The sequence below is a fragment of the Vibrio sp. D401a genome (assembly GCF_030248515.1).
In the GTDB taxonomy this organism is placed as follows: Bacteria; Pseudomonadota; Gammaproteobacteria; order Enterobacterales; family Vibrionaceae; genus Vibrio; species Vibrio rotiferianus.
The window spans coordinates 1-56,972 of the sequence record NZ_JAHGAI010000025.1 but is presented as its reverse complement, the minus strand read 5'-3'; the positions used below and the strand labels follow the sequence as shown (position 1 = coordinate 56,972).

Annotated in this window: 56 protein-coding genes; 24 read left to right on the top strand and 32 right to left on the bottom strand. The window is 44.3% G+C overall.

Annotated features, from left to right (window positions below; genetic code table 11):
• Positions 1-6: 6 nt before the first annotated feature.
• The 3 genes from KIV41_RS12710 to KIV41_RS12700 form a co-directional block, all read right to left on the bottom strand.
• On the bottom strand, positions 7-657 hold the full coding sequence (locus KIV41_RS12710) for a hypothetical protein (protein ID WP_285336617.1): 651 nt from the start codon (positions 655-657) through the stop codon (positions 7-9).
• 86 nt (positions 658-743) lie between these two features.
• Positions 744-1,592, bottom strand: coding sequence for a zona pellucida protein alpha (locus KIV41_RS12705; RefSeq protein WP_071234220.1), 849 nt, complete (start codon positions 1,590-1,592; stop codon positions 744-746).
• A gap of 179 nt (positions 1,593-1,771) precedes the next feature.
• A complete protein-coding gene (locus KIV41_RS12700) occupies positions 1,772-2,713 on the bottom strand; it encodes a LysR family transcriptional regulator (RefSeq protein WP_045391192.1) in 942 nt (313 codons plus the stop codon).
• Positions 2,714-3,375: 662 nt separating this feature from the next.
• On the opposite strand from KIV41_RS12700, the gene KIV41_RS12695 reads away from it, so the two are divergent.
• Together KIV41_RS12695 and KIV41_RS12690 are read left to right on the top strand one after the other, a co-directional pair.
• On the top strand, positions 3,376-3,993 hold the full coding sequence (locus KIV41_RS12695) for an NAD(P)H-dependent oxidoreductase (RefSeq protein ID WP_009704823.1): 618 nt from the start codon (positions 3,376-3,378) through the stop codon (positions 3,991-3,993).
• Positions 3,990-5,948: a monovalent cation:proton antiporter-2 (CPA2) family protein gene (locus KIV41_RS12690; protein WP_285336616.1), complete on the top strand. Its 1,959-nt coding sequence runs from the start codon at positions 3,990-3,992 to the stop codon at positions 5,946-5,948. Before KIV41_RS12695 ends, KIV41_RS12690 begins: the two co-directional genes overlap by 4 nt.
• A 51-nt stretch (positions 5,949-5,999) precedes the next feature.
• Here the strand turns inward: KIV41_RS12690 and KIV41_RS12685 are convergent, their stop codons facing one another.
• Entirely contained in the window at positions 6,000-6,293 is a 294-nt protein-coding gene (locus KIV41_RS12685) for a hypothetical protein (RefSeq protein WP_061008334.1), read from the bottom strand.
• A 152-nt stretch (positions 6,294-6,445) separates the two neighbouring features.
• Entirely contained in the window at positions 6,446-7,312 is an 867-nt protein-coding gene (locus KIV41_RS12680) for a LysR family transcriptional regulator (RefSeq protein WP_285336615.1), read from the bottom strand.
• A 117-nt stretch (positions 7,313-7,429) separates the two neighbouring features.
• Here KIV41_RS12680 and KIV41_RS12675 point away from each other — a divergent pair, with 117 nt between their 5' ends.
• A complete protein-coding gene (locus tag KIV41_RS12675; RefSeq protein WP_009704826.1) occupies positions 7,430-7,801 on the top strand; it encodes a nuclear transport factor 2 family protein in 372 nt (123 codons plus the stop codon).
• 75 nt (positions 7,802-7,876) lie between these two features.
• Here the strand turns inward: KIV41_RS12675 and KIV41_RS12670 are convergent, their stop codons facing one another.
• Complete coding sequence (locus tag KIV41_RS12670) at positions 7,877-9,013, bottom strand: permease (protein ID WP_285336614.1); 1,137 nt, start codon at positions 9,011-9,013, stop codon at positions 7,877-7,879.
• 251 nt (positions 9,014-9,264) lie between these two features.
• On the opposite strand from KIV41_RS12670, the gene KIV41_RS12665 reads away from it, so the two are divergent.
• The 3 genes from KIV41_RS12665 to KIV41_RS12655 all read left to right on the top strand — a co-directional run bounded on the left by KIV41_RS12665 (position 9,265) and on the right by KIV41_RS12655 (position 10,722).
• The gene (locus tag KIV41_RS12665; protein ID WP_005433559.1) at positions 9,265-9,558 is read left to right on the top strand and encodes a helix-turn-helix transcriptional regulator; all 294 of its coding nucleotides are present in this window, start codon (positions 9,265-9,267) and stop codon (positions 9,556-9,558) included.
• Positions 9,545-10,105, top strand: a complete 561-nt coding sequence (gene sigZ, locus KIV41_RS12660) for an RNA polymerase sigma factor SigZ (RefSeq protein ID WP_005442530.1) — start codon at positions 9,545-9,547, stop codon at positions 10,103-10,105. The genes KIV41_RS12665 and sigZ overlap by 14 nt, the downstream gene beginning before the upstream one ends.
• Before the next feature lie 173 nt (positions 10,106-10,278).
• Positions 10,279-10,722: a GNAT family N-acetyltransferase gene (locus KIV41_RS12655; protein ID WP_045479513.1), complete on the top strand. Its 444-nt coding sequence runs from the start codon at positions 10,279-10,281 to the stop codon at positions 10,720-10,722.
• 34 nt (positions 10,723-10,756) lie between these two features.
• Here the strand turns inward: KIV41_RS12655 and KIV41_RS12650 are convergent, their stop codons facing one another.
• Positions 10,757-11,650, bottom strand: a complete 894-nt coding sequence (locus KIV41_RS12650) for a LysR family transcriptional regulator (RefSeq protein WP_285336613.1) — start codon at positions 11,648-11,650, stop codon at positions 10,757-10,759.
• An 85-nt stretch (positions 11,651-11,735) separates the two neighbouring features.
• Between KIV41_RS12650 and KIV41_RS12645 the strand changes: the two genes are divergently transcribed.
• Entirely contained in the window at positions 11,736-12,851 is a 1,116-nt protein-coding gene (locus KIV41_RS12645) for a linear amide C-N hydrolase (RefSeq protein ID WP_285336612.1), read from the top strand.
• 104 nt (positions 12,852-12,955) lie between these two features.
• Here the strand turns inward: KIV41_RS12645 and KIV41_RS12640 are convergent, their stop codons facing one another.
• Positions 12,956-13,954 (bottom strand): AraC family transcriptional regulator, encoded by a 999-nt coding sequence (locus KIV41_RS12640; protein WP_285336611.1) that lies wholly within the window; start codon positions 13,952-13,954, stop codon positions 12,956-12,958.
• A 9-nt stretch (positions 13,955-13,963) separates the two neighbouring features.
• Positions 13,964-14,743 (bottom strand): SDR family oxidoreductase, encoded by a 780-nt coding sequence (locus KIV41_RS12635; protein WP_285336610.1) that lies wholly within the window; start codon positions 14,741-14,743, stop codon positions 13,964-13,966.
• A gap of 235 nt (positions 14,744-14,978) precedes the next feature.
• Here KIV41_RS12635 and KIV41_RS12630 point away from each other — a divergent pair, with 235 nt between their 5' ends.
• Positions 14,979-15,482, top strand: a complete 504-nt coding sequence (locus tag KIV41_RS12630) for a lactoylglutathione lyase family protein (RefSeq protein WP_005441115.1) — start codon at positions 14,979-14,981, stop codon at positions 15,480-15,482.
• 74 nt (positions 15,483-15,556) lie between these two features.
• Entirely contained in the window at positions 15,557-16,543 is a 987-nt protein-coding gene (locus KIV41_RS12625) for a zinc-binding dehydrogenase (RefSeq protein ID WP_285336609.1), read from the top strand.
• A 30-nt stretch (positions 16,544-16,573) separates the two neighbouring features.
• On the opposite strand, the gene KIV41_RS12620 is transcribed toward KIV41_RS12625, so the two are convergent.
• Positions 16,574-16,708, bottom strand: coding sequence for a hypothetical protein (locus KIV41_RS12620; protein ID WP_269429139.1), 135 nt, complete (start codon positions 16,706-16,708; stop codon positions 16,574-16,576).
• A gap of 317 nt (positions 16,709-17,025) precedes the next feature.
• On the opposite strand from KIV41_RS12620, the gene KIV41_RS12615 reads away from it, so the two are divergent.
• The gene (locus KIV41_RS12615; RefSeq protein WP_045391165.1) at positions 17,026-17,352 is read left to right on the top strand and encodes a helix-turn-helix domain-containing protein; all 327 of its coding nucleotides are present in this window, start codon (positions 17,026-17,028) and stop codon (positions 17,350-17,352) included.
• 263 nt (positions 17,353-17,615) lie between these two features.
• On the opposite strand, the gene KIV41_RS12610 is transcribed toward KIV41_RS12615, so the two are convergent.
• Both KIV41_RS12610 and KIV41_RS12605 read right to left on the bottom strand, forming a co-directional pair.
• Positions 17,616-18,002 carry a heme-binding protein gene (locus KIV41_RS12610; protein ID WP_285336608.1) on the bottom strand — a complete coding sequence of 129 codons (387 nt, stop codon included), beginning with the start codon at positions 18,000-18,002 and terminating at the stop codon, positions 17,616-17,618.
• A gap of 9 nt (positions 18,003-18,011) precedes the next feature.
• Positions 18,012-18,980: an aldo/keto reductase family oxidoreductase gene (locus tag KIV41_RS12605; protein ID WP_285336607.1), complete on the bottom strand. Its 969-nt coding sequence runs from the start codon at positions 18,978-18,980 to the stop codon at positions 18,012-18,014.
• 167 nt (positions 18,981-19,147) lie between these two features.
• On the opposite strand from KIV41_RS12605, the gene KIV41_RS12600 reads away from it, so the two are divergent.
• A complete protein-coding gene (locus tag KIV41_RS12600; RefSeq protein WP_285336606.1) occupies positions 19,148-20,023 on the top strand; it encodes a LysR family transcriptional regulator in 876 nt (291 codons plus the stop codon).
• 9 nt (positions 20,024-20,032) lie between these two features.
• Here the strand turns inward: KIV41_RS12600 and KIV41_RS12595 are convergent, their stop codons facing one another.
• On the bottom strand, positions 20,033-21,805 hold the full coding sequence (locus tag KIV41_RS12595; RefSeq protein WP_285336605.1) for an SgrR family transcriptional regulator: 1,773 nt from the start codon (positions 21,803-21,805) through the stop codon (positions 20,033-20,035).
• Positions 21,806-22,032: 227 nt separating this feature from the next.
• Between KIV41_RS12595 and KIV41_RS12590 the strand changes: the two genes are divergently transcribed.
• Both KIV41_RS12590 and KIV41_RS12585 read left to right on the top strand, forming a co-directional pair.
• On the top strand, positions 22,033-22,164 hold the full coding sequence (locus tag KIV41_RS12590; RefSeq protein WP_285336604.1) for a hypothetical protein: 132 nt from the start codon (positions 22,033-22,035) through the stop codon (positions 22,162-22,164).
• Between the two features lie 235 nt (positions 22,165-22,399).
• Positions 22,400-22,939, top strand: a complete 540-nt coding sequence (locus tag KIV41_RS12585) for a redoxin domain-containing protein (protein ID WP_285336603.1) — start codon at positions 22,400-22,402, stop codon at positions 22,937-22,939.
• 114 nt (positions 22,940-23,053) lie between these two features.
• Here KIV41_RS12585 and KIV41_RS12580 read toward each other — a convergent pair whose 3' ends face one another.
• Positions 23,054-23,422, bottom strand: coding sequence for a helix-turn-helix domain-containing protein (locus KIV41_RS12580; protein ID WP_005435493.1), 369 nt, complete (start codon positions 23,420-23,422; stop codon positions 23,054-23,056).
• Between the two features lie 167 nt (positions 23,423-23,589).
• Positions 23,590-24,174: an NAD(P)H-dependent oxidoreductase gene (locus KIV41_RS12575; protein ID WP_005375454.1), complete on the bottom strand. Its 585-nt coding sequence runs from the start codon at positions 24,172-24,174 to the stop codon at positions 23,590-23,592.
• 270 nt (positions 24,175-24,444) lie between these two features.
• On the opposite strand from KIV41_RS12575, the gene KIV41_RS12570 reads away from it, so the two are divergent.
• From KIV41_RS12570 to KIV41_RS12560, 3 genes are all read left to right on the top strand, one after another.
• Positions 24,445-24,786 (top strand): helix-turn-helix transcriptional regulator, encoded by a 342-nt coding sequence (locus KIV41_RS12570; RefSeq protein ID WP_285336602.1) that lies wholly within the window; start codon positions 24,445-24,447, stop codon positions 24,784-24,786.
• Positions 24,787-24,869: 83 nt separating this feature from the next.
• On the top strand, positions 24,870-25,925 hold the full coding sequence (gene arsB, locus KIV41_RS12565; protein WP_005435488.1) for an ACR3 family arsenite efflux transporter: 1,056 nt from the start codon (positions 24,870-24,872) through the stop codon (positions 25,923-25,925).
• Positions 25,926-26,078: 153 nt separating this feature from the next.
• Entirely contained in the window at positions 26,079-26,297 is a 219-nt protein-coding gene (locus KIV41_RS12560) for a hypothetical protein (RefSeq protein ID WP_005435487.1), read from the top strand.
• Between the two features lie 35 nt (positions 26,298-26,332).
• On the opposite strand, the gene KIV41_RS12555 is transcribed toward KIV41_RS12560, so the two are convergent.
• Entirely contained in the window at positions 26,333-27,115 is a 783-nt protein-coding gene (locus tag KIV41_RS12555) for a helix-turn-helix transcriptional regulator (protein ID WP_285336601.1), read from the bottom strand.
• 37 nt (positions 27,116-27,152) lie between these two features.
• On the bottom strand, positions 27,153-27,686 hold the full coding sequence (locus KIV41_RS12550) for a YbhB/YbcL family Raf kinase inhibitor-like protein (RefSeq protein ID WP_285336600.1): 534 nt from the start codon (positions 27,684-27,686) through the stop codon (positions 27,153-27,155).
• Between the two features lie 189 nt (positions 27,687-27,875).
• Between KIV41_RS12550 and KIV41_RS12545 the strand changes: the two genes are divergently transcribed.
• The gene (locus KIV41_RS12545; protein ID WP_285336599.1) at positions 27,876-28,667 is read left to right on the top strand and encodes a PhzF family phenazine biosynthesis protein; all 792 of its coding nucleotides are present in this window, start codon (positions 27,876-27,878) and stop codon (positions 28,665-28,667) included.
• A gap of 92 nt (positions 28,668-28,759) precedes the next feature.
• On the opposite strand, the gene KIV41_RS12540 is transcribed toward KIV41_RS12545, so the two are convergent.
• The 3 genes from KIV41_RS12540 to KIV41_RS12530 form a co-directional block, all read right to left on the bottom strand.
• On the bottom strand, positions 28,760-30,070 hold the full coding sequence (locus KIV41_RS12540) for a dicarboxylate/amino acid:cation symporter (protein WP_285336598.1): 1,311 nt from the start codon (positions 30,068-30,070) through the stop codon (positions 28,760-28,762).
• An 83-nt stretch (positions 30,071-30,153) separates the two neighbouring features.
• The gene (locus KIV41_RS12535; RefSeq protein ID WP_285336597.1) at positions 30,154-31,383 is read right to left on the bottom strand and encodes an NAD(P)/FAD-dependent oxidoreductase; all 1,230 of its coding nucleotides are present in this window, start codon (positions 31,381-31,383) and stop codon (positions 30,154-30,156) included.
• A gap of 218 nt (positions 31,384-31,601) precedes the next feature.
• On the bottom strand, positions 31,602-35,225 hold the full coding sequence (locus KIV41_RS12530) for an Ig-like domain-containing protein (protein ID WP_285336596.1): 3,624 nt from the start codon (positions 35,223-35,225) through the stop codon (positions 31,602-31,604).
• 611 nt (positions 35,226-35,836) lie between these two features.
• Between KIV41_RS12530 and azu the strand changes: the two genes are divergently transcribed.
• On the top strand, positions 35,837-36,289 hold the full coding sequence (gene azu / locus KIV41_RS12525; RefSeq protein ID WP_010451113.1) for an azurin: 453 nt from the start codon (positions 35,837-35,839) through the stop codon (positions 36,287-36,289).
• A gap of 42 nt (positions 36,290-36,331) precedes the next feature.
• On the opposite strand, the gene KIV41_RS12520 is transcribed toward azu, so the two are convergent.
• The 3 genes from KIV41_RS12520 to KIV41_RS12510 all read right to left on the bottom strand — a co-directional run bounded on the left by KIV41_RS12520 (position 36,332) and on the right by KIV41_RS12510 (position 40,138).
• On the bottom strand, positions 36,332-38,338 hold the full coding sequence (locus KIV41_RS12520; RefSeq protein ID WP_240703726.1) for an EAL domain-containing protein: 2,007 nt from the start codon (positions 38,336-38,338) through the stop codon (positions 36,332-36,334).
• A gap of 322 nt (positions 38,339-38,660) precedes the next feature.
• Entirely contained in the window at positions 38,661-39,509 is an 849-nt protein-coding gene (locus KIV41_RS12515) for a mechanosensitive ion channel family protein (protein WP_038884694.1), read from the bottom strand.
• A gap of 149 nt (positions 39,510-39,658) precedes the next feature.
• The gene (locus KIV41_RS12510; RefSeq protein ID WP_010451108.1) at positions 39,659-40,138 is read right to left on the bottom strand and encodes a DM13 domain-containing protein; all 480 of its coding nucleotides are present in this window, start codon (positions 40,136-40,138) and stop codon (positions 39,659-39,661) included.
• 233 nt (positions 40,139-40,371) lie between these two features.
• Here KIV41_RS12510 and KIV41_RS12505 point away from each other — a divergent pair, with 233 nt between their 5' ends.
• Positions 40,372-42,510, top strand: a complete 2,139-nt coding sequence (locus KIV41_RS12505) for a diguanylate cyclase (protein ID WP_285336595.1) — start codon at positions 40,372-40,374, stop codon at positions 42,508-42,510.
• A 73-nt stretch (positions 42,511-42,583) separates the two neighbouring features.
• Here KIV41_RS12505 and KIV41_RS12500 read toward each other — a convergent pair whose 3' ends face one another.
• From KIV41_RS12500 to KIV41_RS12460, 9 genes are all read right to left on the bottom strand, one after another.
• Complete coding sequence (locus KIV41_RS12500) at positions 42,584-43,309, bottom strand: SDR family NAD(P)-dependent oxidoreductase (protein WP_285336594.1); 726 nt, start codon at positions 43,307-43,309, stop codon at positions 42,584-42,586.
• Between the two features lie 138 nt (positions 43,310-43,447).
• Positions 43,448-44,002 (bottom strand): sugar O-acetyltransferase, encoded by a 555-nt coding sequence (locus tag KIV41_RS12495; RefSeq protein ID WP_285336593.1) that lies wholly within the window; start codon positions 44,000-44,002, stop codon positions 43,448-43,450.
• A 126-nt stretch (positions 44,003-44,128) separates the two neighbouring features.
• A complete protein-coding gene (locus KIV41_RS12490; RefSeq protein ID WP_285336592.1) occupies positions 44,129-45,469 on the bottom strand; it encodes an HlyD family type I secretion periplasmic adaptor subunit in 1,341 nt (446 codons plus the stop codon).
• Positions 45,444-47,174: a type I secretion system permease/ATPase gene (locus tag KIV41_RS12485; RefSeq protein WP_285336629.1), complete on the bottom strand. Its 1,731-nt coding sequence runs from the start codon at positions 47,172-47,174 to the stop codon at positions 45,444-45,446. The genes KIV41_RS12490 and KIV41_RS12485 overlap by 26 nt, the downstream gene beginning before the upstream one ends.
• 43 nt (positions 47,175-47,217) lie before the next feature.
• Positions 47,218-47,811: a calcium-binding protein gene (locus KIV41_RS12480; RefSeq protein ID WP_285336591.1), complete on the bottom strand. Its 594-nt coding sequence runs from the start codon at positions 47,809-47,811 to the stop codon at positions 47,218-47,220.
• A gap of 198 nt (positions 47,812-48,009) precedes the next feature.
• Positions 48,010-48,654 (bottom strand): LuxR C-terminal-related transcriptional regulator, encoded by a 645-nt coding sequence (locus KIV41_RS12475; RefSeq protein ID WP_045391117.1) that lies wholly within the window; start codon positions 48,652-48,654, stop codon positions 48,010-48,012.
• Positions 48,655-48,876: 222 nt separating this feature from the next.
• Positions 48,877-49,548, bottom strand: coding sequence for a LuxR C-terminal-related transcriptional regulator (locus KIV41_RS12470; RefSeq protein ID WP_010451093.1), 672 nt, complete (start codon positions 49,546-49,548; stop codon positions 48,877-48,879).
• A gap of 174 nt (positions 49,549-49,722) precedes the next feature.
• A complete protein-coding gene (locus KIV41_RS12465; protein WP_038886694.1) occupies positions 49,723-49,923 on the bottom strand; it encodes a chromosome partitioning protein ParA in 201 nt (66 codons plus the stop codon).
• Between the two features lie 55 nt (positions 49,924-49,978).
• A complete protein-coding gene (locus tag KIV41_RS12460) occupies positions 49,979-51,895 on the bottom strand; it encodes a methyl-accepting chemotaxis protein (RefSeq protein ID WP_038886693.1) in 1,917 nt (638 codons plus the stop codon).
• 319 nt (positions 51,896-52,214) lie between these two features.
• Here KIV41_RS12460 and KIV41_RS12455 point away from each other — a divergent pair, with 319 nt between their 5' ends.
• From KIV41_RS12455 to KIV41_RS12435, 5 genes are all read left to right on the top strand, one after another.
• Complete coding sequence (locus KIV41_RS12455) at positions 52,215-53,171, top strand: MoxR family ATPase (RefSeq protein ID WP_285336590.1); 957 nt, start codon at positions 52,215-52,217, stop codon at positions 53,169-53,171.
• A 14-nt stretch (positions 53,172-53,185) separates the two neighbouring features.
• Entirely contained in the window at positions 53,186-54,112 is a 927-nt protein-coding gene (locus KIV41_RS12450; RefSeq protein ID WP_010451088.1) for a DUF58 domain-containing protein, read from the top strand.
• A 43-nt stretch (positions 54,113-54,155) separates the two neighbouring features.
• A complete protein-coding gene (locus KIV41_RS12445) occupies positions 54,156-54,632 on the top strand; it encodes a DUF4381 domain-containing protein (RefSeq protein WP_020197346.1) in 477 nt (158 codons plus the stop codon).
• Complete coding sequence (locus KIV41_RS12440; protein WP_285336589.1) at positions 54,625-55,629, top strand: VWA domain-containing protein; 1,005 nt, start codon at positions 54,625-54,627, stop codon at positions 55,627-55,629. The genes KIV41_RS12445 and KIV41_RS12440 overlap by 8 nt, the downstream gene beginning before the upstream one ends.
• The coding region (locus KIV41_RS12435; protein ID WP_285336588.1) for a VWA domain-containing protein at positions 55,622-56,972 on the top strand (1,351 nt) is incomplete at its 3' end. The genes KIV41_RS12440 and KIV41_RS12435, both read left to right, overlap by 8 nt.

The following is a 56,972-nucleotide window of genomic DNA, read 5'->3' as shown; positions in this document are numbered from 1 at the left end:
TTCACCTTAAAAGTTAAAGTTAATCCCTAGCTCAACGCTGTTTTCTTCACTTACTTTGGTCGAACCTGGCGAAACCCTGTGTTCACCAAACGTATACTTCACGTAGGGTTCTAGCCACTTCGGTTTTAACGTGATTCGCACCTCGTGGTTTGTACGATGACCTTCCTCTGTCAACTTTTTATCGTAGTTATAAGCATAGCCAAGACTGAGAAAATCAATTGGTGTATAGCTCGTTCCAACCGTATTTTTCCACTCTCTTGCGGTATTTTCGAATGCAGGGAATGACTTACCAATAGCACTTTCTCTCCATTCATGAGAGCTATTGGCGAAAACCATCCAATCATCCCCTAACGCGGTTCCGGTAAACACGCCCGCATCATAGACGTCGAACAGATCTGCACGTCCATAGCTCACAAATGCTTCTGTGTAGAATTGCCCAAGCATAACGCCATATCCTGTCCCCAATTCTAAATACCCCGTAGAATCGACCTCAGCAGAAATGTTCCACTCTTCTGTCGCTTGTAAATAACCGCTGGCCGTGACAATCCATTCATCGCCTGTATTTGATACATCCAATCCAAACTCTGGCATTTTATGGTCAGCAGAAAAACACGGGGAAGCAAATAGCATGCAAAGCAGTGTCAAAGATTTGTTCATTGGGGAAACCTATTAAAAAAGTATGAAACAAAAAAGGAGCCACTTTACTCAAGCGGCTCCTTGCTCATTACCCTTATGCGATTGACTTATGAACGCTCAGCGCGGTCACGAATCGCTCTTTTTATTTGCTGACGCTGCTCTTGTGACAGAGACTGTACTTTTTGTTTCAACTCTGCACGTTGCTCTTGAGTTAGCTCGTGAACAGGCAGGCTGGCAGCCCCTTCAATTGGGTTCTCCGGGCTTGCTTCAATTGGGTTTGATGGGTTCGTTATCATTGGATGTTCCGGCACTGGCTCAATTGGATTTACCGGTCCAGCTGCAATTGGATGCTCCGGCACAGGTTCAATCGGATTTACTGGACCGCCTTCAATTGGATGCTCAGGTGCTGGCTCAATCGGATTTACTGGACCACCTTCAATTGGATGCTCAGGTACTGGCTCAATTGGATTTACGGGACCACCTGCAATTGGATGCTCCGGCACTGGCTCAATTGGGTTTGCTGGCTCCCATTCAATTGGGTGTTCCGGCGTTGGTTCAATAGGATGTACAGGATTGAGCTTCACTTCTTCGACAATTAATCGTCCATCTTCTACGCTCAAATGTACGAAGCCTTTGTCATTCACAAACACCAATTCGTTATTACGTACTTCGATATTACCAACCACGTTACCTGAAGCGTCTTTAACTACATCACCATCTGTAAAGTAAAGCTCTCCGCCAACATTAAATACGGTATTACCTTCTACACCGCGAATAGCTACTGTGTTGTACTCGCCGTTGTCACCTTGAATTGCCATACCATCGAAATGCTCACCTTCAAAGGTTTGAACAGAAGCAACACCTGCTGGCTCACTTGGGGAGTCCGAAGAACCTGATGATGAACAGCCGGCTAGAAAAGATGCTGCGATAACGGCACTTAGTAATTTAACTTTCATGATTTACTCTCTTAATTTGTCGAAATTCAGGGCTGCCTCTTGCAGATTCAGTGGACTCCCTGCCCGATGAAGAGAAGTATATTGAGCAGTGTTTTATTACTCTAATCGCTAAAAAGAAACCCGCACTTAACGGCGGGTTATTAATAAACAAGAGTAGAGAGCGTGATAACCAAGGGTTATTATCGCTGTTGTGAGCGCTCCAGGTGTTTGGTTATGACATCCGTGATGATGCTACGTAGCCAATGAACCATTTCATTACGGCGATTCTTATGGTGATAGTAAGCGTGCAAGCAAGGCTCAATCACGATACCGTCAAACTCGATATCCAATCTTCTCAATTGAGAGATCTTATCGACGTTCACCGTTTTTGAAGCGGGAAAGACCATGTCCGAGTTAGCCACCACGTCGATGATGGCCGACGGCAATTCAGATCGAAACGCGATTTTTGGCTCTACGCCTTTGATTTTCATTATCTTCTCAGAAAACGACACGCTGGAGTTCCAATCGGCCGCAATCACGGTCGCAAACTCCAAATCCCTGCAATCCGAGATTTGTAGTCGGTCACCGGGAAACGGATGATCTTTTCGCACGTATGCACAGAAGGTGTCTTTGACGATCATTTTCGTCAGTAGCTCTTTTGGAGCATGGTTGATTTCATAGTTCACACCAAGCGTAACATCGTCTTTGATGATCTCATCCATGGTGGAGCGAGACCAATTCAACAAGTGGATCTGAACGTTTGGCGCTGCTTGTCGAATCGCCTGACAGATTTCACTGGCGTAAGAGCTCAAGATAAAAGGCGCTAACGCAACCTTGATGGTCCCGTTCATTTCTAATGGGTTAAATGCTTTAGAACCATTGAGCGTGATAGAGATTTCATCCAATAACGGCGCGAGATTTTCCGCTAAATCGTTCGCATACTCCGTTGCCCGCAACCCGTGATGGGTTTTCACAAACAGCTCATCTTCAAAATGATCACGCAGCCGCTGCAATGCCTTACTCACGGCGGGTTGAGAAACAAACAAGCGCTCTGCCGCTCGGCGCATATTGCGCTCTTGGTGCAAAATGATGAATGTTCGGAGCAAATTCAGGTCGAGGTTTGAGAAGAGATCTTTGGCCATATTCCACGTCGATAATAACTTGAGGTTATTATTCAGCATAAGAACAGATTTGCGTACTTTCCAATCTAAACGCATGAATTCTTTGCGCTCGCTACGCTTCTATGACGGAAAAATAACAGTGGCTGCGATCAAGTTGGCGTTTATAAAATTCGAAATGCGCCGCTCCGATGAACACCCTGCTCTCGGTAAACGTTAATCTGCGGCATTCTTCGCTTATCACATTCCTCAAACTTATCATTTCACATCGCTTTGAAATAAATCGTTTGTTCATCCTAGTATCAGCTCGGATGCGTGCTTTTAGATAACTTCTTTGATGCAGGTATGAGGATATCCAGTGTTGGTTTTTATGCGTTGATTCTCAAAAAATAGAGTAAAAAACCTAGTACATTAAACGAGATAACCCACACCAAATTTGTAGATTTAGAACTTCCGTTAAGTACATCCATCTTTCTCTAATAAAGGAGCTGCTCAAGCGTTTATTAAGGAAGATAAAAAGCAGTGCCCCGTGAAGATTTTCTATATTTCATTGAAAGTGATTTTAACTTTCCAATGTTCAATCACTAAAGTAGATAGGATAAGGTTTATGGGTTACAGTTTCTTACAACAATCAAAGTCTTTCATTCTTATACCAAAAATGGTTTAGACGCATAGCAAGGATTCCTATGATAAATAAAAAAGTATTGATTCTCTTTGCGCATCCTTCCCAGCATCGCTCAGAGGTGAATGCTCCCCTTTTTAAAGCAGCTAATACGATTGAAGGTGTCACTTGTGTCGATCTCTATGCCGAGTACCCGCACTTCAATATCAATATTGACCGAGAGCAACAGCGTTTACGCGACCACGATGTGGTGATTTTTCAATTTCCGCTGTACTGGTATTCCACGCCAGCCATTCTAAAAGAGTGGCAAGATCTGGTTTTGGAATACGGCTTTGCTTATGGCTCGGAAGGTACAGAGCTTCATGGCAAAACCATGCTTTGTGTCTTATCCGCAGGTGGTAAAGAAGAGGCCTATAAAGCCGAAGGCTACAACCACTTCACCATCCGTGAGCTCTTAGCTCCTATCGAGCAAATGTCGGCACTGACTGGGATGAACTACATCGCTCCACTTGCGTTGTTTGGCTCCCGTACAGCTCAAGAAGAAGATAGAATTCCACAGCATGTTGAACGCTACAAAACGCTGCTCAATGCGCTCGTCAATGACACGCTTGATCTTGAAGCTGCGGCATCACTCATCAAACTCAACAGTGCATTACCACAACTGATTAAGGAAGCATCATGACAGGGATATTCTTACAAGCCTTTGTTTACCTTATTGCCGCTGTCGTCGCCGTTCCTTTAGCAAAACGTCTAGGCTTAGGCTCGGTATTAGGTTACTTGATTGCGGGTGTGGTCATTGGTCCTATTATCGGCCTCGTTGGTGAAGAAACCACGACAATTCAACACTTTGCTGAATTTGGTGTGGTCATGATGTTGTTCCTCGTTGGTTTGGAACTTGAACCTAAGATGTTGTGGGCAATGCGTAACCGCTTAATGGGCTTAGGTGGCCTACAAGTTGGTGGTACTGCCGCACTGATCATGGCGATTGCCCTGTACTTTGGCCAATCTTGGGCCATTGCATTAGCAATCGGTTTGATCTTCGCACTTTCTTCCACCGCGATTGTTCTGCAAACCTTTAGCGAGAAAGGGCTGACCAAAACAGAAGGTGGCCAGAACGCGTTCTCGGTGCTGCTTTTCCAAGACATCGCCGTAATTCCAATGTTGGCGTTTATTCCGCTGTTGGCACTGCCAGAGTTGGTAGAACAAGCACAATCAGCAGCACAAGCAGCCGCAGAACATCATGAAGAACTTAGCCTAGTGGCTGGACTTCCTGGCTGGGCATACGGGCTCGTGATTACGGCTTCTATTGCTATCGTCGTTGTTGGCGGGCATTTCCTAAGTCGTCCACTGTTCCGCTACGTAGCAAGCTCTGGTCTGCGTGAAATCTTTACTGCAACAGCATTAATGTTGGTGATCGGCATTGCTGCTTTGATGAGCCTAGTGGGTCTGTCTCCGGCGCTGGGTACGTTCTTAGCAGGTGTGGTTCTGGCGAACAGTGAGTTCCGCCATGAGTTGGAGTCAAACATCGAACCGTTTAAAGGCTTGCTGCTTGGCTTGTTCTTTATCACGGTAGGTGCTGGCATCGATTTTTCAGTGCTGTTCAGCGACTTTGGTTTGATCATCGGTCTAACGCTTGGCGTGATGATTCTGAAAGCCGCGATTCTATTCGCACTTGCGTTCATCTTCCGTATCAAAGGCAGTAATCGTTGGTTGTTTACTTTGAGCTTGGCGCAAGCGGGTGAATTCGGCTTTGTGCTATTGAGCTTCTCGGTACAAAACCACGTAATCCCATTCGAGCTTTCACAAACGCTGGCATTGGTTGTTGCGATCTCTATGTTCCTAACGCCTGGTCTATTCATCCTATTTGATAAGGTGATTCTTCCTCGCTTTGAAAGTGAATCGAATGAGCGTGAAAGTGACACCATTGAAGAACAAGGCACCGTCATCATTGCAGGTATCGGTCGCTTTGGTCAGATCGTAAACCGCTTGTTGGTATCTAATGGCGTGGAAACGGTTGTACTCGACCACCAAGCAAGCCAGATTGATAATATGCGCCAGATCGGTACACGCGCTTACTTTGGTGATGCGACTCGACCAGACATGCTACACACGGCAGGTATTGAGCATGCCTCTGCGCTTGTCGTCGCGATAGATAATCAAGAATCGAGCGTGGAGTTGGTTAAGTACGTAAAACACACCTATCCAAACGTGACTGTGATTGCGCGTGCATTTGACCGCGGACATGGTTACCTACTACGTCAAGCGGGCGCAGATATCATCGAATCAGAGACTTACCATTCGGCCTTGGAAATTGGTGGTCATGCGATGAAAGCCATTGGTATTCATCCATTCTTCACCGAGCAGCAAAAATCGACTTATCGCCGAGTCGAAGATCGTAAATCCAACATGCTATATGAAGCGTGGGCCGATGACTCAGAAGGTGAACGTTACGACAACAACTTCCGTCAGCTATTTATTCATCTAGAGGAAAAAATGGCAGAAGAGATGCAAAAGGATCGTCACGATAAGCTCTCCCGTTCTGAACGTGGTTGGACGCCGCCACCGAAAGGTTATGCCGACGACTTCAACGAAGAAAACGTCCAAGAGCTACATCTACCGAAAGAAGACGCTCAATAAACGCGAAAACCTCCCACTGGGAGGTTTTTTATTGCCGGTGAAAAAGCAGAGCTACATGAGATCACTCATCAATGTCTCATACTCTTCATTCGCTTCATCCACTAAATGCGACAGTTCTAATGCGTCGGTCTTGGCTAGGTTGAACTGCCATGGAACGGTGTCTTCTTTCCCGCAAATACGCGTTTGAGCGCCACTACTTTCAAAAGAAAGATCATCAAACTCGGTAGTGTGGTGCTCTTGAAGCTCGACAATTTCAACTTCCAATTTACCGACGGGATTGACTTCAACATGGGCGTGTAAATCTGGGCTATTCGATAAACAATACTCTCGATGAACTGCAATCATGGCTGCCTCCTTGGTCTGCCAACTGACAACTCATCAAACAGTGTAGACGAGGCATTTTGAACGTGGGGTGAAATAATAATGAAGATTGATCCTGAATAAAAATTCATCAATTTTAATTCCAAACCGACTCTGAGTGTTCGCCCCGATAACCGTCAGTTTTTACATAAAATGACTTCGTCAATGCGCGATTCAATCGCCTTTATTGCTATTGTCACTGCCATCGGCACATGAGCTTGGTAGGGATGCAATACATAAATTGGGTTCACCTTTGACGCTTTCGCACCGGGAACTGGTTCAAGAAGCGAGTTCGACTCCAACATAAAGTCAGGCAAAATACCAACGCCTAACCCCATTTCTAACAGACTGGACACATCAAAGACGGTATTCGCTCGGTGCTTCACTGGATATTGAATTTGATGTTCTGGCTCCTTGGAAGCAAACGCATGGATAACAGGTTCAAGCTGCCAATGTTGAGCAATATAAGGCGCACTCTCAAAATCAGAATGCGCGCCTTTAGCACGACACAAGACGTCACAAAACTGCCCTACTTTACGCTGCTTAATGTTTGAATCACCAGAAGCCCCTACTCGTACGGCAAGATCGATATCCTGCTGAACAATATCCACATGCTTATCATCACTGATCAAATTTAACTGCACATCAGAGTAATCAGCAAAAGCACTCGTTAAAGCAGGCAACACTATCGAGCGCATTAGGGCATGTGGCGCAGTGACGGTAAGCCGTCCCGTTGGCACTTGCTTTAACTCTGTGGCTTCTAACCACGCAGCTTCTGCTTGTTTTGTCATTTGCGCGCACTGCTCGTAAAAGCGCTCACCTGTCGAGGTCAGAGTTTGCTTTCTGGTCGTACGTTTGAGTAAGCAAGTATCCAGCTCTAGTTCGAGTTGCTTCAAAGCAGAGCTCAACACTGACTTAGAAAGCTCTAATTTATCTGCAGCTTTGGAGATTGAACCACACTCGACAATATGAACGAACAGAGACATCAAACGCAGCTTATTCATCGCCCTTCCTTATTGTTCTTTTTTACAGAACATTCAATTCTTATTACTTTGTTTTTCTATCTCAATTCTAACCCTATGATTGCTACATAAACAAACACCAATCACAGGATATTCAGGATGACTCAATCAGTTTTAGAACGCGCTCAAGCAGGCATCTCAGCATGGCAAATCGCTTTCAATAATCAAGACGCTGCGGGCTGTGCAGCACAATACGCAGAAGATGCGGTTATGATTGCAAAACCATTTGGCACCTTTGAGGGACGTGAAGCGATCCAAGCATTCTGGCAAAACATCATGGACCAAGGTTTTAACAGCGTGGACTACACCAACACCAAGTGGGAAAAAGACAGTGAAAATGGCTACATTCTTACTTCAGATTGGACAATGAACAAGGCGTTTGGTGTCGTGCACAAAGAGTTGTGGGAAATTCAAGAAGATGGTTTGTCTCGCCTAACGTACGATGAGTTTGAAGTGCTTGGTGAGCGATAAGCTTTAAGTCTTTCAGAATAAAAAATCCCCAAGCCGAAACTTGGGGATTTTTGTTTTTCAGTTTACTTAATTCAATTAAGCAAAGATGAAGGTGTATAGGTAACCTGCGCCCATTGCCATCGTTAAGATAACGAATAGGAAGGCTGCAATCATTTGGTTCTTAAAGATTGATTTCAACAAAATCACTTCTGTAAGACTTGCGCCTGCGCTACCAATGATAAGTGCCATTACTGAACCCAGTGCCATACCTTTTTGTACTAGCGCCGCACTTAGTGGAATAACTGCCTCTGCACGGATGTATAATGGAATACCAATAATTGCTGCTACTGGAATCGCGTACCACTTCGCTTCACCTGCGTACTCCGCAATAAGATCCGTTGGGATGAAGCCGTAGATGAATGAACCAATCGCAATACCCATCATTAGGTAAGGGAACACTTGTTTAAAGTCTTTCCAAGTTGAGTGCCAAATACGTACCCAGCGGCTAGGCTCTTTTTCTTCCACGATTGTCGCTGTTGCACTACCGTCTGATGAACAGCAAGACACTTCTACTTTAGGTTCTGCTTTTGGTGCGCTATCACCACAACAAGATGTTTTCACTACCACAGGCGCTGGCTCACTGCAGCATGATGTTTTTGCTGCGACTGGTGCAGGTTCACCACAAGTGCTAGTACCACAGCTTGATGCTGGTTTTGCTTGTTCTTTTTTCTTGCTTGAATCACCGCAAGATGTACCACATGAAGAGGTGCCTGCTGCTTCGTACGCTTCTGGTTTTACGTAACGTTCAAAGCCTAGCTTTTCAAGTACATAGCCTGCAACCACAGACACTGTCATCGCAATAGCAAAGTAGAATACCGCTACTTTCCAACCAAAGGTCACTACAAACAAACCAATGATCACTGGGTTAAGCAGTGGACTAGCAAATAGGAACACCATCATAGGTCCAAAACCTGCTCTTGCACGCAATAGACCTTTCAAGAAAGGAATGGTCGAACACGAACAGAAAGGCGTAATCGAACCTAATAGCGCAGCGATAAAGTAACCTTTACCCTTTTTCGAGCTCAGGATAGATTGGATTTTTTCTGGCGTTAGAAAATCTTGCAACACACCCACGATGTAGCTAATTGCTAGGAATAGGATGATAAGTTCGGTTGCTAGAAACGCAAACATATCAAGCGCTTCCTTAGCCATGGTCATGATTTCTGGATTCATATTGATTCTCCTACTGATGTCACATCAGTAACTGTAAATTTCCTAATGAAGCTGAACTCTTCATTTCTATTTTTCTCGAATTATAGAATTAAAAATCGACGCGTCAACCATTATATTTCGATAAATATCGAAATATAATTTAAAGTCTTAATAATCAATTAATTAACTAGGGAATTTTTCTTGTTTGCTATTCACCCACACTTTCACTATCATCGAAATGTATTTATCGTCTGTCATTCCAAGAGGTCAGTATGGAACTCGAAGCTGTAGCAAAAGCGCTCAAAGAGCTAGGACACCCTACCCGTTTATGTATCTATAAAGAGGTGGTCAAAGCAGGCTATGAAGGAATCGCGGTTGGTGGCGTACAAGATAAACTTGGTATTCCAGCCTCTACCCTTTCTCATCACATTTCGAGCCTAGCCTCAGCCGGCTTAATCAGTCAGCGTCGTGAAGGTCGTACTTTGTATTGTGTTGCTGAGTATGAATGCTTAGATACGGTTATTGGTTTCTTGCGTGACGAGTGTTGCATCAATGAAAACTGCTAACCTCGAATCAATTTGGAGCGAATACGAACACGCTATTCATGCGTTCTTGCGCTCTAAAGTCAGCAATGAAGATGATGTAGACGACTTAAAGCAAGAGATTTTACTTAAAACTTATCAAAACCTTGCGGATATTCGTGATGTATCTAGCGTCAAATCTTGGCTCTTCCAAATCGCGAATAACGCCATCATCGATTTCTACCGTAAACGTGCTCGAAATCAACGTGATAATGACCTCGTTGCTGACGATCTTTGGTTTGAAGAGCAAGAATCAAACCTGAAACAAGAACTGTCAAAGTGCATTGCGCCCTTTGTGCAAGCATTACCAGACGAGCAATCGCAACTGCTCTCTTCTATTGAGCTTGAAGGCATGAGCCAGAAGAAGTTGGCCGAAGAGCAAGGTATCAGCTACTCAACCCTCAAATCGCGCGTACAGAGAGGACGTGTCGAATTGAAAAAGCTATTTGAAGAATGTTGCAGTTTCTCGTTCGACAAACAAGGTCGTATGACAGATTGCAACCAAAACGGTGCTTCTTGCGATAAATGTTAATCCCTCGCTGAATGCGCCTCACAATGAATACCGATAGCTTGGCGGCTCGTCATCGAGTCGCCTATCCATGAACTCAATCACAGCTTTATCTCTTCGTCAGCTCTCTCATTTGCTATCTTGCTGAATAATAAGCTTTACTTCTTCTGCTTTAAGGAAGAAGGAAACTCGTTTTTATGATCTCATTAAGAGAACTCACCAAAGAAAACTATCTAGATTGTATTCGTCTTAATCTTCACCCAGAACAAGAAGAAAACCTTGCCTCCAACGCGATTACGATTGCTCAATCACGCTTTGAAACCGACTACCGATTGAAAGTGATTTATGAGCAAGAGACGGTGATAGGTTTACTTGCGTTTTGCCATGAAGACGAGCCGCTTGATTACTCCATTTACTGGCTGTTCCGCTTTATGATCGACAAAGATCACCAGAACAAAGGGTATGGAAAGCAAGTACTTAGCTTGCTCGTTGAAGAAGTGAAACAACTCGGAGGGAAAACCTTATTCACGATGCATAAACCCTCCAATCAGCAGGCAGGTAAGCTTTATCGTGCGTTCGGATTTCAAGAGGATGGTATCCTCGATGATGGTGACATATCACTACGATTAGAGCTTTCTTAATCCAGTACAAATCCAAAGCGGGAAGTTTTGGCTTTTACACCTGTTTATCAAACCATTCGGTCACCAACGCCACCAGCTTTTGATGGACAGGACTTAACGTATTGCCTCGCTTTAGTAACACATAACCTGCACGACCTTCGTTAGCCATAAAATCGATGTTTAACGGGACAAACTCGCCTTTCTCATCGTGAGCTTGCACTAAATGATGAGGAAGCAAGGCAAAGCCATCATTTTTCAATAATCGCATCAACACATCGATGTTACTGATTCGAGAAATGTTTGGTGACATCACCTGTTGATTACCAAGTGCACTGGTGCTGAAATTCTCTGCAATGTATTGATGGTGTGACGCGAGATCCTGCAGAGTCACCACGGGTTTCTGCGCTATTGGACTTTTCTGATGCGCATAGAAGGTAAACCTTGGGTAGCCTAAGTTAATGAACGACATCCCTTCGGTTGGGAACGCTTTACCGCTGTTAAGTACCACCGCAAAATCCGCTTGTTTCGTCATTAGCATTTCTAACGCTTCATCTCGGCTGCGATGTAACCAATGAATCGCTGTACTCTTGTATTGCTTACGCATAGACAGGTCGATGTCCGCTATGGCATCACACGGTACCGACATGTCGTGACAAATCGTTATCTCCGGAACATCCCCTTGAGAGTAGCTGTCGCAAGAAAGCTCTAAAGACTGCATTTGGTAAAGAATATGCTTGGCTTGGGTCAGTAACGTCACTCCTACTTCCGTCAAAACTGGCGTTCTTCCCTTACGTTCAAACAAGATCACATCCCAATCAATTTCGAGATCGCTGACTTGGTGGTGTAGCGTCGCTCTGTCTTTCCCGATTACCCTTGCGGCTTGGCTAAATGATCCATGCTCTGCGACAGCGACAAATGCAGTAAGTTGATCAAAACTGGCTCTGGGCATTGAAAGATCCTCAAACAATAAACCCGTTTATCTTAGCTTAACCGATACCCTTTTGTTGCAAAGTTTGCAACATAACTGAGATTACATGGTGAGAATTACACGTAATAATGACCTCGTATTGAAACGTTACGAGGGCAATTCAATGAAAGGTTTTAGCAAAAAAGTTCTTCTAGCAGCATCTGTTGCAATGGCAGTTGGCAGCATCTCTACCGCAGCAAATGCGTGTTCACGTTTGGTTTGGGAGACTCAAGACCATGGTGTATTTGTCTCTCGTACTATGGATTGGATGGAAGCTAACCAGCCAACCATTGATGTTCGCCACGCAGGCCAAACATACCGCGGCTACGATAAAGACGATGCGCTTACATGGACATCGAAATACGCTTCTATCGGTGTGAGTATTTACGGCGTTGGCATTATTGATGGCTTTAACGAGAAAGGCTTTGCGGCGAATGCACTGTTCTTGGATGAAGAAAACCCAGGCGCACCACAAGCTGGCAAACAACAAATTGAAAACTCACGCTTTGTCGCCTATTTGATTGATAGTTTTGCATCCGTTGATGAAGCATTGAAGCATCTAGATTCAATCCAAATCCAACAGTTCAGCCACAATGGCATCGACATGAAAGGACATTACTCATTAGAAGACGCAAGTGGTGACTCTGCAGTGTTGGAATACATCGACGGCGCTTGGCAAGTTCATCATGGCAAACAATATGACGTGATGACGAACAGCCCAGAGTACGCGCAACACTTGAAAAACTGGCAAGAAGCGCAACCAAAAACGAAGAGTGATGTGAATGGTGAGTTCCCGATCCCGGGTAACATTAATTCTGCTCAACGCTTTATCTGGAACAGCTACATGAAGGATCAGCTTAAAGAGCCTAGCAGCTACACCAATGGCATTGCGAAACTGGATAGTGTGACCTACAAAATCCCATTGGATGCGGCAAACCGCCCAGTGAATGGCGAAATGCGTGGCTACGCAACCATCTATGGTTTGGTGTACAACCTAGACCAAAAAGTGATGAACGTGCGTTACCAGTATGACGACAGTTACACGCAGTACTCAGTGGACTTTAACAAGTTGAATGACGGACATAACTACACCATCAAAGCCGATTTACCGGATCTGTTTGGTGACATTTCATCTCGCTTAGAAAAAGGCGATGGCGTAATGGGTCAGCACTTAGTGAAATAGCTCTGATTACGTAAAAAAACAGAACTTGAAAGGTGTGTGGACAAAAGCACCATTCAAAAAAGCGCCGACATGTTCGGCGCTTTTCCTTTCTATTCGTTTTGTGCTTAATGACACTGGTCTCGATAATTCCCAGGAGATATTCCCTTCCAAGCGCTGTAAGCTCGAATAAATGAGTTCGCTTCTTGAAATCCCAGTAGGAAGGAGATTTCACCCAGTGACATTTGAGACTTCTCTAAATAGTGATCGGCAAGCTCCGCCCGTACCATTTGCAGCACGGATTGATAACTTTCAGCTTCTGCCGTGAGCTTACGTTGCAATGTACGTTTACTCATTGCCAGTTTCTCTGCCACCATTTCAATCGCACTGTTCCCCGCGGGTAATGACTCGACCAAGACTGCTCGAACACGTTCTACTGTTGAGGCACTGACATCAAGATCTTTTAGCTTTTGGTTCAGCCCTTGTTCGAAAAAGCCCCACATTTGCGCATTTGAAGTCACGAACGGATGCGCTGCGTCTTCCGCTTTAAAACGCACCTCTACGCCATCACCTTTGACCAGCGGGCAACCAAAGTAAGCTTGGTATTTCTCAAGGTTGCTGGGCAACTCAGGCAACGTAACTTGTAGCGGTTGAATCCGCTTTCTCGTCGCTAAGCGAGCTAACTGGGTAAAGAACACCACTTCTGTCAAAGCCAAAGATTTAGGCAGCGCTTGTCGTTGGCCATAGCAACTGATGCTGAGTTTTGTTTCTTTTTCGGAAACGTCTAACGTCATTACCATAGGTCCAATCAACGGCTTATATTGCTGAATCCGTTTGAGTGCGGTGTTCAAGTTCGGACTGCAAATAGCGGCAAAAATTGGGGCGTCAAACCCCTCAACCGACATATGTTCAGCAAGGAGCAACGGCATCTCACGCTCACCAGACGCTTGTTCAACTCCGACCCAAAGCTGAAAGTACTCATTTGGGCTAAGCGTTGCCTTTTCTCGATTGAACAAGTCGGCAGGTAACTTGGCGTATGCCAGCACCAGTTGCGGATCAATATCCATATCGTTAAGCAGCACTTTCCAACTCTGAGGCACCGTGAATTGACTCGCTCGCTTGATCATATCTGATTCCTAAGCACTTTTTTCCATGGTTTGACGCGATATTTTTAGCACCAATTTTCTTGGTAGGAAAGGCACAATCCATTCAAGCATGAACTTCAAACCACCTTCGTTAAAGGCCACCAACTTACCCTGTTCCATCGCATTGTAACCACACTCTGCAACAGAACGAGGAGACTTGGCATTCTTAAACACTTCCACACCTTGCAAATCGCCGGCAGCAACAAAACCCGTCGCTACGGCACCCGGACACAACGCTGTCGCCGTTACATTGGTGTCTCTAAGCTCTTCCGCTATCGCTTGAGTAAACGAAGTAACATAAGCCTTGGTTGCGTAGTACACCGCCTGTAATGGACCCGGCATAAACGACGCTGTTGATGACACATTTAAAATTTTACCGCGATTGCGTGCCACCATGCCTTGCAGGTACAAGTGCGTCAGATTGGTTAACGTCACCATATTAAGTTGCATCATGGCTTGGTCTGCCACCAATTCGCGTTCATGGAATTTTCCGTGACCACCAAAGCCAGCATTGTTAATCAGCACATCAATTTGCAAGCCTTGCGCTTCAGTTTGATCAAACACACGTGCAGCAGAATCAGCCTGAGTCAAATCCTCTGCAATCACAGCAACCTGAACCTTGTGTTTTTCGCGAAGCTCTGATGCCAGTGCCTCTAGCTTGTCTTTAGAACGGGCAACAAGCACTAAATCTCCACCCTTCTCGGCGTGAATACGTGCTAATTCTTCACCGATACCACCTGATGCGCCTGTAATTAATGCTGTATTTGTCATGTGCTTGTCCTCTTAGTATGAGCTAACGTCGTTGTTGGTATGGATAAAGTTTATGCAATCCAATCGCGCCACACACTGGCAGAAGATGACATCTTACTTGCCGATCGTGCCAGCCTGATTAAAGACCGTTGATTACATAAATTTATTACAATGAGAACAAATGATAATTTTTGGATAAAGATTGAACTAGCTAATATGCTTTGAACAGGATGAACACACAGAAGAGGCAAAGGTTATGTCTATCCCATATCCAAGAACGTTTTCTCACATTGGTATTTCCGTACCTGATTTAGAAGCAGCCGTAAAATTCTATACCGAAGTTCTGGGTTGGTACCTGATTATGGAGCCAACTGAAATCGTCGAAGACGACAGTGCGATCGGTGAAATGTGTACTGATGTCTTTGGCGCAGGCTGGGAGCGGTTTCGTATCGCCCACTTATCTACAGGGGATCGAATTGGTGTCGAACTGTTCCAATTCAAGAACCAAGAAAATCCTGAAGATAATTTTGAATACTGGAAAACTGGGATTTTCCATTTCTGCGTCCAAGATCCAGATGTCGAAGGTCTAGCTGAAAAGATCGTTGCGGCAGGTGGCAAGAAACGCATGAAAGAACCCCGTTATTACTACCCAGGCGAAAAACCTTATCGCATGATCTACATGGAAGACCCGTTCGGCAACATCCTAGAAATCTACAGCCACAGCTACGAGTTAACTTACTCAGCAGGCGCATACCAATAAATCATCAAAGCTATCCAACGGTGATTGCGCCGTTGGATTTTTATTTTTCGGGCAAGTGCCCTTTGGGGAAAAGAATGAAAGCGATCACTTACCAAAAAGATCAAGATACCTTCACCTATACCGACATCGACACTCCAGCGCTTGTGAGTGGGTTAGATGTGTTAGTAAAAGTTCATGCCGTTGGGCTCAACCCTGTCGATGCGAAAGTGAATCTTTGGCACGAGATGGTCGATGGTATGAACGATACTTTCGTTGGTGGCCTCGATGTTTCGGGGGAAATCGTTGCCATCGGTGACAAGGTATCGGGTTGGCAGGTAGGTGATCGCGTTCTCTATCATGGCAACATGCGTCGAATGAGCGGTGGCTTTGCCGAATACGCAATTCAAGACTCACGTACGTTGGTTGCACACCCTGATGTCGCTCCAGAAGTCGCAGCCGCGTCACCTTGTGCGGGCTGGACGGCCTATCGAGCGCTCGTTGATAAACTGAACATTTCTACACGTAAGAGCATTTTTATTGCTGGTGGTTCTGGTGGCGTGGGCAGCTTTGCCATTCAGCTCGCTCGCTTCTTCGGTGTAGAAACCATCATCACTACAAGCTCTGCAGCAAACCATGAGTTTGTACGTTCGTTGGGTGCAACACACGTCATTGACTACAAACAAGAGGATGTACGTGAACAAATCATGGCTATCACTGAAGGCTTTGGCGTAGAGGTATCATTGGACTGCGTTGGCGGCGACAACGACATTCTATGTGCTTCAGTGCTTGGTTTTGAAGGTGAAATGGTAGAACTAGTAAGAACAACGCGTGCAACCGAATACCCAGGTGCATTTTTGCAAGGGCTCACCTTCCACCAACTGAGCTTAGGCTCTGGTCATGTTAATGGTGCAAGAGGTTTGCAAAGTATTGTAGAGGCAGGAACATCATTCTCAGCTCTACTTGAAGCGGGCAATATAAAAGTTGGCAACCTAAAAGTCATTGCTTTAGAAGCTGCTGGAGAAGCTTTACTTTCAATCAGACAGCAACGCACTGTTGGAAAAGTTGTAGTAAAAATCAACTAAGAAAAGGTCGCTTAAGGCGACCTTCCTAAATCATAACTCTCGATCAAGTTCAGAAATAAACATCGCTAAGGCCTCTTCACCTAACGCTGCTACCTGCTTTTCTTTATCGCTTAGGCCTTCAAAAGCTACTTCTAGCTCTTTGCCATCGATGAATGCTCGGTGCATATGCAACTCCTTATACACCATAAGCCTTTTCTGGGATTCTTTTACCAGCCACCCCATATCTAGATTGGTCTCTTTACAACGAACTCTCAATTCGTCTATTAGATCATCTAAAATGCATTGCATTTTGCGATCTCTGAATCGCCATCTCTTCGAGAACTCTTTTTTATGTTTTTTCATTTACCGCAAACTGACTGAATAATCTACGTTTTTATTAGAACAGCATTTTTATAAAAAATTCATTCGCGGGTAAATACGTGCTAGTTAAATTGGTCCATAATTTGCGTGGTATAGGTCAAACCTGTCCAAGAGAAGACCTTATGCATATTGATCCAATCATCGAAGTGCTTACTCAAAGAAGAAAAGAACAAGGTATTTCCAGAGAAAAGATGGCCCAATCAGCGGGTATGAGCTTGAAAACCTATCAAAGGATAGAAAGAGGAGAATCTGACATGAAGTTGTCCCAATACAGGTCTATTCTTCGAGCATTACATCTTACAGATTTAGATATCGCTTTGGATATTCGTGATATTCAACACGTGGTCGCTGAAGATGTGCTTAGTGCAGCTCGTTTGCTTAGCCCAGATGCTCAAGCTCTGCTGACTAAGTTAATTTTCCTTGTACACAAAGAATCTAAAGCGCCTTAAACAATATTCACGCAACGACAATAATTTTAACTCACATGAGAAGCATATGACATTAATACGTTGACGGAAATATTTGGGAATCATAACAAACTCACACAAAGAGTTATGTGCAGCCTCAACACCTAAGTGGGCGACATTTCTGGGTTTAACGAAAACACTACGTTCAAAACGACTTGTCCAGTGCCGATATTTACCTTTGCTATGTCCATCATTTTGACCATCCCCACCAATGTCTAACGAAGAGCATTGGTGGGATTTTTTGTTTACAGCGCTTTTAATACTTCCATCGCAAGCGCTTCATCGTCTTGCTCAGCCAAACCACTGACACCAATTGCACCGACGACTTTCCCCTCTTGTTCTACAGGTACACCACCCATAAAGCCTGTGATCTTTGGGTCAGTCCAATAGCTCAACTGCTTACCTGTTTCACGAGCCCAAGCGCCCAAATTGCCACTAGGCTGACGGTCTCTAGCCGAGGTGTAGGCTTTGTTTTGTGCCAACAAACCTGCTTGCACGCTCACATCATCCATTCGGGCAAAACCGAGCAATTCGCCATGTGTATCAACCACGGCAACCGCAATGTTTTGCTTGCGAGCAGTGGCAATTTCCAATGTCGTTTGAATCAGAGTTTGAACTTGTACGTATTTCATTTTTCTCTCCTACGGGATCTCATGACCAAGGGTTTTCTCGAGCAAGCCATACCAATGGCTGCGCGACAGCGTGACGTTTTCCACTTGAGCACAAGCGCGAATACGTTGTGGGTTTGCAGTACCAATAACAGGCTGAATTTGGTTTGGATAACGCGTCAGGAAGGCTAAAACAATCGCCTCAGACGACACGCCATATTCAGCTGCTAGCGCCATCACCATCTCCGCCGTCTGTCTGGTATTGTGATCATCAGAATGTAAGCCACGCTCTGAGAATCTTCCCTGCGCCATACTGCCCCACGCTTGCAGTTGGATACTGTGCTTACGGGCATGCTCCAGTGTTCCCGCAACGTAGTCAGATGCAGACGAAGGAAGCCCCATGCCCTGCTTGATGAAGTCAGACTTAGCCAGACTCATTTCCAACTGGTTCGCCACAACAACTTCGCCCGTTGCTTGTTGGAGAAGATCAATTTGAGCACTGTTCATGTTAGAAACACCGAAGTGGTTAACTTTGCCAGCTTGTTTCAGGGCTTGTAGCGCTGTGCCTAGTTCTTCAAATTCAACCAAAGGATCAGGACGATGCAGCATCAAAACATCAAGATTCTCCACGCCAAGACGCTCAAGAATGCCCTCAACAGAAGCCGTCACCCATTTAGCAGAGAAGTCATACTGCTTAACACCTTGCTCATCTCCTAGACGGATGCCGCACTTGGATTGCAGATAAATTCGTTCTCGTAACGTTGAGTCATTGGCTAAGATGCGCCCAAATACTTCTTCTGCCTTACCGAATTTGTAGATATCCGCATGATCAAAGAGATTAATGCCTACCTCTAATGCTGCCTCTACAGCGACATAAGCTTGGTTTTCATCTTGGGCGGTTAATGGGTTGCGATTCCACTCCCCTCCAAGCCCCATGCAGCCGAAGACCAAGCGGCTAACGTTAGGTAATGTTTTGGCGAGCGGTAGTGTTGGATAGTTCATCGTTATTCTCACTTTTCCGATTTCTGTATTTTCAATTTCTGAAATTAACTCGAACCATCTTACCGTTCGTAAAAATTAGTTTAATACCGTAAAATCGAATTCATTATCCTCGCTACCGAACAATTAAAGCGAACAATAAAGACGAACAATCAGAGTGAGTAATCAAGATGGCAGATTACAAAAGAATTGAAAAACTGATGCTGTTTGCCGAAGTGGCTCAAACCCTCAACTTTTCTAGGGCAGCGGAGCAACTTGGCATTTCTAAAAGTTACCTGTCAGAACAAATCAAGCGATTGGAATCGGAACTCGCCACGCCTTTGATTGTTCGAACTACACGCAGCGTGAGATTGACGGCAGAAGGTGAATCGATCTTTGCGCAAGCGGAAGATCTCAAACGACGCGTAATGGAAATGGAAAAGAGTTTAAGTCAGCAATCTGAGCAAATAGACGGCCTGATTCGGCTTACCGCTCCCAAAATGTTTGCTGAAGCGGTACTGCATGATTTATGTGTGGCGTTTCGCGCTCTTCATCCAAACGTAGAGTTCGAGATCCTTTCTAGCTATCAAGCGTTTAATCTGACGGAAACCAGCGTCGACTTTGCGTTTCGAGCGACAAGAACGCCGCCCGAAAATATGATTGCGCATCACCTTTTGGACTACTACCACTGGCTGGTTGCTTCTCCTCAGTATCTGCAAGAAGAAGGCACGCCGGAGACGCTAGCGGATTTAAAACAGCATCAATGCTTAACCACATTGCATCAAAAAGAGTGGCCGTTAAAAACGGGAACAGTTCAAACCCAAGGTTGGCTTTCAAGCAATGAAAACAGCTTACTCAAAGAATCAGCGCTGTCTGGCAATGGCATCGCTCGATTAGCAAGTTACTTTGTCGAGCAAGACGTTGAAAATGGCCGACTAGTGCAGGTTCTATCGGAAGAAACCGACCACCAGCACAACGCAGTGTACTTGGTGTATCCGCAACTCATCTATCAATCGGCGAAAACCAGAGCCTTCATTGAATTCGTGAAGCAGCACTTTGCTAAATAAGTAAGACAGTTAATCCGCTGACCACACCGAGCGAATATCTGGCCAACCCCAGTTGGTTAAAGCGACGTCTTCTAACACACCTTGGAAGCGCAAAGTTTGTGTATGGTGGAACATAGGTGCAATCCAATACTCGCTGACGAGTGTGGATGCAATAGGTTCAAGCGCTTTGAGATAACCTTCTAGCGAGGTATACGCGCGCACTTTCTCTAATTGCTCATCCAACCAAGTCGCATTCTCTTCACCCAAGGTGTGGTGCAACACGGTATTGCTAAAAAAGTTGGTAAACGCCGATGCATGGCGGTTGTCATCCAAGTTGATGTTCGTCACCACCAAGGTTTCATCTAGCGTGCCGTTTTTGGCTTTTTCGCTTAGCTCTCGGTAGGAATACATCACAATGCCGACTTTGCTTCCTGTCCCTTCAAGTAGGTTAGCAATTGCACGCGCACATCGTCTCAATGCCGTGTAGTTGTACCCCGCGATGGTGATATGTTTAGGCAGTTTGCTTTCTTCACCAAACGGTCTTAGTACGGGCTTCCACGTTGGCAACATGTTGTAAGCAGGTACGCTGCCAAACACGATCTTTTCTTTGCGCATCACATCGGCAAGTCGCTCCGGTTGAATCAACTCGGCGATATAACGACGCTGCGCTTGAGACAGAGGATACTTGGCATGTTGATTAAACAAGGCGAACAAGCAGCCGTCCTCGGTGCGACTGTGCTGACTCGCCGGGGCAGGCTCGGCATCTTGTGTCGACATGTAGTGCCCGCACATGCTGTCGGCAAGCTCGTCGTCCGCTTTTTCTACCTGCTTAGGCGGTGTATTCGCGGCTAGAGATGGGTTCTCCATTTTCTCATCATTGACGATCCAGATCGTCACCATGTCGGTCAGTACTCGACAGGCGTAATAGCCGTCAAAAGCTTGCAGTTTTAATCGATGGGCACTGTGTTCAATCACAGAAAAAGGGCCACTGCCAACGACCAAATTGTTATTGGCGACGTTCACTTGGCTAACAGGTTGGATACCGTACTTCACGCCAGAAATAAGCCCAGCAAAACCCAAATCTGGCTTGCTGAGGGTAAACACAACCTTGAGTGGATTTGGCGCGGTAATGTTATCGACATGAGCTAACTCTTTCTCATACAACTCAAGAGAACTGAGTTTGGCAAACAGGCTAACAACGGTATCAGCATCAATCGGTGCACCATTGTGAAAGGTTAAGCCCGGGCGCAGGTAAAAGGTCCATTCGTAACTTTTCTCGTCATAACGCCAATGATGAGCAAGTTCTGGCTTCACCACTCCGTTGTAGTCACTGGATACCAAACAACAGTAGATTTGACGCAAGAAGAAGCGCTCACTGCTTCGATGCAGTTGATGAGGAACAATACGCTCAAACATACGTTTGTAGGTGAGCTGAATGTTGAGTCGACCTTCTTGAACAGACGCCCCTGAAGTCGTTTTGAGCAAACGTCCAAACGCAGCTTCATCTTCATCGAGAATCGCCAACGCTTTTTCGTATTTACCCAGCTTGATCCGCTCCAGTGCAAGGCTTTCTTTTAAGGCACTCAACTCGATGTTCAGCAATAACGTTGAACGCTGATTACGTCCCGCTTTTGGCAGCCAACTCAACCACGCTTGCTCCTGCATTTGCGACAGTAAGCTGCGTGCATGGCGAGGAGAAGTGAACAGCAAGTCAGCGACTTCCTGCAATGTGGTTTTGGCTTCACTTCCCACGCCAAATGGTGTGAGTCGTTGGTAGTAGCGGAACAAGTTGAGATCAGACACCGCGCGCCCTCAAAAAGTGGATATAGGTTTATTTTACTCAACTTATCCGAGAGAAAATAAGAAAACTTCCAAACACTTTGTTCCCCTTTTTACCCTCACGAACGCAAAAATCGGTGAGTTAGCGCACCTTCTGGGGCTAACTAGGAATAAACCACAGAAATCTACTCTCTTTTTCAGCTCCTCTTTTCTTCGCATACTGACCCTGTCAGCAGCAAGGAGGAAATACTATGCGATTCCAAATTCGATCAGCGAAAGACATGCCGACAATGGCAAACTATTTCCGAGAGCGCGTTGCGCATTCGGACAACAAGCTTGAAGTTATGGCTCTGGTAACAATGAACGATTTCTTCAACTGGTAAACGAACCTTAAGCAGAACTTAGCTCCTGATACTACACCCCCACTTCGTTGTATCTTTAAGTTCTGCTTTCCTCTTCTAACTGTTTCTTTTTCTTGCCATTCATTATCTAGGTTACCAAAAGTTAACTAGTTGAAATGCCGTAAAACTGGGTCTACATTGAAGTCTCACCCCCTACACAATCGCTTTTATTGAGAAGGGGAATCCATGGATATATACCACCAAATCGGGAGTCATTATGGCAACTTCAGTGAAACTTAAAGCGGGCGACAGCTTCCCTTCTCTTCAAGCAACCTTGCTAGATGGTTCAAGCGTGACGTTAGGTCAGCCGCAAGGTGATGCGACTTGGCAAGCCGTATTCGTTTATCGTGGTAAACACTGTCCTCTTTGTACCAAATACCTCAATGAGTTAGAGGGCTACAAACAAGCTTTTTCAGAAGCAGGCGTTGATATTCTTGCGGTTTCAGGCGATTCAAAAGAGCAGCTTGAGGGACATCTAGAGAAACTCGAAATCAGCTTCCCGATTGCTTACGGCCTAACCGAAGAACAAATGAAAACATTGGGTCTGTACATTTCACTGCCTCGTTCAGAGCAAGAGACTGACCATAACTTCGCAGAACCAGGTCTGTTTGTGGTGAATGAACACGGCAACTTGCACGTGGTGGATATTTCAAACAACCCGTTTGTTCGCCCTGAGCTTGGCGCTCTGTCACGTGGTTTGGCTTGGATTCGTAATCCAGACAACAACTACCCTATCCGTGGTACGTTGGACTACTAAGCGGATTACGCCTAATCAGTTCCAAACAACAATCAAACATAAAAAATGCCAGCGATATGCTGGCATTTTTATTGGCTTAAACCGTTAAGCGATGATGAGATACAAAAGGCCGCGTTATTTACGCAACTCAATCTGGTGAGTCTCAGACCAGATTCGCAAATCATCAAGAATCTTAAGTGCGGTACGGCCGAACTCTGTTAGCTCATAGCTGACTGCAATTGGGCGATCGCTGATCACTTTGCGCACCACCATACCTTCCGCTTCTAGCTCTTTAAGGCGTTGGTCGATCATCTTTTTGCTTGCGCCGCCTAGCATGCGTGCTAAGTCATTGAAGCGAACTGGGCCGTCTTTCAAATGAAAAATCAAAGAGCCTTTCCATTTACCACCAATTAGACGCATCCCTTTCTCGATAGCACATGGCTCCGCACATACGTTCGCCACTGACTTACGACCTTTGCTATCTACACTGATTCTGCTTTCCACAATACACCTCAAGATACGCACCCAATCTAGGTAACGAAAAGTAAGCTAGATACATTTAGTGCTTTAGAGTAATAAAAACGTCACCTCGCCGCAAACTAATAAAAATGGACTGCCTGCAGCAGTCCATCTCAATTCATCATTCAGTTCGCACTATGTTTCTAAAAGGATTAGAAGTTTTCGTTAATGTGCGCTTCGAAACGAACAAAATCGTTTTCGATATCTGCGTTCTTCATCACGTCGTAACAAGCGAATGTAGGCAGTGCTGACATACCAAAGAAGCGGAAGTTAGCGTGCATGTGGAACATCAAATCGTCCACACCTTTACCTTGGAATAGGTATTCGTTCTCATCATCAAACGATTCTTCTGGCGCGTTGAATGTCAGTGACAGCATGTATTTACTGTTGGTTTGAGTACCGCCTGTACCATAGTTTTTCTTTGGTTCTTCTGCGCTACGGCCATCAAATGCACACAGTGCGCCGCCCATACCTGCAGTAAACACGTCGTCCATGTATTTTTTGAATGACCAAGGCACAGACATCCAGTTGATTGGGCTCTGGATGATCACGCGATCAGCCCATTCAAAGTGTGCGAGCTGCTCATCCACGTTGATCTCATCTTGCATTGTCACAACGCGTACCTCATGGCCTTTTGCTTGTAGAAGCGTCTGTGCTTTGTCGACAAGAGAAGCGTTTAGACGACCTTCTGAGTATGGTGATGGTTCGTGTGCGTTGATGATCAGTACGTTGCTCATGGGATTACCTTTAAATAAGTTCACAAGATGACGCTATAACCATTGTGCGTCGGATGTGGTTTATTATGGTAACCTAGAAATATAGTGCAATTAGTTAACTTTTAGTAACCTACTTAATTTTTGATTATATCTCTGTTTTTAAAAGAGATATTTTTTCAACTTTTTATCCATCGTTATTTCCCGATTGATTTTTTCATCGAGTTGTTGCATCTTCCACAGAGCAGGCGTACACTTTATCGCGATTCGACGATTAACTATTAAGGCCAGCGAATGAGTGATAAGTGCAACGACACGTGCGAAGTTGTTTTTCAGACAACGCAACAACAGCTCGAGAAAGAACAAACTCTAGCAGCACAAGCAAAAGCTTTGTCGCATCCAGCACGTTTGCGCATTCTGTATATCCTGCACACGCTCGATACCATGGGCGGTTGTTTGAACAGTGATTTGGTTTCTGAACTGGGTCTTGCGCAATCTACAGTTTCCGAGCACTTACGTATTCTAAAGCAAGCTGGCTTTATCAGCGCCGAGCCAAACCCACCTAAGGTGTGTTACCGCATTCAACGCGACGCGTTTGATCAGTTCAATCTAGGATTTTCCAAGTTATTTGATTAATTCCCTTTGCACGCTGGTCAGGCGTGCAGATAAACTATACCTTCAACCATCGTCTTTCGACGATAAACGAATAAGAGAACACTATGACTACTCAAGTTTTAAATAGTGCCAGCGACAAAATGAGCTTCTTGGACCGCTACCTAACAGTATGGATTTTTGTTGCAATGGCAATCGGTGTAGGTATTGGCGCAGCATTCCCTCAAGTTGCTGAGTGGAACGAGTCAATGTCAGTTGGTAGCACAAACGTACCGCTAGCGATTGGTTTGATTTTGATGATGTACCCGCCACTCGCAAAGGTGAACTACAACCTGCTAGGTACAGTGACGAAAGACAAAAAAGCGATCACACTGTCTTTGGTCATGAACTGGATTGTCGGCCCTATTTTGATGTTCATCCTTGCATTGACTTTCCTAGGTGATCATCCGGGTTACATGGTTGGTATCATTCTGATCGGTCTTGCTCGTTGTATTGCGATGGTGCTTGTCTGGAACGATATCGGTGGCGGTAACAAAGAATACGGCGCAGCCCTAGTTGCATTAAACAGTGCTTTCCAAATCGTGACTTACAGTGTAATGGCATGGTTGTTCATCACTGTGTTGCCACCGGTCTTTGGTTACGAAGGTTTCGTGGTAGATATCTCGATGATGGACATCGCTGAGAGCGTTCTGATTTACCTTGGTATCCCATTCCTAGCCGGCTTCCTAAGTCGTAAATGGCTGGTCGCTGCGAAAGGTGAACAATGGTACAACGACGTGTTCATCCCGCGCATTTCACCAATTACGCTTATCGCCCTGCTTGCGACCATCGTACTGATGTTCAGCTTGAAAGGTGAAATGATTCTTGAACTGCCAATGGATGTATTCCGTGTAGCAATTCCACTGGCTATCTACTTCGTGTTGATGTTCTTTGTCAGCTTCTTCGTTGGTAAGAAAATGGGCATCGACTACGACAAAAATGCGTCGATTGCTTTCACTGCAACAGGCAACAACTTTGAATTGGCAATTGCGGTTTCTATCGCGGTGTTTGGCCTAAACTCAGACCAAGCTTTTGCTGGTGTCATTGGCCCACTGATCGAAGTGCCTGTATTGATTGCTTTGGTGAACGTTGCACTCAAAATGAAGAAGAAATACTACAAATAACCAAAGGTTATAGTGACTTGAAAGCGCCCGTCGTTAAAGCGATGGGCGCTTTTTTATATCCGCTCTAGGCATAGGCTTATTAACAAATTCCTATTTGCTAACTCAAAGTTTTGAACAATGTTTTAAATTAATCATTCACATAGGAGTTTGAGTATGAATTTAGAATATAAAAAACTGAAGTGGCATGCTGTTCTCAAGCTTTCACAACAGACAATTAAATACCTTGAAGAAGAAAACAGTACGAGCTGGAGTGACGTTGATAAAGTAAAAGCGAACGTCCATGCTGCAGAATTACTGCAACAGCTTTTGTCTGATTTGGCGATTGCAGATTCGAAAGCACCCACTGCGTTGCACTCGGTAAAACGCGCTTAAGCGATTAAACGCGCACAAGCAATTTTTTGCTAGCGCTAACTGACCACAACCGTTTTGATGTAGTCACTCGGAGTCAATCCGAACTTGCCTTTAAAGCGTTGACTAAAACGCCCCTCGGATTGATAGCCGCAAGACTGAGCCAACAGCGCGACGTTGTAATGGCCGTTCTGCATCAAATACAAGGCATGATTTAAGCGCACTTCCGCCAGCACTTCCCGATACTGAGTGCCCTCTTGCTTGAGCTTGCGAATCATGGTCGCGCGGCTCATGGCAAAACGTTCAGCCACCAGTTCTAGTGGGTGTTCCTCTCCCGGAGAATGCGACAAATAACGGCTCAGCTTCTGGCTGAATGTTGTGTTCGCACTCGCAAACAAGTGATGCAACACACCACGCTCAGCAAGTTGTTGATACAACCCCATTACCCAGAAGGTTTGGGTCTCTTTGCTCATGGTTTGTTGGTCAAACGAAAACAAAGCATTGAGCGTGTCTTCCAAGGCTTTATCGGCTTCTAATATCGGCTTTTCTTCACCACCGTCAATGCTTGCACTCAGTTCAAGCATTGCTTCTGACGGCAAACAATGAAAGCTGAACATTCTAGAGAGAAACTTACCTTTTTGCGGTAAGTTCTCAAAACTCAGCGATGCGGAAGCCTCACAAAGCAGCAACTCAGAATGGGAAAGATCCAGCGCCGATTCTTTCCAGAAAAGACGCTTACTGCCCGTGATGATCTGAATGATACTTGGGGAATGGATCTTCACATTACGCAGTTTCTGTAACTGCTCGGCACGAAACAACGTGACTCGATATTGATGGCTCATCTATTCCCCTCGTTTTTTATCATCTACCCATTACGGCTTAACGTGTGTACGTCGCCGTCAGTTTCGCTTTGTCTAATGCCATGCTGTTAAGCGTAAAACCAACCACAGCAGCCGGTGTGTTTTCATCTAGGTTTAGCTTCTCTGTTGGCAATGCCCAAACCGTAAATTGGTAGCGGTGCATGCCGTCTGCTTCTGGTGGGCAAACGCCACCAAAACCAACTGTTCCGTAGTCAATACGCGACTCTTTACCGCCCAATTTTTCAATGTTCACTGCGCGTGGCAGTTCGCTTACTGAAGCTGGAATGTTAAGCGCAACCCAGTGCCAGAAACCACTACCAGTAGGTGCATCAGGGTCATAAGCCGTGATTGCAAAGCTCTTAGTTCCTGCTGGCGCATCCTTCCACATCAATTGTGGAGATTGGTTGCCACCATCACAGCCCCAGCTGTTGTATTCGAAGGTCTTCGCCATTGGATGACCTTCTTGGATATCTTTACTGGTTAACTCAAATGCTTGCGCTGAACCCACTGCCAATAAGCTTAATGCCAAAACCGATGTAGTGATTGCTTTCATGATGATGCTCCTATTTCTTAAGTTCGGGATAAGTGTATGCCCCAAAAGAAACAGCAACCCACCATTAAGTATCAACAACACTCATTTTAAGCCAACCGGTGATACTTTTCGTAATATTTTTAAATTCGTGCTTATCTACGAACTATTTGGTTTATGCTGATTAGCCCAACAGCAAACAAGGAAGCGTAAATGGAACTGGATATCTACGTGGTGGACGCCTTCACCGATACGCAATTCAAAGGCAACTCTGCAGCAGTGGTACCGTTAGAGGAATGGCTTGCTCCAGAGTTGATGCAAAACATCGCGGCAGAAAACAACTTGTCGGAAACGGCTTTTCTAAAATCCATTGGCGCAAACCGATATGAGATTCGTTGGTTCTCTCCTATAACTGAAATCGACTTTTGTGGACACGCCACACTGGCCTCGTCGTTAGTACTGTTTGATGAGCTTGGCATTAGTGGCACGATTGAATTCCATACTCAAGAAGTAGGAACGCTCACCGTAGAAAAGAATACGCAAGGTAAGATCGAGATGACGTTCCCTGCTCGTCCTCCAAAAGCCGTTTCTGATATTCCCTCGGCATTAATTGAAGGCTTAAGTTGCGATGTGGAACGCGTGCTACTTAGCCCCCAAGCTTACTTCGTGGTGGTCGACAGCCAACAAGAGGTACTTGAGGTTCAATACCGTTCTGAGCACCTCAAAACACTCGCTCCTCACGATGTGGTCGTTACTGCGAAAGGCGATCAACAAGACTTTGTATCACGTTACTTTTGGCCTGCAAATGGTGGCGACGAAGACCCGGTAACCGGCTCGATTCACGCTGGATTAGCACCATTCTGGGCAGAAGAATTAGGCAAAACATCACTGGTTGCTTATCAAGCTTCTCAGCGTGGAGGTATTCTTCATTGCGAAGTTATTGGCGAACAAGTAAGAGTGTCTGGCGACGGCGTGTTTTATATGAAAGGGAGAATTTTCGTTTAGTGCACAAGAGATGATCTTATTTTCATCTTAGCTGATGCCGCACTTCTTTTCGTCCAATACGCACCCAGCAGGGTGCGTATTTACCTCGAAGTTTAGCTGACTAAAGGCTCTGGTTTTTGGTAATAAATACTGCTTTCACCCTCTTGCTTCTTCTGCCAACGGTCGATGACAAGCGTCGCGATCAAATCCCCTTCCACATTAACAGCGGTGCGGAAGGTATCTAGCGGTCTTTCTATCACCAACAGAATCGCAATCGCTTCCAGCGGAATACCCGCAGCCAGCAGCACTAACTGCATCCCCGACATGGAGCCCGAAGGCATGCCCGGCGCACCAACGGAAGAAACCATCGCCATGATGAAGATCATCACCAATCCAGTGGTACTCAAATCCACACCAAACAACTGTGCTAGGAAAATCGCAGCGACACCTTCAAATAGCGCGGTGCCATCCATGTTCATTACAGAGCCGAGTGGCAACACCATGCTGCTGACTTCTGGTGCAACATCTAAATTGTCTTCCACACTTTGTTTTGCCAAAGGCAGCGCCGCCGCACTTGATGACGTCGCAAACGCCATGGCTAATGGTGCTGAAATCGCTTTAAACAGCGTAACTGGAGAAATCCCCGTCATTACCTTGGCGATGGTTGGTAACACGACTAGCCCGTGCACCATAGTGAGGACAAACACCAGTAACGCAAATAACGCGAGTTGCTGAATCAGATTCCCACTTGAGGTCAGCGTGATATCAAACACGATCGCGAAAATAGCTATTGGCGACAGCTTAACGATGCCTCGAATCATGGTGTTGACGCTTTTGTTTAGCCCTGAAATCACCGCTAGCAACGGATGACCAGATGGAACAGAAAGCAAAATCGCAACGCCTGCCATAAAGGAGAAGACCACGATCGCCAGTAAGTTACCATTCGCCAGTGCAGCAAATGGATTCACCATCGCCATCTTAACAAGATTGGTCAATATTGCGGCACCACTTGCCCCTTGCTCGTCAATCAAACGAACATCACTGCCCACAGAAATAGCTTGGCTAAGTGGCTCCCAAGCAGGCAATGCTAACGACGCACCAAGTCCTAAACTAATGGCAATTAAGGTGGTGAAACTGTAGAAAAGCAGTGTTCGTCCACCCAGCGCTTTAAGACGAACGGTTGAGCCAATATTGGTGATGCCTTCAACAAGGGAAAACAGCACCATCAAGCCCACCACCATTTTCAGCAAGCCGAGATAGACCGTTTTGCCCAACATTAAAATTTGGTAGTAATCACTCGACAGTAAAAGTGATTTGTCTGCCACCCCATGGTCGACAAAAAGAAGGAGAGCTTGAGATCCAGTCCATGCAAGTAGTGCAGAAATAAGAAGTTGAACGGGCAAAGAGAGTTGAAAATGACGCATAAAAAACACCTAGCGCCACAAATTCTGATGATTTGGGCGCTCGATAAAAATGAACAAATGGAAGTGAAGAGTAGCTACTTGGATTAAGACCAAGAGCCCTTGTAGTACGGGTTCAATAAACCTTTTACCCGTTTAAGAACCACCAGTGCCGACACTCGGAACCAGCCAAAAATGACGCGCTGATGCAGCCTAAAGATCGTGTCGTACAAGCGGCGAACGTAGCGTCCACGCAATACGACTTTGTCATTCATCAATGCGCCAACCGCGTAATCATGCCCAAGCGCGACGACCATCCCACCATCTTTGAATACAAACGGTTTTAACTCTTTGCCTTTCACCAAGCGTTTAAGTTGCTTCGCTAGGTGTGCAGCAGCTTGGTTGGCGGCTTGCGCTCGTGGCGGCACGACGCTTCCATCTTCTTGTGGACATTCGGCACTATCACCAATAACAAACACGTTTTCATCCAGAATGGTTCGCAGCGTCGGCAGCACTTTAAGTTGGTTAATGCGGTTACTTTCTAGACCATCTAGGTTCGCTAACCAATCCGGGCATCGAATCCCTGCCGCCCAAATTTGCAGATCGGCAGGAATGATTTCATTTTCCGTCACGATACGGTCTGCTTCTGCACGCTGAACTTTTGTGTTTAAACGAACGTTAACGCCCTGCTTTTGTAGCTTCTTAAGTACCTTGGCAGACATGCACTCAGCACTTGCAGGTAACACACGATCTGCCTCTTCGATGAGCGTAATGGAAAGTTGAGTATCATTTTGATAGCGGTTTAATTGCTTGCTGACTTTCGCCCATTCGGCCGCCAGCTCAACGCCGGTCGCACCAGCACCCACGATAGAAACACGATGCGAACCACCGCTTGCCAGCATCTGCTTCATCTGTTCCCACGCTTTTTCTGCTTGAGAAGCGGAATCTAAGAATAAGCAATGATCGCTTACCCCCGGGATTTTGAAATCGTTACTGATCGCACCAACGGCAATCACGAGGTAATCGTATTTCAACGTTTGTTCAGGCGACAGTTCGGAACTCACCGTAATGGCTTTTTCTGCTCGGTTTAAACCAGACATTCGAGCTTGAACATACTGGTAGCCGTGACAAGCAGCATGAAGACGAAACGCAACCGAATCGAGCTCATTATCAAACGTGCCCGCCGCAATCTCATGCAGTCTTGGTTTCCATAAGTGATGAGAAGATGGCTCAACCAAAGTAACGGTATGATCAGATTTGCCTGCAAAACTGCTCGCTAAACGCGTGACCATTTCTAGACCCGCAGCACCACCACCGACAACAACAAAGTTCGACATACTCCCCTCCCGGAAACCATCCATCGAAAGATAAAAATCAAAAACGCAGCAAATACGTTTGGAATGGCGGGCATTATATTGAGTTGCAAATAAATGATAATAAGCAGAAAAAGAAAATAACTATTACGGATTTGTAAAAATCTAAACCTAATGCGAAAAACAAAAAAGCCACCACTTTTCAGTGATGGCTTTGCTTCATCGATGTTGCTTTGTCTTAATTAGCGAGGATCAAGACCTAGCTTTTGTAGTACCAGTTTGAAGTTCTCGCGGCGCTCTTTCACATTGTGAACATCACCTGTCGAACACGTCAGTTCCGGACAACCACGGTTAACGATGCCTGAAACGTCATCGATAAATTGAGAACCTTGCAGACCACTATCTACATACTTCTTCAGTTCGTTGTGGTAGTTCCAATCAGCGTACTGACCGCCTGCATCGTTGTATGCCTGAACTGACGTTACCCAGTAGAACAGACCTGCGATCCACTTGATCTCTTTGTTCTCTTCCGAGCTACAAATCAGACCAGGGTTAGAACAGAAGTCTAGCTCAGCATAAAGTGGGTTCGCCGGTGGCGCTTCTACCGTTACGCCATCAATTGTCTTACCAATGGTTGATGGATCAACGTGCGAGCGACCTAGGTAGTGGTTAAGCGTACCGAAGTTCTGACGACCTGTGGTTTGGATAACACCACGACCCCACCAGCCACAGCCTTCAACGCTTTCTTGGCTGCTGCCGTCCCAAATGAACTTACCTGCTTTCTGACCCACATAAGTCTTACATTCGTCGCGTTCCCAAACTTGCTTAGACGTATCTACGCTTTCTGGAACATCGTTACAGTGACCGTTGTTTGTCCAACGACCTGCTGCACCGTTCACCAATAGACCGCGCTCTTCAAGTACTGCATCAGGTGCTGCAAAGACTGGAGCTGGGGCTCCATACCATTTCGCATGAGTCAGAGCGCTGACTTCCATTTTGTCATCACGAGGACAAGAGTACGCATGATCTAAACCTGAAACTGGGTTTACGCCGTAATCTGCGTATTTCTGACCCAATTGACCACAACTTGCTGTCATTGGGTAATCCGCAGGCGCGCCGTATTTCACTTCAGACCAGTTGTTTTCATCACACGCGTTGTAGCGGATGGTCTCTTGCATACTTTGTGCAAGGAACGCAGCAATCGCGACTTTCGCGTATTTGATGTTGGTTGCATCATCAACTTCATCGTTCATCAACCAGAACTTGTTGCCCGCCACACCAATGTTGTGCATTGCGTTCAAGCCATCTAGGAAGTCGTTCCACTTGTAAACCGTTGACGGAACCCACTGAGACTGTGGCGTTTCGTATAGGAAGGCTTCGTTATCCATCACGCTTTCAGCATTTGCTAACTCTTGGTTTAGCGCTTCAATGCGAGTCAATGAACCTTTCTCTAACTCTTCACCTACGTAATACAGTGGCACTTTCGCCGTTTGGTAAAGCTCAATTTTGCTGGTTAGGGCTTGAGAGTCTTGATCAAACATCAATGCAAATACGTTGCTGTACGCGGCTTTACGGATTTGCTGATCGGTTTGAGTATTGCCCATGAAGTAATTTGCGGTTTGCTCTGTTGGCATGTTCGCTAACATTGCAGGCGCATCAACGTAATCTGTCACCTGTTTTACGTATTCAAGTGCGTGATGCCACTGCTCGCTGGTTAGTGCCGTGGTTGCATTCGATTTAGTAAACACCACAAAGTCAGCTTTGTTCGCAGTACCTGCTTTGTAAAGCTCGAAACTATCAAGTAGATCTGCCGTGAAAACGGACGCTTCATCCCATACAGACTGACGACCAGAGTGCGTATCGTAAGCAAACTCACCAATGCTTAGTGACCAACCAAATGTCGCTTGTGGCGCAAGGATGGTGAAGATCAAGTTGTAAGCATGTGCCCAGCCTTTGACGTCATCGCTCAGTGCGTTGATCGCATCAATATCAAAACGGCTACCCGTGATATCAATAGCATTCGTCAGTGCTTGCTTAACCGCAACGGCACCAAACGATGCACCTTTGTCTTGCGTAGCGAGATCCAGAACATCCGAACGAATCACAATAGATGCTGTACCCGCGTTCTCTGCTTGTTCGATAGCCGACACAAACGAACGTGTCAGTTGCTCTAGATCTGTTAGCGCATCACTGCTGCTTGCTGCGATAGTTAACGTGCTTGGCGCTTGAGTAGAAGGGCTCGCCACTACGAATGTATTTGGCCAACCTGCTACTTCTAGACGCACTGGATCCATTGGGTTGCGCAATGATAGCGCTGGCGCTGTACCCGGCTCAGTACCATCACAGTTTAGATGCAATGACCATGAGCTATCGCTGCCAGGAACAGATTGCGTCCAGTAAACCGCTGAGTAAGCAATGTTCTTGTGAACCATAATGTCACCGCCTGTCGCGTGATCACCACGAGTCCAATCTGGGTACACATTAAAGTCAGCGCACAGTCCACCTGTTGGCGGAGGTGTCGGTGTTTCTACTTTTTCAACTGTGATGCTCACACGTGCTGTCGCCGTTAGGTTCTCAGCATCTGTCGCAACCGCTTCTAGTTCAACTGCACCTACTTCTGACGCCGTCCAGTTACAAGAGAACTGGTTGGTTGCTGATGCGTTGAAATCACAGATTTGCTTGTTGTTTGCTTTCACGATAATGCGAGACAAATCGTCATCAGCATCCGTTGCACGAACAGAAATCGACACCGCTTCGCCTTTTTCAAACTTAGAACCGTTTGCAGGTGAAGAGAAGCTCACTTCTGGCTTAACAAAGCTTGGGGCTGCTTCAACTGCAACTGCGATGCTGCGTTGCTCGACCATTTGATTGTTCTGATCGAGAACCACCACTTTAAGTGTCGCATTGCCCACTTCATTTGGCGTCCAAGATTGAGAATACGTCGTTTGACCTGCAGCGATGTTACGTTGACCTAGCTTGCGGTCATTTGCCCAGAACTCTAATTTAGAGATCAATTCACCATCAACACGCGCTTTAATAGTCGTTGCCTGACCCACCATCAATGTTTGACCTTGTGTAGGTGCAACAAACGTCAGCTCATGTACTTCAGGTACCACTGGTGGCTCAACTGGCTTCTCTTTTACCGAAATGCTGACCGTTTGTTGCTGGGTTAAACCTGAGGTGTCTTCCACTACAGCTTTGATCGCGTGAGTGCCTGCGCCATCAGAAGTCCAACTCGCTTGGAATGGAGCTTGTGTTACACGAGCCACTTGTTCGTTGTCGACAAAGAAAGTCACAGCTTTAACGCTGGTGTTGGTTGCCGTAACGTTCGCTAGCATAGCAACCGCTTGACCTTCTTCAAACTCAGCACCGTTCACTGGCGAAGCTAATTGAAGAGAAATTTCTGGTTCACCTACTTCACCTTCGTCATCAGCAATGAGACGAATGGTATTTTGAAGCAGATTCAGATCCAATACGCCGCTCACACCCAGAGTTAGCTCAATACGCTCACCTGCTGGAAGTTGTGATTTCACCCAGCTACCGCTATCAAAAGCCAACGCGAGCGTGTTCTTGAAGACGTTGCCTTGTACGTCGCTGGTGAACTTCATGCCCGGGTAGCTGATGCCAGTCGCAGACCAAGATGGTGCCGACATTGATAGGTTTGAATCAAACGTCACTTTCGCATCACGAAGCTCAACTGGCTTTGAACCGTCGTTCGTTAGGATCACTTTGTAAGTGTTCCACCACTGGCTTTCTGAGCCGACGATAGTTGCGTCTGTGATCACTCCTGCGTGTGCAGCAGGCAACCCCATACCGATCGCCAGTGCTAAAACACTTGGCATGATCGCTAGCGTATTCTTTCTCATAATTAAGGACTTATACAAACAACAATAAAAAGGAAAGGCATTATAGAGGGGGACTTTTTTCGCGCCGCAGCGGACAGATGTAACTAAATGTAACTCAACTTACAGGTGTAAAAGTGCCAAAAATAAAGCGTCTTTTCGCGTCAATTTGACGACATTTCGCACGTAATCGGTAAGCAAACAAAAAACTGGGACTCTAGTTCAAAATTCAGAAAGTGTGCACTGGATAAAACAAATCTATTTTCTGGTCACAATCGATATAAGCATTTGTCTTCACTTTGTTTTCATGCATTTAAAAATCAATAAGTTACAGGATAAAAACACTTGAAATACTTAGTTACATGTTACTGAAAAAAGCGTCAATAAAAGCTGACCTCATACCCGAAAAGATTGGTAGTTCTTGGCCCAAAAGATCCCCTTCACATTTATGAAATCAAGAGAGGAAAATACGGTACATGAATGATCACACCATAAAAACGATAAGTATAACTTTGCAACAAAACGTCAATATCCGGATTGAAGCACGGTTTCAATTGGAATATTCGATGATAATGAGATGCATTGGATCGGTTTGAATCCAAGTCAGCCCAAAAATAAAATATGGAGAGTGTTATATGTCTTTACGTTTAGTAGCAGCAACCTTTGCACTAGCTGGATTAAGCTTTGGCGCGCAAGCAAGCGCAGAGTGTGAAGTGTCCATCGATGCTAACGATATGATGCAGTTTTCAACCAAAACACTGAGCGTGCCAGCGACGTGTAAAGAAGTGAAACTGACGCTGAACCACACTGGTAAAATGCCAGCACAATCAATGGGTCATAACGTGGTGATAGCTGATACAGCAAACCTTCAGGCAGTAGGTACGGAAGGTATGTCTGCAGGTCTTGAGAACAGCTACGTAAAACCTAACGATGACCGTGTTTACGCGTTTACCAAAGTGATTGGTGGTGGCGAAAGCACTTCTATCACATTCAGCACAGAGAAGATGACTCCGGGAGGTGATTACTCATTCTTCTGTTCTTTCCCTGGTCACTGGGCAATCATGCAGGGTAAGTTTGAGTTCAAATAACAGTACAAAATTCAAAAAGGAAGCAATACGCTTCCTTTTATTTTAAATAGATTGTTCAGCAATAATATCTTTCAACGGCGCAGGGCGAGCAAAAAAGTAACCTTGGACCTTGTCCACTCCACAGCCCTTGACAAAATCGTACTCTTGCTGGGTTTCTACCCCCTCAGCCACCACCTCACAATGAGTAATGCGTCCAAGCTTGGCAACTAACTCATAAAGATCTCGACCTTTTTGGTCAGTTGCATCTAACAATAATGAGCGATCAAGTTTAATCTTGTCGAAAGGATACTTCAGCAAATGAGGAAACGATGCGTAACCGGTGCCAAAGTCATCCATAGCAATCCTAATACCTTTTGCCTGCAGCGCTTCCATCGTTCTAATTAGGAATACTTTATTACTCAAAATCGCTTCTTCAGTAATCTCAATTTCTAGCCATTCTGGTTCGATTCCATAGTGAGTTAAGCGAGAGAGTAGATGTGGTACAAACTCTTCTTGTTCAATAGTCGCCACTGCGATATTAATCGCGATGCGACGTTCTTTTGATAATGACATTTTCTGCATGTCAGCCAGTACTCTCTCTATCACTAACTTGTCGAGCAATGGCATAGAATTAAGCATTTGAAAATCACTAACAAACGTTGGTGGACACAACTTCCCATCTTTATCGATATAACGTAGTAGCGCTTCATAAGAGAATACGTTCACATCTTTTGTAGACTGCAGTTTCTGGTAAAACATGACCAGTTCGCCTTCACGTAAAATGGTTGTTAAACGCTTCTGAGCGGTAGATTTACTGATACTTGTCTTATTGGAATCCCTGACATTGTTTAGCAGCGTTTTAAAAATCGAGCGTTCAATACCAGTATACGTCGCATTTGCACGAAACTGAGCTGAATACTTTCCTGCATACGCCAAGTAAAATGGCCGATAGATGAAAACGCCAACAAGAATGACAACCGCCTGCAGAATCGACCCTTCAAGTTGATTTCCCATCGCCATATAACCGCTGAACAGAGGAGGCGTCATCCAGTTTACGATGTTCTCAACTGGAGGCACAATGCCAGAGGCTATACATGAATATGTGATGACAAAGCTCACCAATGGAACCGTTACAAAAGGGATGATCAGCAGCGGGTTAAAAATAATAGGTAACCCAAATAGCAACACTTCGTTGATATTAAATATAACCAAAGGCGTTGCAGCTAGTGCGAGCATCAGATGATTGCGCTCTCTGGCAAACATCAATACACATATAAGTAGGCTAATGCTGTTACCCGAACCACCCATAGACATAAACGCGTCGTAGAAACCTTGGCTAATCACATTTAGTGACGCCTCTCCACCTTTCCAAGCAATCATATTCGCTTCAGTCGCTGCAAATATCTGCTGCTTAATGGCGAACAATAGATTGTGCCCATTAATGCCAATGGAACCCAGTAACCCCAAAACAGTTTGATAAATCAGGCCGCCTTGTAACGTCAGCGGATCGACTCCAATCTCACGAATAGCACTACCAAACATTGACATAACGATTGCCGTCAAGTTGGACACAACTAACGCAATCAATACAAATAGGAAGAAATGTACTACGTGCTTGAGCAAACGAGACGAAAAATCTAGCGCTTGCGGCTCCAGCAAACGTATCTTAAAAGCAATGCAGTATAGATAAGTAATCGTTGCACTCAGCAGAGCGAGTAATGGGTTGTTAGGCAACATATATGTTGCTGATAAGCTGCCGTTTTCTAGCGAAATCAAGTAAAACATGATCAGCGAATAGATGATGAATACCGCACTAGAGACATTGGTTTTATGCGAAAGGTAGTAGCCAGCAACAACACAAAAAGCACTGGGATATAGATTTATCAGAATATCGGAGACATGGAAAAGTAGTTGAGACAGTTCTCCCCATCCGGTAAGACGGAAAGCATGTCCTAGAAATATCGCCAATGCATTAGACAAAATCAAAGGGAGAAGCAGTAGCGCAATCGAAGCTAAATCCGTTAAGTAGGACTTAAATTCGGAACTCCAAGAGGTAGAGATAACCGACATACGTTGAATTAATCGCGTACACGTCTTTGTACTTTTTAGCATTAACGAGTTCTTTTACTGATAGGACCAAATGACAAGTCAAAATAAGATTCGACCAATTGAAGCGCATTTACTTAAGCTGACAAGCATCGCTCCCACCTAAAGCCAAAGTGAGATTAAGATCAAAATATCAATTAGTAATTATTGACTTAATAAGTAAAGCGAATCTCGTGCGTAATTTAGCGATTATATGCGCCTTGATCCATTAAGATTATTTGTCGTAACGACAAATAAAAAGAAACCCCGTATTTATAGCGGGGTTGCTGTTATTCCGTATCAACATTTAGCCAGAGAGCGGGACTGGGAAGTGCTGCTCATATAGCTCCATAAAGTCTTTACGAATCAAGTGCTCTAGATGGTTTGCTTTATCTGTAGGGCAGAAAATCATGATATGTACGATTTGCTCACCATTAATATTGCTGGCGATATGAACATGTGGCTCTGATCCCGGCAAGTCGACACCTGCATGCTTTTCTATCATCGCATTATAGCGGTGCGCAACGTCAGCGAAGTAGCTACAATGTTCATCAATTTTATCGGTTAGTAGCGGTAAAATCGGGTATAAGTTAACAAAGTCTTTTACCACTACTGAAAAGTTGTGGTAGACGTAGCGCTTCATAAAGTTAAGGTTTTTCACTGGGTAAGTGAAAAACATGCTATTTGGCAGTGTTGCGGTTTTACCTGTGTAGTGATATTGCCCATGATGCAGGTCGATTTCTTGGATAACCGTCGCCATCATGTTGTGCTCAATCACTTCTCCGCATAACTTACCCACTTCAATCCAATCACCAATCCGAAACGAGCGCGAGCTAGCACGTTGAATTGAACCTGTAAAACACAAAATAATCTCTTTAGAAGCAACAACTATCGCCACGGCGATGGCCGTCACGCTGAGAGCAAACTCGCTGATTTCGGATTGCCATAAGATAAACAAAATAATCAGCGTGATGGCAAAGGTGCCATTTTTGGTTCTCGACATCCAACTGCGTTGCTCTTCTGTAATGAATGCATCGTCACCTCGGATTCGAGACAGAATCAAACGACGCAGAAGAATGATGAACAGCAGGATTAATGCAGTAAATAAAATCTTGTGAGTGAGAAGAAAATCGACGACTAACTGTACTTTCTCCATTCCTCGCTCCCTGTATGGCCTAGATTATTTGACCTCTTAGGTTAGAGGTCCTGTTGTAAGAAAGTAACCTTATCAATTTCTTAACCAATTGTCCTAGTTTGAAGGGTTTAAATGGGACAACTCGGATGAAACATTCTCTAGAAAACCACTTACTCGCTGACTGGAACTAACTTAGCTGAAGTAATAAACTCACCAAAGCTTTCACACCACACAATGACAGAGTTATATTTTTCTGTATCGATAGGCTGACTGAGAGGAAGCACAAAACGATCAAACGTTTTTATATCTCCAAGGTTTACCATCTGTGATTTCCATTGAATAAAGTCTGATTCAGTCTCTACGTATTGGGGCGATAAATAGAGTTTGTAATCAGGCCCAGGAGCAAGCTCTCCTTCAAAAAAAATCTGAGACTCAGTCGCCGTAATCACTCCCTCCCCCCAATGGAAGAAATCGCTGTCTTCTCTATTCTTATCGAACTTTCCTTGTTGCAGTTCTTTTTGGTTTTTCGATGACACAGATGGGATTTCTGGCGATTCAGGTTGAGTAAGAATCGGCAACGCGTAAATACCTAAAGCAAACCCTAGCGCTACACAACTCGCGTGTGTAAAAAACAGTAATATAACCCTCATTCGTACTCCTTATTCTCTTCTACTTACTGATGATAATTTATAAACTCATCACGATCCATCACCGCTGTTATTAGCATTTTCTAGGTGAGATCACAAATTACAAATAGATTACATAATAGTGTTCAATATTTATTGAATCTAGCTCGCCCTTTACAGAACGACATATTAAAATGATTACATAACTTCACTGCGTCCATCGCAAATCAAGCATATAAATATAAAAAGGGGACTTGATGGACCATCCGGCTTACTTACAAATCGTGGCGTTGCTGACGCGAATTCAGAACTATCCAGGCTTATCAGGGCTAGCATATATTTTGGATCGCGTTGACGCTATATGTACACAACATGATTACCAACGCTGCCAACAAGTTGATAGCTTTGTTAGAGGTTTTACTTGCGATCGCAACGATCAGCTAGAGCAAGCAATAGAGTTCTATCAAACATCTATTGATGCGAGCCCGTCTCGTAAAAACGCTTTGCGCTTCCAAGCACACATATTGTTAGCGTCTATTTATGCAGACCGAGAACAATACCAAGCGGCATATTCTCTTTATCAAGAGGTGCTTCTTCATACACACTTATTAGACACTAATGCTCTTTCACTGTTATATACAAATGTTAGTGACCTATACCTTTCACTAGAAAAATACCAACAGGCTGTAGAGCTAGCAGAATTAGGTTCACAAGCTTCCGAAAAGGTTTGCAACCTTGTAAATCAAGCCATATGTCAGCTTAATATTGGCCTCGGACTTGGTAAACTTCAGAACATTGAAAATGCCTTGGTGTCTATAGAGCGAGCCCTAAATATTGCGGTTGAAATCAATGATACTAGAATCGAGGCGATCTCTCATAGTTACCTTGCTCAAACGAAACTTAATTGCGATTCATATAATTTTGACGACATTGAGCAACATTTTGTTGCCGCTCACCAGCTTTTCCGCCTAGTCAAAGACAAACATAATCAACAAGAAAACTTAACTGCGTATCTAGAATTTCTAGTCCAGCATTTAAAATATGCTCAAGCTCAGGATCTATGTGATCAGCTAGCTCAAGATGATGACTTAAAAAGCAACTTTGGCTTCTATTCAAAGTATTGCCATGCCCAAATGACAATATATGAAAAAGGCAACGACTGGAAAGCGCTTGCTGGCTTTCAGATGATGTTCTTATCCCATCTCGAAAATCAGTTAAACGAACAGAAACAGAATGATGCCGAACAGTTAAGGGGGCAGATAAGTCACTTAACTCAAGATCAAGAGCATCTTGTGATGAAAAAAATCCGGGAACAGATTGGAACCCTGACAGATATAGGTCAAAGCATCGCTACATCCGATAACTTGGAGAATGGCTTAGCCTTTATCTACGAAAAAGTTGGTTCCGTCTTTCCTACTGACGAATTTGGCATCGCCCTATACGATCAGAGCACCCACGAGCTTGATTACCGCTACTTCTTTGATAGCGATGGACCAGTTGAGAGACTGGTCATCAACTGCGATCAAGATAAAAATATTGGTAGTTATGTCGTTCGTACCGCGCAGACTGTACATATTAACAATGTTAACGACGAATCGATCAGTAGTTACGTACCTCTTGAAGTTAGAGAAGACCACGATCTCGTGGTATTCGACAACAATAAAACAGCCCGATCAATCATTTTGACTCCAATAAAACTGGGTAAACGAATATTAGGAGTCTTGTCGGTCCAGCATCATCGGCCTGATCAATACCAACAACATCATGTTCATCTTTTTGAGCAGCTTGCGAATTTTATCGCTATTTCATTGGAAAACTTTGAACAACGACAAAATCTACAGCAAGCCAACATACTACTAGAAACATTGTCTCGCACCGACCCACTTACAGGTTTATATAATCGCTATCAGCTTGACTCTCTAACCCCCTCATTGATTTCAAATGCTCAAATTAGCGGCAATTCATTAGCTTTGGTGATCATTGATATTGACTACTACAAAGGCTACAACGATTTTCATGGTCACCATAAAGGCGATCAGGCACTAAAGTTGGTTTCCTATGTTTTAAAAAACGTATTTGATCAGTTTGGAACTCATATTTTTCGTTATGGTGGAGATGAGTTTCTAATCATATGTGAAAATCTCAATGGGGCTCGGCTGATGTCAAAGCTCTCTTTACTCCAAGAGCAAATAGAAGATCTAAACCTAAGTAACCCTCTTTCCAAATGTTCAGAAATATTGACCTTATCTGTGGGGGCGGTGAATTTTCATAGCCTTGATAGTTGCTGCTTTGAAGAGTTGTTTACCATTACTGATAAACAACTATATCGGGCAAAAGAAAAGGGACGTAACGCTATTAGTTTTGCTGCCCATTCATTTGATTTAGAGTCTGTTTAATCAAAGAATTTTGGTTAAAATTCAGATTGAAGAAAAGTACTTTAAGTCGTCAAGTAAAAACGCTCGAGAGGCTCTAGCCTATTAAACTATCTTGATAGATCATTTTCTTACTCATCCCTCCGTCAATAACTAAGTTATGACCGTTAATAAAATCGTTTTCGGGATGAGTTAGAAATAAGCATGCATTAACGATATCTTGCGCTTTCCCAACTCGGCCTGAAGGATGTTGCTCGTGATCTAGACGGTTCAGCGTTTCATATCCTTCAACTTGAATCCATCCTGGGCTGATGGCATTAACTGTAATAGGCGTATCTGACAAGGAAATGGCCATAGACTGGGTCATTGATACCACACCACCTTTTGAGGCTCCATAAGCATCCCATCCAGATTCGTTCTGATTCCAACGAGTAGACGCAATATTTATGATGCGTCCATAAGGCTGATGATTGTTCAATCCTATAAATCGGCGAGAACAAGCAAAAGAGCCTTTGAGGTTTACATCAATAACACGAGAAAACTCTTCAAAAGTAAGTTCTTGAAGAGGCTTATTGAAATTAGCAACCGCACCATTGTTTATCAGAATATCTACCTTACTGTACTGGGTTTGTATTTTGTCAAAAGCTTGTTCTATTTGATTGGTTTGCCCCAAATCTACTTGATAAAACTCAGCTTCTGGATTTTTGTTTGGTGCAATATCGAACACAATAACTTTAGCTTGCAAATCAAGGTAAGCTTGGGTCAGGTATTGACCAATCCCCTGACTACCCCCAGTTATGACCACAACTTTATTTTGGTACATACATAACCCTCTGAATCTATTTTTTGCAGAAATTATTTTAAGGTTTGGTAATGACAATGGATAGCAAAAGCACAGCTTGGTCATTGCTTTTCTAACTATATATAAGAAAAAGCCGACGATATGTCGGCTTTCGATTATCTAGTCTATTGGGCGAATCACTTTGCAGGGATTACCCGCTGCTACTACGTTAGGTGGAACATCTTTCGAAACCACACTGCCTGCACCAATCACCGAGTTTTCACCTATAGTCACGCCCGGGCAAACAATCACGCTTCCCCCTAACCATACGTTGTCTCCAATTGTAATCGGAGTTCCGAATTCTACGCCTTCTTCGACTCGTCCTTTAACATCGAGTGGGTGACCTGCCGTATAGATTTGCACATTCGGAGCGAACAAAACGTTATCGCCTATATGCACTTCCGCTACGTCTAATACAACGCAGTTGAAATTTGCATAGAAGTTTTTACCCAGCTTAATGTTTGAGCCGTAATCGCATCGAAATGGTGGCTCTAGGTACGCACCTTCTGAATCGGGGATCAATTCATCAATTGCACCGCGCCACTCGTCTGTATCAGGAATGCTATTATTTAGCTTTTGTAGCACTTTTCGGCATTCAATTCGCGCTTGATATAGCTCTTTATCCCAAGCATCGTATGGCTCACCTGCCAGCATTTTTTCTTTCTCGGTTCTCATCTTTACACCACCTCACAAAAAATAAAAACGCATCAAAACACATCACAACACCACAAAATGTGACTGACGTAATGGATTATTTATTTGGGTGAGCGCTATGACGAGATTTCAAATAGGACCTATCCATCAGTCTTCTCGGAACGCACGATTCATACTCTCTGTTAATGGTTTTAGAAGATAGCTTAACGGTGTCCTTGGTTCAGATAAAATGAGTACCTCCGCATTCATCCCAGATGTTAGCTTGTAGCTTTCCACGTCCTCTTGGTTCAAAGCAATTCTAGCTAAATAGTAATCTTGCTCCTGTTGATTGGTCAGCTTATCTGCTGAAACGGTAAGAACGGTCCCATTTAAAGGAGCCAATGTTCTGGCATTAAGTGCGGTTAGACGAACATGTGCAGATTGTCCTGTACTTACTAAGTCAATATCTTCAGGGTTAACTTGAGCTTCAACCAACAATTCATCATCGAGAGGTACAAGTTCGAGCAACGTATCACCTGAGTTTATAACGCCTTTTTCGGTAAACACCTGCATGTTTACAACTCTACCCGATATTGGTGCCGCTATATTTGTTCGATCTAACGTATCCTTTGCTAGACGCAGTTCTTCGCGCACAGTAACAATATCTTTTTGGGTTTCTCTTAGTTCTGCAACAATTTCATTGAGACGCTCCAAGCGCAGTTCTTCGATTCTCGCTTGATTCTCATCTAATCGCTTTTGCACCGTTAATGATTGTCGATCGAGTTGGCTAAGCGTACTTTTTACTTCTGTAGCCATACGCTTAAGTTGGAGAAGAGCTGACTTTCCTGCATACCCTCTTTGCACCAGCGACTGATTGCTACGTATTTCTTCTTCAATTAGCTGTAAGCGTTCTCTCTCAATCTTTTTGGTGTTGGTCAAGTTGTCTAGCTCTAAATTAGCTCCAGACATACTTTGAGCGATGATATTTAGTTTGCTGTCAAAAAAACGTTTCCTTGCCTCAAAAATTTTACTTTGGACTAACTTGGCTTCTCTAAGTATCTCTTCACTAGAGAGGTTCTCTAAATCCGGTGACCATGAAATTTCACCTAAGTTGTCTAACTCGGATGACAACCGATTCTCTTTTGCTACGGTATGTATGAATAAACCATTCATAGAATCCCATTTAGCGCTCGCATGTTGTCCTGAAAGCTTAATAAGTAGTTGCCCTTCTTCGACACGATCACCTTCATGCACATGTATTGATGCGACAATCCCCCCTTCTAAATGTTGTACCTTTTGACGCTTGCTTATTACCGACAAATCACCATAAGCAATAGCCGCACTTTCCAGTTGAGCCGTTGCGCCCCAATAAACAAATCCCATCAAAAATGCACTTAATGAAGTGAGGCCAAATAATATTGGTTTCTTCCAATGCAAATGGCTAGGAGGTGTGTACCTGAATATTCTGTCACGCTTCGTTTGTTCAGCGATGGGCAGTTGCTCTTTCATCTCTCACTCTCGGTATTTCGATATTGTCATTTCCCATCAATCGCTTCAAAACTTCCTCTCTAGGGCCGTAGAGTTGAGCTTTGCCATCAGAAAGATAAAGCAAACGGTCCATCTGCCTCAAAGTACTAGCGTTATGAGCAATGATGATCACAGTCGTCTCTTTAGCCTTTAAGTGAGCTATCAACCGTTGATACGCAGACTCTCCCTCACCATCAAGGTTAGCGTTCGCTTCATCAAAAATAACGACTGAAGGTTGCCCATAAACGGCCCTAGCGAGAGCAATTCGCTGACGCTCACCTCCAGAAAGACCTCTACCATTGACGCCAATAGAAAAATCGTACCCACCATTTTTTTTCAAAATTAGCTCGTGGCATCCGGCTAACTTAGCGGCCTCTATAACTTTTGATGGATCTTCTTCCTTAAATCGAGAAATATTCTGACGGATGCTTCCCGGAAAAAGCTCTACTTCTTGAGCTAAGTAACCGATATGCTCCCCTAAATCTTCTGAAGGCCAAGCAGAGACTTCCATTCCATCCAAGGTCACTTTTCCTGCTGTGGGCGGTATGATGCCAAGAAGTAGACGCGCAAGTGTTGATTTCCCTGTTCCTGAGGGTCCGATAACTCCTACGGAAGTACCTTGAGGTATTGATAACGTTATTTGAGAAAAGAGTAGACCTGCGTTTTCTGGAAGATGGTACGCTAAGTTTTTGAGTTCAAAGTTTCCCTTTGGAGGTGGGAGAGGCATATCGGTTTCCGCCATAGTCGCTCTTAAGTCTATTTCCTTTAGCCGAGAGAAAGCGTTATGCGTTGATACTGCATTTCGCCATGTAGTAATAGCTTGTTCCATTGGGGACAGTGCTCTACTCATCAATATTGAACTGGCTATCATTGCACCAGCCGTTATTTCGTGTGATATGACAAGCCACGCTCCCCCAGCCAACAACGCTATCTGCAATGACCCTCTTATGAACTTTGAAAAGTTTGTCAAATAAATAGATTTATCTAATGAAGATTCTTCGGACTTCTTTGTACTACTAACACCTTGAAACCACTTCTCTAAAAAGGCATTCATCATTCCCATAGCAAGTATCGAATTTGCATTCTGCGTCGCTATTTCCGCTTGAGAAATATGTGAGACAGACTGTACCTCTGCTTCTCGCAAGGATGTCCTAGTAACCACTTCATTAAGCAGCCCTAAACCAAATAGAATAAGTGAACCCGCTAGCGATATATGACCAAGCATTGGATGTAGCAGATAAACAAATGCAATAAAAATAGGGGTCCACATTGCATCTAACAAAGGATACGGAGCTTGACTGCTCAGAAAGGCTTTTATCGTCTGGATGTCTTTTAAAACCTGAGAGGTATAACCTTTCCCAGTATAAGCCTGAAACTGAATGCTTCGACGCAACATAAATACTGAGATTTTCGCTTCCATCCAATTCCCGAAAGACTGACTCACTTTTGCCCTCGCAATATCAAGTAAAGCCATCGTGAACATTGCAGATATGACAATAATCGTGAGAAGGACTAGGGTATCCGTTGAATATGAAGATATGACTCTGTTGTATACTTGAAGCATGTACAAAGGTATGGATAACACCAATAAGTTGATAAAGAAGCTAAAAAACATCAAACTCCAAATAAGCACAACTAACTTATTTTTTACTACTTTAAAGATTGAACTTGGCACAGAAGAGACCATTAAAATCATATAGCGCCAGATGAACTGGCGCTACTTAGATGAATTAGAAAACAAATAAATCGCTACCGTGAGCTTCAACTTCTTCTTGAGTTAGACCCTTGACCTTAACAGTAAAATCTTCACCGTTACTAAACATAGCATTACCACGTGCATCGTAACTTATCTCAAGGTCTGAAAGTGACTGGACGGATTCACTACTAAACATCAAAATATCTTCATCAGCGTTGAAGTCTAAAACCGTTGAATTGCCATGTCCGCCAAACTTGTCTGTGAACACAAATTTGTCTTCTCCGCTACCACCACTGACGACGTTTTTTCCTGAGCCTATGATCAAACGGTCGTTGTCGGCACCACCATGCATGCGGTTATCACCATGAGAAGCCAGTAGCACATCATCTCCAGTTCCCCCTCGCATCGTGTCGTTTCCATGACCTCCTTTCAAGACGTCATTTCCTTTGCCGCCAACAATCAAATCGTTGCCATCTCCCCCAATTACAAGGTCATCTTTGGCTCCAGCATAGATTTTGTCACTACCATCCAGACCTACGATCACAGAACTGGAATTGTCGTAGGACTTAATTACGTCATTACTGTTGGTCCCTTGTTCTTTATCTTCGTATTTATTTGGGTCGCTCATACAGAGTTCCTCTACTTTCCTTTATGTTATTAGAATGTCAGCACCTTACGACTTGAGATCCAGACCCGCTGATCTTAGTAAATGGCCAAAGGAAAGAAGTTTGAATATGGAATGAAACTTTAAGAGTTGCGACTCAATAGAAATAACCATCTATTGGTACTTTTATATATAAAGTCATTTGTAATCATGAATCTATAGTCAAGCTTTCAGATTTTTCTTTGCCCATCTTGTAGCTTGATTTCGGTTTTTTACTTCTATTTTTCTGAAGATATTGTAAAGGTGGGACTTAATTGTATGTTCACTAATAAAAAGTGAATCCGCAATTTCCATATTGGAACCGCCTTCTTTCAACATTTGGAGAACCTGCACCTCACGCCTTGTCAAATCAATCTCAAGTTCCGGTTCTTCAATGCGGTATTTCTTAGCTTCATGATATGAAACTAGCTGATCCAGCATTCTTCGTGATAACCAATTATCACCGTCAAGTATACCTTTCAAAGCTTTACAAAGGGTATCAATGGAGTCCGTTGGCTTAAAGATGCCCTTTAATAGGGGCCAGTCTGCCAACTCTTCAATCGCCAGATCCTTAGTTAGGTTTAGTAAAATCGTACCTATAACACGATCGTCTGATTTTAAATGACTCATCATTTCTTCGGACATATCGGAAGAAAAATCAACTAGTAAATAATACTTTTCGCTACACAGATTTTGATATGGATTGTCTAAGTTAATCGTCGTTATTTTCGTATCTACTCTTGATGCAAGCATATCCCTAAAGTTTTCACTTTGTAAGCTTTGCTGAGTAATTAATAGTACTTCTGGATTAACTTGAATACTTTCCATGTCTCTTCTCTACCATTTAAATTTAAATCCTGCCTAGTGCACTCAATTGGTATAATTAGTATCTTAGTGCTAGTTCATACAGGTTAATTTGAATAGGGAGAGAATAAAATGGTTGCAAGTAAAAAATTCAAAATAAAAAAAAGTGTTTCTCAAATGAGAAACACATGGCAAACTTTTGTACTATTGAGTAGATGTGAGTCGCAAAAATAATTAATAAATAGGTTAGTAAGATACTTCTTGAACGTTTGATATATTATCTTTCGCCCAAATTAGTGCTTGCACTCTATTTTTGACTTCTATTTTCTTAAAGATATTGTGCAAATGTGTTTTTACTGTATTTTCACTCACGAATAAATTTTCAGCAATTTGTTGGTTTGATGCTCCCATGGATAAGAAGGTTATTATCTGTCTTTCTCGCTTAGTAAGCACCGTCTTCGTATTTCGGCTGACTGGTTTAAAATGCCTACGAAGATGGGTTATGTACTGCTGAGCGAGCTTCCTACTAAACCACATCTCACCTTGCAGAATCTTGCCTATGCCAATCTGTAAAGTATGGATATCATCAGAGTTGTAAAAAATACCGCTCAAGCTCGACCACGCGAACAACTCTTCCGTAGGTATATTCTTGTCACAATTAATCAGAATTTCTTCAGCATTACTAAATTCTGCCTTTTTCAGTTCCATATAATGTGAGTACATATCTTCACTGACTACACTGGAATCAAGAATGATCGTAGATATATTCCCTGACATCGCTTTAAATGCAATGAGCTTATCTGGAGAGAGTAAAAATACGTTGATTCTTAATTTATTTTCTAGAATTTCTTTAAGTAAAGATGACTGTAAGCTGTCTTCCGTTACCAAAATAACATTACTTTTAGATCCGCTCACCATTGCTATTCAAGTCCTTTAATAGTTTGGTTTGAAATACGCAATAGATTTAGGTAGGTCGAGGTTATTGTCAAGTATGAAAAAGGTTGGGCTTAAAGCGAAAAAAAAGGGAGGAGTTAACACTGAGTATAAATTAAATAAAAAGATAAAAAAAGGGAGTATAAAACTCCCTCTTTATTAATGCACTGGCACTGAGTTTTTCTGATTGAACTTACCAAAGTATTGCTCTAATACTTCCGGTGTCAACTTACCCTCAGCCTCTAGCTTTTTCAGTTCAGCAGCAATTTGTTTCTGCTCATCTAAAGAAGGAAGTTTAACTTCAGGCTCTTGAGCTGCTTCTTGAGAAATCATCTCCAGCTCTTTTTCAAAGTCGTTCATCGATACTTACCAAATGTAGTTAAAATCAAAAGCACTTGCTACATTCTACCCAACTCTAGAGCTTGAAGCTACCTACCATCTTGTCCAGACGAGAAGATAGGTCACGCAATTCCTGACTAGCATTAGCAAGCTCTTCAGCGGTTGTTGTCGTCGCTTCATTAATTGCGTTTATCTCTTCGATATTTTGATTGATCGTATGAACAACTGTTGATTGTTCTTCGGTTGCCGTTGCTACTTGCGTGTTTCGGTCTGAAATATCTGCAATACGCTCAGAAATGTTCATCAGCACTTCAACAGCTTCATCTGTCGATGCTACACCTTCAAACGTTACTGCTTTACCAGCTTCCATTGCGGTTACCGCATCTTGCGCGTCGCTCTGAAGTTGATTGATCATCTTCTGAATTTCTTCTGTCGAGTCAGCTGTACGTGAAGCTAGGTTTCGAACCTCATCAGCTACTACTGCAAAACCACGACCTTGCTCACCAGCTCGCGCCGCTTCAATCGCTGCGTTAAGTGCAAGTAAGTTAGTTTGCTCAGAGATATCACGAATTACATCAAGGATAGAACCAATATCCTTTGTGGTCGTTGCAAGTTGAGCCACAACCATGCTTGTAGTCTCTACGTCACCAGCTAGGCGGCTGATTACTTCTTTTGCCTGAGTAACTACTTGTCTACCAGTTTGGGTATTGTCAGATGCTTGATTAGCTGTGTCCGCGGCCGTCGCAGCATTGGATGCAATCTCACTGATCGTCGCACCCATCTGGTTAATAGCAGTTACAACTTGGATCGTTTGATCTCGCTGTTCTTGGCTATTATCATGAGTCGTCGTCGCTTTATGAGAGACGCCTTCAGCCGCTTCACTCAGTGAGTTGCTTGTCAAAGACACTTCTTTCATCGTTGCATGGATTTTCTCAATAAAGCCATTAAAGCCTTTTGACAACTGGGCTATCTCATCATTGCCTTTGATCTCGATACGTTGGGCCAAATCACCTTCGCCTTGTCCCAGATCGGTAAATCGGTCTGCAATCAATTTAATTGGATTCGTAATGCTATTCGCTAGCAACACACCCATAGCAATAAAGATTAGCGCCACAATTGCCGTCGTCAACATCATTTTTTGACCAGTTGCATTTAGATCAGCGAACACTTCATTAACCGGTACAACACCAACAACAAACCAGTCCATTGAAGGTACATACAAGCTAGACACAAACATCTCTTGACCTTCAAATTCGGTCGTTACAAGATTGAAATTACCTTTGTTTAGCAGTTGAGACGCCTGACTACCGAATAGTTGATTAATAGAAGACTTGTTTTTACCTTGCTGACGATGAATTTGGATATCGCCTTTACTGTTTGTAAGGAACACATAGCCAGTATCTTCAATTTTGAAACCATTCAGCAGTGACACCATATCATCCATTGACTTAGATAAACCTGACATCGAAGTACCGGAAAGATCCTGATAGTTCGCGAACATTTTTACTTCGCCATTTGCCTCTTGGAATACACTTACCGACGTTTCTTGGCCAGATGAAGTAAAACCAAAGAACCACCCGTCTTGTGAACGGTTTAGTTGACGTAAGAAACCATTTTGGTTCCAGTAGTATGCTGTATCACGGTTCGCAACCGATGCATCATTCAGCTTATATTGAGATTTCACATTGTTTAACTGCTGAACTAATTTCGATTCAACTTGTGAGTTGCGATCAGTAGTCGAAACCGCTTCAACTACAAACTCATTCGTAGCCAATTGCTTGGCTGCCTGTTGCATCTGAACAACTTCACGGTCTATTTCCGTGTTAATTTGTTGCAACATTGCTGGCAATTCAATATCAATAAGTCGATGACTTAAAACTTCTTTGGCATGACGTTGTGCCATCACACCAACAATAATTGTAGAGGCAAGTACAGCAAATGTAATACCAAGTACAACCTTTTGTTTAATACTCAATGAACTAAATTTAAGCATTTATGGACCTTCAATAGAATCACTCATTATGTGCTGATATTTTATAAAATCAGCTATGGGGGACTGCCTTTACAAGCAAATATTCACGCAGGTTATATCGACATCACAGCAGAGAACTAGAGGTTTTTCTCACATTTTTTTGAAATTGCTGTGCAACTCAATATTTAGTGACAAAAGACACAACTACCAAGCGGTTGCAATTATTATATGCATCCCAATATTGGAAAGATAAATTGCGTGTCCAGGCCGGAACTTTTCTCGACAATCCAAGGACAAATACACACAACAAGAATCATATGGATACCAGAGAGTCCAAAAAATGCACAAAACAAACTTCGAAACTCTTCAAAGCTACTTAGAGTCTCAGATCATTGGTCAGCATGATCTCATTAAACAGCTTCTCATTGCTCTACTTGCCGATGGGCATATCTTGGTTGAAGGTCCTCCAGGATTGGCTAAGACCCGTGCGGTGAAATCTCTATCGGATTGTGTAGAAGGTGATTTCCACCGTATTCAGTTCACACCAGACCTACTGCCAGCCGATTTGACGGGTACCGATATCTTCCGTCCAGAAACGGGCGAATTTACCTTCCAGTCTGGTCCTATTTTCAACTCACTGATCCTTGCTGATGAGATCAACCGTGCGCCAGCTAAAGTGCAAGCCGCGATGCTTGAAGCAATGGCTGAGAAGCAAGTGACAGCGGGACGAAACACATACGCACTCCCAGAGCTGTTCTTGGTGATGGCAACTCAAAACCCAATCGAGCAAGAAGGTACTTACCCGCTCCCAGAAGCGCAGCTTGACCGTTTCTTGCTGCACCTTGATGTGGATTATCCAGATGCGGAACATGAGTTGGCTATCTTGCGCATCAACCGTGGTGAGGCAAAAGGCGAAGCGACGATTGAACGTCCAAGCTTGAGCCAAGAAGACATCTTCACCGCACGCAAAGAAGTACTCAACATCCACATGGCAGATGCGATTGAGCAATACATCGTTCGTCTTGTGATGGCGACTCGACAGCCAAGCGATTACGACTCAGAGCTTGCTAAATGGCTATCTATGGGTGTGAGCCCGCGTGCGACGATCGCCCTTGACCGTTGTGCTCGTGCTCATGCGTGGCTGGCAGGTCGTGACTTCGTTTCACCAGAAGACGTTCAAGCCATGGCTTACCCTGTGCTACGTCACCGTCTGCTGCTTAGCTACCACGCTCAGGCAGAAGGCATTACAGCAAATCAGGTTATCGACAAGCTTCTTAATCTTGTAGGTAGCGCATAACGTAGGTAGGTGACATGTCTGCATCATATGCATTGCCACCTCATGCGAATGGGGTGACATTAACCCTTGAAGAGCTGCTTCAATATCGCACTCAATCGGTTCGTTGGTTGCCACCAGCCCAGAGTATTTGGTCTCAAATGAGCGGTAACCATACCAGTCGTCAAAAAGGGCGCGGTATGGACTTCATGGAAGTGCGCCAATACCAAGCGGGTGATGATATTCGCAGCATCGATTGGCGAGTCACGGCTCGAACGGGAAAAGCGCACACCAAGTTGTTTGCTGAAGACAAAGAGCAAGCGGTGATCTTATACATCGACTTGAGCCCAAGCATGCACTTTGGATCGCAATATGTATTGAAGTCGGTTCAACTGGCGCATTTCGCTAGCGTCTTGATTTGGCTGACATTAGCCAAGAAAGACCGCATCGGCGCGGTGATAGATGATGGTTCCCAGTGTATTGAGTTCCGACCTTCTTCTTTACAAAAGCAAGGGCTGAGGATTCTTGACGCGATAGTGAATACTCACAATCAATTGCTTACGAATCAACAAGCTGACAGCACACGCACACTGCCTTACATGACCGCAATTGAAACGCTACATAACCTAACGCCGAAAGGCAGTGAACTCATTCTGCTGAGCGACTTTGCTCAAGTGGAAGAGAAAGAGCTGGTTCAATTGCGTCGATTAAAGCAACACAACAGCGTTCGTGCAGTGCAGTTTTATGATCCTCTTGAGCGAGGCGAAACCGACTTCCGAGGCCAGGCGAAAGCATCCGATGGTCATCGAAGTCAGTGGTTTAATTTCGGTTCGAAAGGACAGCGCCAGGAGTTGGAGTCTCACTTCGTTAAGCATCAACAAGCCATTAAACAGCAGTGTCATTCAATGGCAATTCCATTTAACAGTCTGTCGAGCGGGTTACCGCTGGTTCAGCAGTTAAGCTAATCAAAGCAACAACATACAAATCATTCAAGCAGTAGTAATAATAATGACAACGAATAATCAAAGCCTAAACCTTGAACCTTTAATCCTACCGAATGCACCTGATTGGTTCCCACTTGCTTGGGGATGGTGGGCAGTTCTGGGCGGTGTAGTTCTCTCCATCTTAATCGTCGTACTGTACTTAAGATGGCGTACAAAGCGTCTTGTTGCTAAGAAGACCGCATTGAAATTGTTGACCAATCCGATCACACCACACACACCATCTTCCGCATTAGAGGTTCTTCGTCAAGCGGCTTTGAGTTACTTCCCTCGTGAAGAAATCGCGCCATTAACAGGCTCTGCTTGGTACGAGTTTCTTGATAGCTACACCAAAGAAACTCGATTTGTCGACAAACAACAACAGTGGCAAGCGGCGCTGTATCAAAAGTCTGGTCAAGAGCAGCATCAAGCCTTAATTGATGATTGCGCTTTCTGGATTGAAACCGCATTGCCACCAAAGAAAAAGGCAAAAACTCGTGACTGAGGCAACTCTCGTTTCGAGCCTCTCTCAGTGGTTGAACATTGAGTTTGTCTGGTGGTGGGCATTATTGTTACTGCCCCTACCTTGGCTGATTTATAAGTTCTTCCCTGAAGAGACTCAGCAAGCTGAAATTAAGCTGGCGTACCTGCCAGACAACAAACACAGCAACAAACCAAAACAGGTCGTACAAAGATTCCTGTCTATTGGCGTATGGGCTCTGTTGGTTGTCGCTTGTGCTCGCCCGGTTTGGTACGGCGATCCGGTTGAGTTTCAACCGAAATACCGTGACATGATGTTAGTGGTCGACTTATCTGGCTCTATGCAAAAAGAAGACATGAACGACAACGGTGAATACATAGACCGTCTAACCGCCGTCAAAAGAGTCTTATCAGATTTCGTAGAAAAACGCCAAGGTGACCGCTTAGGAGTGGTTCTATTTGGTGATCATGCTTATCTACAAACGCCACTTACCGCTGACCGTAAAACCGTGATGCAACAGATCAATCAAACCGTCATTGGCTTGGTTGGCCAGCGCACCGCAATTGGTGATGGTATCGGCTTAGGCACCAAAACCTTTGTAGACAGTGACGCACCACAACGTGTGATGATCTTGCTCAGCGATGGTAGCAATACAGCTGGTGTCCTTGATCCGCTTGAAGCCGCTGATATCGCTAAAAAATACAACGCAACCATCTACACCGTAGGTGTGGGCGCTGGTGAAATGATGGTGAAAGACTTCTTCATGACTCGCAAAGTCAATACCGCCTCAGATCTTGATGAGCAAACGCTGACCAAGATTGCAGAGATGACAGGTGGTAAATACTTCCGAGCACGTGATGCTAAAGAACTTGAAACGATCTACGACACCATTAATCAACTAGAGCCAGTTTCTAGCGATACGCAAACTTGGCGTCCTCAGTCGGAATGGTTCCCTTACCCACTAGGTGCTGCACTTGTGCTTTCCGTGTTCCTGTTTGTTCTAAGGAGAAAACATGGCTGAGTTTACTTTCCTAAATCCTTATTGGTTGTTGGGTTTGCTCGTCATTCCCGTCGTCTTTGCGATTAACAGCCAATACAGAACCAAAAAGTCATCGTTGATTGCGCCCCATTTAGCCAAAATGCTCGGTCATTCAGTGAATACCAAGCATTACTTCGCCATTTGGGGATTAGCATGGGCTATCGCTTGTATTGCTCTAGCAGGTCCAAGTTGGCAATCCAACACTCGCCCGAGCTTTGAACTAAGCCAAAACCGAGTGTTAGTTCTGGATATGTCGCGCTCTATGTACGCAACGGATGTGAAGCCAAATCGCCTGTCACAAACCCGCTATAAAGCATTGGATTTATTGCCGAAATGGAAAGAAGGCTCAACAGGTTTGGTCGCGTACGCGGGCGATGCTTATACGTTAAGTCCACTGACGACAGATTCCAGCACACTCGCTGGCATCATCGAAAACTTGTCCCCTGAGTTAATGCCTTATCAAGGCTCCAACTTACCATCAGCGATTGAAACCGCGCTTGGCCAGTTTACTCAAGCGGGTGTCAATCAAGGTGACATCGTCGTGCTGGCAGATGATTTGGATGACTCCGAACTGTCTCGCTCATTAGCGGTATTAAACGGTAAAGACATTCGTGTGTCAGTACTCGCTATCGGCACATCAACTGGCGCACCAATAGCCCTTCCGGATGGTTCTTTGATGAAGAGCCGACAAGGCAACACAGTGGTAGCGAAGACTAACCTGAAAAACTTACAGAAGTTAGCCAAAGAGACCGGCGGATTATTTGTGCCAATTCAACACAATAACCGTGATGTTGAGAACATTGCCGCGTTTACTAATAACGCGAGTAACAACCTTGCCGCCAAGCAAAGTGAAGACGTGAAAACCGACTCTCGCTTGAACGGTGGGTTCTGGTTGCTACCTCTGTTGTTGATTCCTGCTGCCCTACTCTTCCGTCGAGGCATGATTTGGGTATTGGTTGCGACCGTGCTACCGATGAGTTGGGCACCAAAAGCAGAAGCGAATGCGTTCTTGAATCAGAACCAACAAGGTCAACAGCTTTATCAACAAGGTGAGTACGAAAAGGCCCAAAATACCTTTACTGATCCTAATTGGAAAGGCGCAGCAAGCTACCAAGCTGGGGATTACGAAAGCGCGATTGAAGCATTCTCCAATAATCCAAGCCTTGATGGCCGTTACAACTTAGCCAATGCACTTGCTCAAAATGGACAACTTGAGGATGCGGCGGAGCTCTATAAAAACGTAATTCAAGAAAAGCCTGACTTTGAAGCTGCGAAAAAGAACCTGTCGGTTGTAGAGGAGAAACTGAAGCAACAGCAGCAACAGC

What these genes read in the sequence shown, in the direction of transcription:
- KIV41_RS12710 (WP_285336617.1), bottom strand. Translation starts at nt 657, where the DNA reads ATGAACAAATCTTTGACACTGCTTTGCATGCTATTTGCTTCCCCGTGT.
- KIV41_RS12705 (WP_071234220.1), bottom strand. Translation starts at nt 1,592, where the DNA reads ATGAAAGTTAAATTACTAAGTGCCGTTATCGCAGCATCTTTTCTAGCC.
- KIV41_RS12700 (WP_045391192.1), bottom strand. Translation starts at nt 2,713, where the DNA reads ATGGCCAAAGATCTCTTCTCAAACCTCGACCTGAATTTGCTCCGAACA.
- KIV41_RS12695 (WP_009704823.1), top strand. Translation starts at nt 3,376, where the DNA reads ATGATAAATAAAAAAGTATTGATTCTCTTTGCGCATCCTTCCCAGCAT.
- KIV41_RS12690 (WP_285336616.1), top strand. Translation starts at nt 3,990, where the DNA reads ATGACAGGGATATTCTTACAAGCCTTTGTTTACCTTATTGCCGCTGTC.
- KIV41_RS12685 (WP_061008334.1), bottom strand. Translation starts at nt 6,293, where the DNA reads ATGATTGCAGTTCATCGAGAGTATTGTTTATCGAATAGCCCAGATTTA.
- KIV41_RS12680 (WP_285336615.1), bottom strand. Translation starts at nt 7,312, where the DNA reads ATGAATAAGCTGCGTTTGATGTCTCTGTTCGTTCATATTGTCGAGTGT.
- KIV41_RS12675 (WP_009704826.1), top strand. Translation starts at nt 7,430, where the DNA reads ATGACTCAATCAGTTTTAGAACGCGCTCAAGCAGGCATCTCAGCATGG.
- KIV41_RS12670 (WP_285336614.1), bottom strand. Translation starts at nt 9,013, where the DNA reads ATGAATCCAGAAATCATGACCATGGCTAAGGAAGCGCTTGATATGTTT.
- KIV41_RS12665 (WP_005433559.1), top strand. Translation starts at nt 9,265, where the DNA reads ATGGAACTCGAAGCTGTAGCAAAAGCGCTCAAAGAGCTAGGACACCCT.
- sigZ (WP_005442530.1), top strand. Translation starts at nt 9,545, where the DNA reads ATGAAAACTGCTAACCTCGAATCAATTTGGAGCGAATACGAACACGCT.
- KIV41_RS12655 (WP_045479513.1), top strand. Translation starts at nt 10,279, where the DNA reads ATGATCTCATTAAGAGAACTCACCAAAGAAAACTATCTAGATTGTATT.
- KIV41_RS12650 (WP_285336613.1), bottom strand. Translation starts at nt 11,650, where the DNA reads ATGCCCAGAGCCAGTTTTGATCAACTTACTGCATTTGTCGCTGTCGCA.
- KIV41_RS12645 (WP_285336612.1), top strand. Translation starts at nt 11,736, where the DNA reads ATGGTGAGAATTACACGTAATAATGACCTCGTATTGAAACGTTACGAG.
- KIV41_RS12640 (WP_285336611.1), bottom strand. Translation starts at nt 13,954, where the DNA reads ATGATCAAGCGAGCGAGTCAATTCACGGTGCCTCAGAGTTGGAAAGTG.
- KIV41_RS12635 (WP_285336610.1), bottom strand. Translation starts at nt 14,743, where the DNA reads ATGACAAATACAGCATTAATTACAGGCGCATCAGGTGGTATCGGTGAA.
- KIV41_RS12630 (WP_005441115.1), top strand. Translation starts at nt 14,979, where the DNA reads ATGTCTATCCCATATCCAAGAACGTTTTCTCACATTGGTATTTCCGTA.
- KIV41_RS12625 (WP_285336609.1), top strand. Translation starts at nt 15,557, where the DNA reads ATGAAAGCGATCACTTACCAAAAAGATCAAGATACCTTCACCTATACC.
- KIV41_RS12620 (WP_269429139.1), bottom strand. Translation starts at nt 16,708, where the DNA reads ATGCACCGAGCATTCATCGATGGCAAAGAGCTAGAAGTAGCTTTTGAA.
- KIV41_RS12615 (WP_045391165.1), top strand. Translation starts at nt 17,026, where the DNA reads ATGCATATTGATCCAATCATCGAAGTGCTTACTCAAAGAAGAAAAGAA.
- KIV41_RS12610 (WP_285336608.1), bottom strand. Translation starts at nt 18,002, where the DNA reads ATGAAATACGTACAAGTTCAAACTCTGATTCAAACGACATTGGAAATT.
- KIV41_RS12605 (WP_285336607.1), bottom strand. Translation starts at nt 18,980, where the DNA reads ATGAACTATCCAACACTACCGCTCGCCAAAACATTACCTAACGTTAGC.
- KIV41_RS12600 (WP_285336606.1), top strand. Translation starts at nt 19,148, where the DNA reads ATGGCAGATTACAAAAGAATTGAAAAACTGATGCTGTTTGCCGAAGTG.
- KIV41_RS12590 (WP_285336604.1), top strand. Translation starts at nt 22,033, where the DNA reads ATGCGATTCCAAATTCGATCAGCGAAAGACATGCCGACAATGGCAAAC.
- KIV41_RS12585 (WP_285336603.1), top strand. Translation starts at nt 22,400, where the DNA reads ATGGCAACTTCAGTGAAACTTAAAGCGGGCGACAGCTTCCCTTCTCTT.
- KIV41_RS12575 (WP_005375454.1), bottom strand. Translation starts at nt 24,174, where the DNA reads ATGAGCAACGTACTGATCATCAACGCACACGAACCATCACCATACTCA.
- KIV41_RS12570 (WP_285336602.1), top strand. Translation starts at nt 24,445, where the DNA reads ATGAGTGATAAGTGCAACGACACGTGCGAAGTTGTTTTTCAGACAACG.
- arsB (WP_005435488.1), top strand. Translation starts at nt 24,870, where the DNA reads ATGACTACTCAAGTTTTAAATAGTGCCAGCGACAAAATGAGCTTCTTG.
- KIV41_RS12560 (WP_005435487.1), top strand. Translation starts at nt 26,079, where the DNA reads ATGAATTTAGAATATAAAAAACTGAAGTGGCATGCTGTTCTCAAGCTT.
- KIV41_RS12555 (WP_285336601.1), bottom strand. Translation starts at nt 27,115, where the DNA reads ATGAGCCATCAATATCGAGTCACGTTGTTTCGTGCCGAGCAGTTACAG.
- KIV41_RS12550 (WP_285336600.1), bottom strand. Translation starts at nt 27,686, where the DNA reads ATGAAAGCAATCACTACATCGGTTTTGGCATTAAGCTTATTGGCAGTG.
- KIV41_RS12545 (WP_285336599.1), top strand. Translation starts at nt 27,876, where the DNA reads ATGGAACTGGATATCTACGTGGTGGACGCCTTCACCGATACGCAATTC.
- KIV41_RS12540 (WP_285336598.1), bottom strand. Translation starts at nt 30,070, where the DNA reads ATGCGTCATTTTCAACTCTCTTTGCCCGTTCAACTTCTTATTTCTGCA.
- KIV41_RS12535 (WP_285336597.1), bottom strand. Translation starts at nt 31,383, where the DNA reads ATGTCGAACTTTGTTGTTGTCGGTGGTGGTGCTGCGGGTCTAGAAATG.
- KIV41_RS12530 (WP_285336596.1), bottom strand. Translation starts at nt 35,225, where the DNA reads ATGAGAAAGAATACGCTAGCGATCATGCCAAGTGTTTTAGCACTGGCG.
- azu (WP_010451113.1), top strand. Translation starts at nt 35,837, where the DNA reads ATGTCTTTACGTTTAGTAGCAGCAACCTTTGCACTAGCTGGATTAAGC.
- KIV41_RS12520 (WP_240703726.1), bottom strand. Translation starts at nt 38,338, where the DNA reads ATGTCGGTTATCTCTACCTCTTGGAGTTCCGAATTTAAGTCCTACTTA.
- KIV41_RS12515 (WP_038884694.1), bottom strand. Translation starts at nt 39,509, where the DNA reads ATGGAGAAAGTACAGTTAGTCGTCGATTTTCTTCTCACTCACAAGATT.
- KIV41_RS12510 (WP_010451108.1), bottom strand. Translation starts at nt 40,138, where the DNA reads ATGAGGGTTATATTACTGTTTTTTACACACGCGAGTTGTGTAGCGCTA.
- KIV41_RS12505 (WP_285336595.1), top strand. Translation starts at nt 40,372, where the DNA reads ATGGACCATCCGGCTTACTTACAAATCGTGGCGTTGCTGACGCGAATT.
- KIV41_RS12500 (WP_285336594.1), bottom strand. Translation starts at nt 43,309, where the DNA reads ATGTACCAAAATAAAGTTGTGGTCATAACTGGGGGTAGTCAGGGGATT.
- KIV41_RS12495 (WP_285336593.1), bottom strand. Translation starts at nt 44,002, where the DNA reads ATGAGAACCGAGAAAGAAAAAATGCTGGCAGGTGAGCCATACGATGCT.
- KIV41_RS12490 (WP_285336592.1), bottom strand. Translation starts at nt 45,469, where the DNA reads ATGAAAGAGCAACTGCCCATCGCTGAACAAACGAAGCGTGACAGAATA.
- KIV41_RS12485 (WP_285336629.1), bottom strand. Translation starts at nt 47,174, where the DNA reads ATGGTCTCTTCTGTGCCAAGTTCAATCTTTAAAGTAGTAAAAAATAAG.
- KIV41_RS12480 (WP_285336591.1), bottom strand. Translation starts at nt 47,811, where the DNA reads ATGAGCGACCCAAATAAATACGAAGATAAAGAACAAGGGACCAACAGT.
- KIV41_RS12475 (WP_045391117.1), bottom strand. Translation starts at nt 48,654, where the DNA reads ATGGAAAGTATTCAAGTTAATCCAGAAGTACTATTAATTACTCAGCAA.
- KIV41_RS12470 (WP_010451093.1), bottom strand. Translation starts at nt 49,548, where the DNA reads ATGGTGAGCGGATCTAAAAGTAATGTTATTTTGGTAACGGAAGACAGC.
- KIV41_RS12465 (WP_038886694.1), bottom strand. Translation starts at nt 49,923, where the DNA reads ATGAACGACTTTGAAAAAGAGCTGGAGATGATTTCTCAAGAAGCAGCT.
- KIV41_RS12460 (WP_038886693.1), bottom strand. Translation starts at nt 51,895, where the DNA reads ATGCTTAAATTTAGTTCATTGAGTATTAAACAAAAGGTTGTACTTGGT.
- KIV41_RS12455 (WP_285336590.1), top strand. Translation starts at nt 52,215, where the DNA reads ATGCACAAAACAAACTTCGAAACTCTTCAAAGCTACTTAGAGTCTCAG.
- KIV41_RS12450 (WP_010451088.1), top strand. Translation starts at nt 53,186, where the DNA reads ATGTCTGCATCATATGCATTGCCACCTCATGCGAATGGGGTGACATTA.
- KIV41_RS12445 (WP_020197346.1), top strand. Translation starts at nt 54,156, where the DNA reads ATGACAACGAATAATCAAAGCCTAAACCTTGAACCTTTAATCCTACCG.